60 protein-coding genes, 2 tRNA genes and 1 pseudogene are annotated in these 54,092 nt (G+C 68.0%); 30 read left to right on the top strand and 33 right to left on the bottom strand.

Translation table 11 applies throughout. From position 1 onward, the window contains the following. Positions 1 to 46 precede the first annotated feature (46 nt). The 6 genes from C441_RS13155 to C441_RS13130 all read left to right on the top strand — a co-directional run bounded on the left by C441_RS13155 (position 47) and on the right by C441_RS13130 (position 5,581). Positions 47 to 2,155 carry a minichromosome maintenance protein MCM gene (locus C441_RS13155; RefSeq protein WP_007275511.1) on the top strand — a complete coding sequence of 703 codons (2,109 nt, stop codon included), beginning with the start codon at positions 47 to 49 and terminating at the stop codon, positions 2,153 to 2,155. Positions 2,156 to 2,246: 91 nt separating this feature from the next. Next, on the top strand, positions 2,247 to 2,549 hold the full coding sequence (locus C441_RS13150) for a DUF7854 family protein (protein ID WP_007275510.1): 303 nt from the start codon (positions 2,247 to 2,249) through the stop codon (positions 2,547 to 2,549). 126 nt (positions 2,550 to 2,675) lie between these two features. Beyond that, entirely contained in the window at positions 2,676 to 3,014 is a 339-nt protein-coding gene (locus C441_RS13145) for a DUF7855 family protein (protein WP_007275509.1), read from the top strand. Further along, positions 3,011 to 3,946, top strand: a complete 936-nt coding sequence (locus C441_RS13140; RefSeq protein WP_007275508.1) for a DUF7856 family protein — start codon at positions 3,011 to 3,013, stop codon at positions 3,944 to 3,946. Before C441_RS13145 ends, C441_RS13140 begins: the two co-directional genes overlap by 4 nt. Positions 3,947 to 4,016: 70 nt before the next feature. Continuing rightward, entirely contained in the window at positions 4,017 to 4,922 is a 906-nt protein-coding gene (locus C441_RS13135) for a DUF7857 domain-containing protein (RefSeq protein ID WP_007275507.1), read from the top strand. Then, on the top strand, positions 4,919 to 5,581 hold the full coding sequence (locus C441_RS13130; protein ID WP_007275506.1) for a P-loop NTPase: 663 nt from the start codon (positions 4,919 to 4,921) through the stop codon (positions 5,579 to 5,581). Before C441_RS13135 ends, C441_RS13130 begins: the two co-directional genes overlap by 4 nt. Positions 5,582 to 5,694: 113 nt before the next feature. Here the strand turns inward: C441_RS13130 and C441_RS13125 are convergent, their stop codons facing one another. After that, entirely contained in the window at positions 5,695 to 6,561 is an 867-nt protein-coding gene (locus C441_RS13125; protein ID WP_007275505.1) for a transcription initiation factor IIB, read from the bottom strand. Between the two features lie 162 nt (positions 6,562 to 6,723). Here C441_RS13125 and C441_RS13120 point away from each other — a divergent pair, with 162 nt between their 5' ends. Further along, the gene (locus C441_RS13120) at positions 6,724 to 7,245 is read left to right on the top strand and encodes a DUF7858 family protein (RefSeq protein WP_007275504.1); all 522 of its coding nucleotides are present in this window, start codon (positions 6,724 to 6,726) and stop codon (positions 7,243 to 7,245) included. A 116-nt stretch (positions 7,246 to 7,361) separates the two neighbouring features. Here the strand turns inward: C441_RS13120 and C441_RS13115 are convergent, their stop codons facing one another. The 8 genes from C441_RS13115 to C441_RS13080 form a co-directional block, all read right to left on the bottom strand. Further along, complete coding sequence (locus C441_RS13115) at positions 7,362 to 8,105, bottom strand: cell division inhibitor (RefSeq protein ID WP_007275503.1); 744 nt, start codon at positions 8,103 to 8,105, stop codon at positions 7,362 to 7,364. Between the two features lie 68 nt (positions 8,106 to 8,173). After that, complete coding sequence (locus tag C441_RS13110; protein ID WP_007275502.1) at positions 8,174 to 8,989, bottom strand: DUF7847 domain-containing protein; 816 nt, start codon at positions 8,987 to 8,989, stop codon at positions 8,174 to 8,176. Positions 8,990 to 9,077: 88 nt separating this feature from the next. Beyond that, the gene (locus C441_RS13105) at positions 9,078 to 9,494 is read right to left on the bottom strand and encodes an HIT family protein (protein ID WP_007275501.1); all 417 of its coding nucleotides are present in this window, start codon (positions 9,492 to 9,494) and stop codon (positions 9,078 to 9,080) included. A 122-nt stretch (positions 9,495 to 9,616) separates the two neighbouring features. Then, positions 9,617 to 10,246, bottom strand: a complete 630-nt coding sequence (locus C441_RS13100) for a uracil-DNA glycosylase (protein WP_007275500.1) — start codon at positions 10,244 to 10,246, stop codon at positions 9,617 to 9,619. After that, positions 10,247 to 10,477, bottom strand: coding sequence for a DUF7860 family protein (locus tag C441_RS13095; protein ID WP_049917893.1), 231 nt, complete (start codon positions 10,475 to 10,477; stop codon positions 10,247 to 10,249). It abuts the gene before it with no gap. A gap of 54 nt (positions 10,478 to 10,531) precedes the next feature. After that, positions 10,532 to 11,383 (bottom strand): ribose-phosphate diphosphokinase, encoded by an 852-nt coding sequence (locus C441_RS13090; RefSeq protein ID WP_007275499.1) that lies wholly within the window; start codon positions 11,381 to 11,383, stop codon positions 10,532 to 10,534. 60 nt (positions 11,384 to 11,443) lie between these two features. Then, positions 11,444 to 12,271 carry an HVO_0234 family beta-propeller protein gene (locus C441_RS13085; protein ID WP_007275498.1) on the bottom strand — a complete coding sequence of 276 codons (828 nt, stop codon included), beginning with the start codon at positions 12,269 to 12,271 and terminating at the stop codon, positions 11,444 to 11,446. Between the two features lie 104 nt (positions 12,272 to 12,375). After that, positions 12,376 to 12,720 carry an SWIM zinc finger family protein gene (locus C441_RS13080; protein ID WP_004968975.1) on the bottom strand — a complete coding sequence of 115 codons (345 nt, stop codon included), beginning with the start codon at positions 12,718 to 12,720 and terminating at the stop codon, positions 12,376 to 12,378. 144 nt (positions 12,721 to 12,864) lie between these two features. Here C441_RS13080 and C441_RS13075 point away from each other — a divergent pair, with 144 nt between their 5' ends. From C441_RS13075 to C441_RS13065, 3 genes are all read left to right on the top strand, one after another. Then, positions 12,865 to 13,995, top strand: coding sequence for a tRNA (guanine(26)-N(2))-dimethyltransferase (locus C441_RS13075; protein WP_007275496.1), 1,131 nt, complete (start codon positions 12,865 to 12,867; stop codon positions 13,993 to 13,995). A gap of 85 nt (positions 13,996 to 14,080) precedes the next feature. Further along, positions 14,081 to 15,418, top strand: a complete 1,338-nt coding sequence (locus tag C441_RS13070; protein WP_007275495.1) for a YihY/virulence factor BrkB family protein — start codon at positions 14,081 to 14,083, stop codon at positions 15,416 to 15,418. A 1-nt stretch (position 15,419) separates the two neighbouring features. Continuing rightward, positions 15,420 to 16,385: a phosphatase PAP2 family protein gene (locus C441_RS13065; RefSeq protein WP_007275494.1), complete on the top strand. Its 966-nt coding sequence runs from the start codon at positions 15,420 to 15,422 to the stop codon at positions 16,383 to 16,385. Between the two features lie 134 nt (positions 16,386 to 16,519). Here C441_RS13065 and glnA read toward each other — a convergent pair whose 3' ends face one another. Next, a complete protein-coding gene (gene glnA, locus C441_RS13060; RefSeq protein WP_007275493.1) occupies positions 16,520 to 17,890 on the bottom strand; it encodes a type I glutamate--ammonia ligase in 1,371 nt (456 codons plus the stop codon). 126 nt (positions 17,891 to 18,016) lie between these two features. On the opposite strand from glnA, the gene lrp reads away from it, so the two are divergent. Then, positions 18,017 to 18,475, top strand: a complete 459-nt coding sequence (gene lrp / locus C441_RS13055; RefSeq protein ID WP_004045355.1) for an HTH-type transcriptional regulator Lrp — start codon at positions 18,017 to 18,019, stop codon at positions 18,473 to 18,475. A 5-nt stretch (positions 18,476 to 18,480) separates the two neighbouring features. Here lrp and C441_RS19985 read toward each other — a convergent pair whose 3' ends face one another. After that, positions 18,481 to 18,633: a hypothetical protein gene (locus C441_RS19985; protein ID WP_167321014.1), complete on the bottom strand. Its 153-nt coding sequence runs from the start codon at positions 18,631 to 18,633 to the stop codon at positions 18,481 to 18,483. A 283-nt stretch (positions 18,634 to 18,916) separates the two neighbouring features. Continuing rightward, positions 18,917 to 19,999 (bottom strand): aminopeptidase, encoded by a 1,083-nt coding sequence (locus C441_RS13050; protein ID WP_007275491.1) that lies wholly within the window; start codon positions 19,997 to 19,999, stop codon positions 18,917 to 18,919. Between the two features lie 116 nt (positions 20,000 to 20,115). Here C441_RS13050 and C441_RS13045 point away from each other — a divergent pair, with 116 nt between their 5' ends. Then, positions 20,116 to 21,141: a threonine aldolase family protein gene (locus C441_RS13045; RefSeq protein ID WP_007275490.1), complete on the top strand. Its 1,026-nt coding sequence runs from the start codon at positions 20,116 to 20,118 to the stop codon at positions 21,139 to 21,141. Between the two features lie 60 nt (positions 21,142 to 21,201). Here C441_RS13045 and C441_RS13040 read toward each other — a convergent pair whose 3' ends face one another. After that, positions 21,202 to 22,146 (bottom strand): cation diffusion facilitator family transporter, encoded by a 945-nt coding sequence (locus tag C441_RS13040; protein ID WP_007275489.1) that lies wholly within the window; start codon positions 22,144 to 22,146, stop codon positions 21,202 to 21,204. Between the two features lie 165 nt (positions 22,147 to 22,311). Between C441_RS13040 and C441_RS13035 the strand changes: the two genes are divergently transcribed. Next, entirely contained in the window at positions 22,312 to 22,830 is a 519-nt protein-coding gene (locus tag C441_RS13035; RefSeq protein ID WP_007275488.1) for a metallophosphoesterase, read from the top strand. A 208-nt stretch (positions 22,831 to 23,038) separates the two neighbouring features. On the opposite strand, the gene C441_RS13030 is transcribed toward C441_RS13035, so the two are convergent. After that, on the bottom strand, positions 23,039 to 24,001 hold the full coding sequence (locus tag C441_RS13030) for an ArsR/SmtB family transcription factor (protein WP_007275487.1): 963 nt from the start codon (positions 23,999 to 24,001) through the stop codon (positions 23,039 to 23,041). Positions 24,002 to 24,097: 96 nt separating this feature from the next. Between C441_RS13030 and C441_RS19980 the strand changes: the two genes are divergently transcribed. The 3 genes and pseudogenes from C441_RS19980 (at position 24,098) to C441_RS13020 (ending at position 25,782) form a co-directional block, all read left to right on the top strand. Then, entirely contained in the window at positions 24,098 to 24,265 is a 168-nt protein-coding gene (locus C441_RS19980; protein ID WP_167321013.1) for a DUF7859 family protein, read from the top strand. Positions 24,266 to 24,311: 46 nt separating this feature from the next. Beyond that, positions 24,312 to 25,510 (top strand): annotated as a pseudogene (locus C441_RS13025) (anion permease). Continuing rightward, a complete protein-coding gene (locus C441_RS13020; RefSeq protein WP_007275485.1) occupies positions 25,507 to 25,782 on the top strand; it encodes a hypothetical protein in 276 nt (91 codons plus the stop codon). Before C441_RS13025 ends, C441_RS13020 begins: the two are co-directional and overlap by 4 nt. Before the next feature lie 102 nt (positions 25,783 to 25,884). On the opposite strand, the gene C441_RS13015 is transcribed toward C441_RS13020, so the two are convergent. Next, positions 25,885 to 27,294, bottom strand: a complete 1,410-nt coding sequence (locus C441_RS13015; RefSeq protein WP_007275484.1) for a hemolysin family protein — start codon at positions 27,292 to 27,294, stop codon at positions 25,885 to 25,887. Between the two features lie 160 nt (positions 27,295 to 27,454). Here C441_RS13015 and C441_RS13010 point away from each other — a divergent pair, with 160 nt between their 5' ends. The 3 genes from C441_RS13010 to C441_RS13000 all read left to right on the top strand — a co-directional run bounded on the left by C441_RS13010 (position 27,455) and on the right by C441_RS13000 (position 28,964). Continuing rightward, positions 27,455 to 27,718 carry a glutaredoxin family protein gene (locus C441_RS13010; RefSeq protein ID WP_007275483.1) on the top strand — a complete coding sequence of 88 codons (264 nt, stop codon included), beginning with the start codon at positions 27,455 to 27,457 and terminating at the stop codon, positions 27,716 to 27,718. Next, complete coding sequence (locus tag C441_RS13005; protein WP_007275482.1) at positions 27,718 to 28,224, top strand: redoxin domain-containing protein; 507 nt, start codon at positions 27,718 to 27,720, stop codon at positions 28,222 to 28,224. The genes C441_RS13010 and C441_RS13005 overlap by 1 nt, the downstream gene beginning before the upstream one ends. Positions 28,225 to 28,361: 137 nt before the next feature. After that, a complete protein-coding gene (locus C441_RS13000) occupies positions 28,362 to 28,964 on the top strand; it encodes an L-threonylcarbamoyladenylate synthase (protein ID WP_007275481.1) in 603 nt (200 codons plus the stop codon). A gap of 22 nt (positions 28,965 to 28,986) precedes the next feature. Here the strand turns inward: C441_RS13000 and C441_RS12995 are convergent, their stop codons facing one another. After that, complete coding sequence (locus C441_RS12995) at positions 28,987 to 29,676, bottom strand: CRISPR-associated protein Cas4 (RefSeq protein WP_007275480.1); 690 nt, start codon at positions 29,674 to 29,676, stop codon at positions 28,987 to 28,989. Positions 29,677 to 29,823: 147 nt separating this feature from the next. Here C441_RS12995 and C441_RS12990 point away from each other — a divergent pair, with 147 nt between their 5' ends. Beyond that, complete coding sequence (locus tag C441_RS12990) at positions 29,824 to 31,440, top strand: spermidine synthase (protein ID WP_049920593.1); 1,617 nt, start codon at positions 29,824 to 29,826, stop codon at positions 31,438 to 31,440. Positions 31,441 to 31,443: 3 nt separating this feature from the next. Further along, positions 31,444 to 31,704 (top strand): DUF7861 family protein, encoded by a 261-nt coding sequence (locus C441_RS12985; RefSeq protein WP_004973705.1) that lies wholly within the window; start codon positions 31,444 to 31,446, stop codon positions 31,702 to 31,704. A gap of 59 nt (positions 31,705 to 31,763) precedes the next feature. Here the strand turns inward: C441_RS12985 and C441_RS12980 are convergent, their stop codons facing one another. From C441_RS12980 to C441_RS12955, 5 genes are all read right to left on the bottom strand, one after another. Then, the gene (locus tag C441_RS12980) at positions 31,764 to 31,955 is read right to left on the bottom strand and encodes a hypothetical protein (protein ID WP_049920592.1); all 192 of its coding nucleotides are present in this window, start codon (positions 31,953 to 31,955) and stop codon (positions 31,764 to 31,766) included. Between the two features lie 1,172 nt (positions 31,956 to 33,127). Continuing rightward, a tRNA-Pro gene (locus tag C441_RS12970) sits at positions 33,128 to 33,200 on the bottom strand. 49 nt (positions 33,201 to 33,249) lie between these two features. Further along, positions 33,250 to 35,106: an SLC13 family permease gene (locus C441_RS12965; RefSeq protein WP_007275476.1), complete on the bottom strand. Its 1,857-nt coding sequence runs from the start codon at positions 35,104 to 35,106 to the stop codon at positions 33,250 to 33,252. A 74-nt stretch (positions 35,107 to 35,180) separates the two neighbouring features. Beyond that, positions 35,181 to 37,235 carry a DEAD/DEAH box helicase gene (locus C441_RS12960; RefSeq protein ID WP_007275475.1) on the bottom strand — a complete coding sequence of 685 codons (2,055 nt, stop codon included), beginning with the start codon at positions 37,233 to 37,235 and terminating at the stop codon, positions 35,181 to 35,183. Between the two features lie 132 nt (positions 37,236 to 37,367). Continuing rightward, positions 37,368 to 37,757, bottom strand: coding sequence for a cupin domain-containing protein (locus C441_RS12955; RefSeq protein WP_049920591.1), 390 nt, complete (start codon positions 37,755 to 37,757; stop codon positions 37,368 to 37,370). A gap of 86 nt (positions 37,758 to 37,843) precedes the next feature. On the opposite strand from C441_RS12955, the gene C441_RS12950 reads away from it, so the two are divergent. Then, positions 37,844 to 39,016, top strand: coding sequence for a M50 family metallopeptidase (locus C441_RS12950; RefSeq protein ID WP_007275473.1), 1,173 nt, complete (start codon positions 37,844 to 37,846; stop codon positions 39,014 to 39,016). Positions 39,017 to 39,040: 24 nt separating this feature from the next. Here the strand turns inward: C441_RS12950 and C441_RS12945 are convergent, their stop codons facing one another. Together C441_RS12945 and C441_RS12940 are read right to left on the bottom strand one after the other, a co-directional pair. Further along, a complete protein-coding gene (locus tag C441_RS12945) occupies positions 39,041 to 39,811 on the bottom strand; it encodes a competence/damage-inducible protein A (protein WP_007275472.1) in 771 nt (256 codons plus the stop codon). Between the two features lie 396 nt (positions 39,812 to 40,207). Continuing rightward, positions 40,208 to 40,280: transfer RNA gene (locus tag C441_RS12940), tRNA-His, on the bottom strand. Between the two features lie 149 nt (positions 40,281 to 40,429). Between C441_RS12940 and C441_RS12935 the strand changes: the two genes are divergently transcribed. Then, the gene (locus C441_RS12935; protein ID WP_004065429.1) at positions 40,430 to 40,891 is read left to right on the top strand and encodes a DUF5814 domain-containing protein; all 462 of its coding nucleotides are present in this window, start codon (positions 40,430 to 40,432) and stop codon (positions 40,889 to 40,891) included. Positions 40,892 to 40,935: 44 nt separating this feature from the next. Here the strand turns inward: C441_RS12935 and C441_RS12930 are convergent, their stop codons facing one another. From C441_RS12930 to C441_RS12920, 3 genes are all read right to left on the bottom strand, one after another. Further along, positions 40,936 to 41,349, bottom strand: coding sequence for a ribbon-helix-helix protein, CopG family (locus C441_RS12930; RefSeq protein WP_004969001.1), 414 nt, complete (start codon positions 41,347 to 41,349; stop codon positions 40,936 to 40,938). Between the two features lie 178 nt (positions 41,350 to 41,527). Next, a complete protein-coding gene (locus C441_RS12925) occupies positions 41,528 to 42,118 on the bottom strand; it encodes an RPA family protein (protein ID WP_007275471.1) in 591 nt (196 codons plus the stop codon). Next, positions 42,119 to 43,054, bottom strand: a complete 936-nt coding sequence (locus tag C441_RS12920) for a replication factor A (RefSeq protein WP_004969003.1) — start codon at positions 43,052 to 43,054, stop codon at positions 42,119 to 42,121. It abuts the gene before it with no gap. Between the two features lie 170 nt (positions 43,055 to 43,224). Here C441_RS12920 and C441_RS12915 point away from each other — a divergent pair, with 170 nt between their 5' ends. The 4 genes from C441_RS12915 to C441_RS20310 all read left to right on the top strand — a co-directional run bounded on the left by C441_RS12915 (position 43,225) and on the right by C441_RS20310 (position 44,963). Then, the gene (locus C441_RS12915; RefSeq protein ID WP_007275470.1) at positions 43,225 to 43,506 is read left to right on the top strand and encodes a DUF7091 family protein; all 282 of its coding nucleotides are present in this window, start codon (positions 43,225 to 43,227) and stop codon (positions 43,504 to 43,506) included. A gap of 79 nt (positions 43,507 to 43,585) precedes the next feature. Further along, on the top strand, positions 43,586 to 44,590 hold the full coding sequence (locus tag C441_RS12910) for a mannose-1-phosphate guanylyltransferase (protein ID WP_007275469.1): 1,005 nt from the start codon (positions 43,586 to 43,588) through the stop codon (positions 44,588 to 44,590). 41 nt (positions 44,591 to 44,631) lie between these two features. Continuing rightward, the gene (locus C441_RS20535) at positions 44,632 to 44,754 is read left to right on the top strand and encodes a hypothetical protein (RefSeq protein WP_007275468.1); all 123 of its coding nucleotides are present in this window, start codon (positions 44,632 to 44,634) and stop codon (positions 44,752 to 44,754) included. Then, positions 44,754 to 44,963, top strand: coding sequence for a hypothetical protein (locus C441_RS20310; protein ID WP_007275467.1), 210 nt, complete (start codon positions 44,754 to 44,756; stop codon positions 44,961 to 44,963). Before C441_RS20535 ends, C441_RS20310 begins: the two co-directional genes overlap by 1 nt. A 15-nt stretch (positions 44,964 to 44,978) precedes the next feature. Here C441_RS20310 and C441_RS12900 read toward each other — a convergent pair whose 3' ends face one another. From C441_RS12900 to C441_RS12890, 3 genes are all read right to left on the bottom strand, one after another. After that, complete coding sequence (locus tag C441_RS12900) at positions 44,979 to 45,764, bottom strand: SDR family oxidoreductase (protein ID WP_007275466.1); 786 nt, start codon at positions 45,762 to 45,764, stop codon at positions 44,979 to 44,981. A 132-nt stretch (positions 45,765 to 45,896) separates the two neighbouring features. Further along, complete coding sequence (locus tag C441_RS12895) at positions 45,897 to 46,391, bottom strand: Tfx family DNA-binding protein (protein WP_007275465.1); 495 nt, start codon at positions 46,389 to 46,391, stop codon at positions 45,897 to 45,899. A gap of 76 nt (positions 46,392 to 46,467) precedes the next feature. Further along, complete coding sequence (locus tag C441_RS12890) at positions 46,468 to 46,932, bottom strand: TRAM domain-containing protein (protein WP_007275464.1); 465 nt, start codon at positions 46,930 to 46,932, stop codon at positions 46,468 to 46,470. A 90-nt stretch (positions 46,933 to 47,022) separates the two neighbouring features. Here C441_RS12890 and C441_RS12885 point away from each other — a divergent pair, with 90 nt between their 5' ends. After that, the gene (locus C441_RS12885) at positions 47,023 to 47,709 is read left to right on the top strand and encodes a hypothetical protein (RefSeq protein WP_007275463.1); all 687 of its coding nucleotides are present in this window, start codon (positions 47,023 to 47,025) and stop codon (positions 47,707 to 47,709) included. Between the two features lie 36 nt (positions 47,710 to 47,745). Here C441_RS12885 and C441_RS12880 read toward each other — a convergent pair whose 3' ends face one another. Next, positions 47,746 to 48,741: a radical SAM protein gene (locus tag C441_RS12880; RefSeq protein ID WP_049920590.1), complete on the bottom strand. Its 996-nt coding sequence runs from the start codon at positions 48,739 to 48,741 to the stop codon at positions 47,746 to 47,748. Between the two features lie 108 nt (positions 48,742 to 48,849). Between C441_RS12880 and C441_RS12875 the strand changes: the two genes are divergently transcribed. After that, positions 48,850 to 50,721, top strand: coding sequence for a PAS domain S-box protein (locus C441_RS12875; RefSeq protein ID WP_049920589.1), 1,872 nt, complete (start codon positions 48,850 to 48,852; stop codon positions 50,719 to 50,721). Positions 50,722 to 50,847: 126 nt separating this feature from the next. Then, positions 50,848 to 51,981 (top strand): DUF373 family protein, encoded by a 1,134-nt coding sequence (locus C441_RS12870; protein WP_004969013.1) that lies wholly within the window; start codon positions 50,848 to 50,850, stop codon positions 51,979 to 51,981. A gap of 78 nt (positions 51,982 to 52,059) precedes the next feature. Here C441_RS12870 and C441_RS12865 read toward each other — a convergent pair whose 3' ends face one another. The 3 genes from C441_RS12865 to C441_RS12855 all read right to left on the bottom strand — a co-directional run. Beyond that, positions 52,060 to 52,902, bottom strand: a complete 843-nt coding sequence (locus C441_RS12865) for a polyprenyl synthetase family protein (protein WP_004973663.1) — start codon at positions 52,900 to 52,902, stop codon at positions 52,060 to 52,062. 121 nt (positions 52,903 to 53,023) lie between these two features. Then, on the bottom strand, positions 53,024 to 53,203 hold the full coding sequence (locus C441_RS12860) for a DUF4177 domain-containing protein (protein ID WP_007275460.1): 180 nt from the start codon (positions 53,201 to 53,203) through the stop codon (positions 53,024 to 53,026). 254 nt (positions 53,204 to 53,457) lie between these two features. Then, positions 53,458 to 54,092: electron transfer flavoprotein subunit alpha/FixB family protein (locus tag C441_RS12855; RefSeq protein ID WP_007275459.1), on the bottom strand; the 635-nt coding region annotated here is incomplete at its 5' end.

Below are 54,092 nucleotides of genomic sequence, written 5' to 3'. Positions count from 1 at the left end.
TCAGACGACGAAGGTTCTTAACCACTTGGGGACATACCCCTGTGCGATGGCGCAGGCCCCCCAGAACCGAGACCTGACGGAGCGGTTCATCGAGTTCTACCGGAACTACTACCGAGAGGAGATCGGGACGCTCGCACAGCAGTACCCGAAGGAAAAGCGGTCGCTGTACATCGATTACGACGACCTCTATCGGTTCGACTCGGAGCTCGCGGACGACTACATCACGAAGCCCGGTCAGTTCCAGGAGTACGCGGAGGAGGCCCTGCGCCTGTTCGACCTCCCCGCGGACGTGAAACTCGGGCAGGCGCACGTCCGGATGCGAAACCTCCCCGAGGCGGTCGATATCCGGAACATCCGGGTCAACGACGACCACATCGGGACGCTCATCTCGGTGCAGGGCATCGTCCGCAAGGCGACCGACGTGCGCCCGAAAATCACGGAGGCCGCCTTCGAGTGCCAGCGCTGTGGGACGATGAGCTACATCCCGCAGGGCGACGGCGGCTTTCAGGAACCCCACGAGTGTCAGGGATGCGAGCGTCAGGGGCCGTTCCGCATCGACTTCGACCAGTCGAACTTCGTCGACTCCCAGAAACTGCGCGTTCAGGAGTCCCCCGAGGGCCTGCGCGGGGGCGAGACGCCGCAGTCGATCGACATCAACCTCTCTGACGACGTGACCGGCAAGGTCACCGCCGGCGACCACGTCACCGCCGTCGGCATCCTCCACATCGAACAGCAGACCTCGGGCAACGAGAAGACCCCCGTCTTCGACTACTACATGGAGGGCATCTCGCTCACCATCGAAGACGAGGAGTTCGAGGACATGGAGATATCCGACGAGGACGTGGCCGAAATCGTCGAACTCTCGAACGACCCGGCCATCTACGAGAAGATGGTCGAGTCCGTCGCGCCCGCCATCTACGGCTACGAGCAAGAGAAGATGGCCATGATTCTCCAACTGTTCTCGGGCGTCACGAAACACCTACCCGACGGGTCGCGGATTCGCGGCGACCTGCACATGCTGTTGATAGGGGACCCCGGAACTGGCAAATCGCAGATGTTATCATATATCCGACATATCGCTCCTCGGTCGGTCTACACCTCCGGCAAGGGTTCGTCCTCGGCGGGTCTCACCGCCGCGGCCGTCCGCGACGACTTCGGCGACGGCCAGCAGTGGACGCTCGAAGCCGGCGCGCTCGTCCTCGCGGACAAGGGTATCGCGGCGGTCGACGAACTGGACAAGATGCGGCCCGAGGACCGTTCTGCGATGCACGAGGGGCTCGAACAACAGCAGATTTCGGTCTCCAAGGCCGGCATCAACGCGACGCTCAAGTCGCGCTGTTCGCTCCTCGGCGCGGCGAACCCGAAGTACGGCCGCTTCGACCAGTACGAGCCGATCGGCGAGCAGATAGACCTCGAACCCGCGCTCATCTCCCGGTTCGACCTCATCTTCACGGTCACGGACGACCCCGACCCCGACGAGGACTCGAAGCTCGCGGACCACATCCTCAAGACCAACTACGCGGGCGAGCTGAACACCCAGCGAACGAACGTCGCCAACTCCGAGTTCACCGAACAGCAGGTCGACGCCGTCACCGACGAGGTCGCGCCCACCATCGACGCGGACCTGCTTCGCAAGTACATCGCCTACGCGAAGCGCACCTGCTATCCGACGATGACCGACGAGGCGAAACAGGTCATCCGCGACTTCTACGTTGACTTCCGCGCCCGCGGTGCCGACGAGGACGCGCCCGTCCCCGTGACCGCCCGGAAGCTCGAAGCGCTCGTCCGCCTCGGCGAGGCCTCGGCCCGCGTCCGCCTCTCGGACAAGGTGACCCGCGAGGACGCAGAGCGCGTCACGGGCATCGTCGAGTCCTGCCTGCGCGACATCGGCATGGACCCCGAGACCGGCGAGTTCGACGCCGACATCGTCGAGACGGGTCGCTCGAAGACCCAGCGCGACCGCATCAAGAACCTCCTCGAACTCATCCGCACCATGCAGGAGGAGTACGATGAGGGCGCGCCCCACGAGGAGGTCCTCGAACGCGCCAACAGCGAGCTGAACATGGACGAGAAGACGGTCAACGACCAGCTTGACAAGCTCAAGATGAAAGGCGACATCTACGAGCCCCGCGGCGACGTGTACCGCGCGACCTGAGCCGCCGACCTCGATTCTCACACCGTCCGCGACCGTTCCCGCGCGGAACCGACGAACTTAGTGGAGCGTGCGCTGAGGGGACAGACGACCGATGGACCGAATCTCCGCCATCCGCAACATCGAAGACGCCATCCGCGACCTCGAATCGGGTGACGCGGACCTCGCCAGCACCGAGCGGCGCGTCGTGACCGTCCTCCGGACGTTCGCGACGGAGTTCGAAGACGACGCCGGCGACGGGACGCTCGACGCGTGGACGGCCGTCGGCGACGACCGCGCGGAGGGGCTCGTCGTCCTCGCCGCCGACGCCGCCGACGCGCGAGCGCGGGTCAGAGACCTCCTCGACGAGGCGACCGGCGACGCCGACGACGTGTCGTTCTCCGTCGAGCGCGTCTGAGACGCAACGCGGGGGATTCGAATATGGGGTTCGGCACCACGCACCACCGTCCGCACGACCGCCGGACGAGTGGCCTGCGGTGCCGCTGTCGAACGATTTTTCTCCCGGCTCCGTGACCGGTCGTGCGTGCTGTTGGTCGTGACTTACTCGCAGGCGGCGCGGACGACGCTTCGGAACATCTGTCGGACCCACGAGGGGGTCGTGGTCCGACGACTGGGCCGCGCCGCGCTGTTCGACGAGACGGAGCTGGCCGCCTTCCTCGCGCTTCGGCTTCGGGAGAAACACGACGAGGCCGTTCAAATCGAGGGAACCGAGCCGTTCAACGAGTTCTCGGCGGTCCCCGACGCGGTCCGCGAGGCCGCGGCGGCCTACGAGGACCGCGAGTCGCCGGCGACGCCGTACAGCAAGTTCGCCTCGGGAACCGACCACCCGTCGGCCGCGGAGATGAAGCGCCGCGAGCTATGAGGCTCCGACTGCCCGACGGGACCGTCTACGAAGGGTCGGCAATCGACCTCGCCGGCGAGTCGGTCGACGTCGACGCCGTCGTCGCCGCGGTGCGGGCGGACGACGGGACCGACGCGCCGGGCGCGCTCCGAATCGACTGCCCGTCGCCCGGCCCCGGACACGACAGACTCGGCAGAGTCCCGGTCTCCGCGCCGTCCCCGTCTCCGTCCCGCGGGTGGCTCCTCGCGGCGGCCGGTCGGTCGCACGGCCGCCGCTCTCCGGTCGCCGACGACCTCGCTCGACTCGAAGCGAAACTCGGCGAGCACCGCGACGATGCGGCCGAGGAGGCGGAGGCGGACGAACGCGAACGGCCCGACACCTCGGCGGCCGCGCTCCGAGACGCCCGTCGCCGCGTCGCCGCCGCCGGAGAGGACGAGTCTCGACTCAGAGAGCGCGTCGCGGCTCTCCGCGGGCGGGTGAACGCCCACCGCGACGCCGGCGACGACGAGGCGACCGCCGCGGCGCGCGAGGAGCTCGTCTCGGCGGCGACTGAGCTCTCGGAAGTCGAGACGGAGCGCGTCGCGGCCGAACAGCGGCTTTCGGCGCTCGAACGCGCGGTCAGAGCCGAGCGAGACGGGCGGGAGGCGCGACTCAAACTCGAAGACGCGGTCGAGAACCGCCGCCGCGAGGCCCGGGCGCACTTCGCGGCCGAACTCGGAGCGGAGTTCGCGGCGGCGCTTCGAGACCTCGCGTCGCTCCCGGCGACGGCGACGGCGACCGCGGCGGTCGACTCGCCGCCCGAACCGCCCGCCCTCGAATCGGACCCCGTCGCCCGCGCGCTGGCCGCCGTCCGCCTCGCCGACCTCTCCGCGCCGGTCGTCCTCTCGTGCGGCCGGTTTTCGGACGCCGAGGCCGCCGCGGACTGGCTCGGCGTGCCGGTCGTTCGGTGTTGACAGTCTGAGCGTCGGCCGCCCCGGTCGCTCCGGGCGTTGGTTTATATGCGAAGCCGCGGCCACCCCCGCTATGCACACCGATATCGACGTGACCGCGGCCGACGGCGTCGCCCTCGTCTCGGTCCGAGTCGACAACGACGCGCCGGTCGACCGCCGCGTCAGGCTTCGCAACCGCCTTGACGGCCCGGTGCTCCCGCCGCGCCGTGCCGGCGTCCCCGAACCCGGGTGGGACGACGAGGGTTTCGACGGCGTCGTTCCCGCGGGTTCGACGGTCGCGCTCGGCTACGCCGTTCCCCTGTCGACGTCGGGCGACCGCGACGCCGCGCCCGCCGACGTCGACGGTTCTCCGGAGCGCGCGGTCGACATCGAGGTTCTCGGCCGCGCCGACGAGTCGGAACGGGCCGCCGATTCGACGCCCGAGGACGCGGTTCGGACGCTCGGTTCGGCGCGGCCGCCCGCGGACGCGGTCCCCGTCTCTTCTGACCCGTCACCGACGACAGCTGAGTCGGCGACGCCCGAGCCGGAGACGCCAGAGTCGGCGTCGCCTGAGCTGGAGACACCCGAGCCGACGAACGCGACGACCCCCGAGTCCGACGAGGAGCGACCCGGCCCGATTTCGCAATCGGAACGCGCCGCCGCCCCCGACCGAACCGGACCGTCCGAACAGCCGACTGACGACGAGGTGTCGGCGGCGGTCGGGGTCAGCGAGGCGCGCGGGCACGAGACCGGGCAGTCGGTCCAGTCGGCGTCTCTCGCGACCGTCGAGCGACGCATCGAACTCGCCGAGCGACTGGACGGCGCGTCGGTCGCGGACGCCGCGGCCGCGCTCTCCGAGGCCGACTTCGGCGTCGAGGCGCTCGACTCGCTCGACGCGGACCGAGCGCGACTCCGCCGGTTGGCGGCGCGGGCGACGGCGCTCGCGGACCGCGCGGCCGACGCCGACCCCGACGCGGACGCGCTCCGGAGGCTCGCGTGATTCTCGCGGTCGTCTCCGGGAAGGGCGGCGTCGGGAAGTCGACGCTGTCGTTCGAACTCGCGGCGGAACTCGGCGCGGTCGTCGTCGACGCGGACCTCGGGATGGCGAACCTCCCGTACGCGCCCGGCCCCGACCTCCACGACGTGCTCGCGGGGCGGGCGGACCCCCTCGAAGCCGTCCGCTCGGGCGGGCCGGTCTCGATACTCCCGTGCGGCCGGACGCTCGCCGGCGCGCGCGCCGCCGACGTTCGCCTCCTCGCCGACGCGCTCCGCGCGGTCGAGGCGGCCCACGGCGACGTGGTCGTGGACTGTCCCGCCGGGATGCGCGCCGACACCGGCGTTCCGCTCGCCGTCGCCGACGCTTGCGTCGTGATCGCGTCGCCGAAGGGGTACGCGCTGGCCGACGCGGTTCGGACCCGCGAGCTCGCCCGCGAACTCGGGTGCGGACTCGCCGCCGTCGCGGTCAACCGCGTCGTCGACCCGGTGCCGCTCGACGCCTTCGCCGACGTGCTCGGTGCGCCGGCGACGGAGGTCCCCGCGGACGCGCGGCTCTCCGAGGCGGTCGAGCGGTTCGAGCCGGTCGTCGCGTCGTCGCCGGAGAGCCTTCCCAGTACTCGGATTCGGGAACTCGCGGACGCGGTCCGGGTAAGCGGTCGGTAGAAGCGTCGTCTCGTTTCGGTTCGGTCGCGCGACAGTCGTTCAGTTCTCGGTTCGTCGCTTCGGCTTCGGCTTCGGCTAGCGAACCGTCGCGGCCACGGTCTGCGGTGTCTGTCTCACTCGCGGAGCGCCACGTACGTCTTGCGGAGCGTCACGGGCGTCACGTCGGCCACCTCGGCGGCCTCGGCCTGCGTGCAGTCTTCCCCGCGGTCGCACGCGGCGGTGTAGAGACACGCGGCGGCGACGCCGCAGGGGTTCTTGCCGCCCACGAGTCCCTCGTCGCGGGCGTCGGCGACGTACTCGCGCGCCCGGCGCTCGGTGTCGCTGTCGAGATCGAGTTTGGTCGCGAACCGCGGCAGGTACTCGGTCGGGTCGGCGGGCGCGACGGGGAGGCCGAGGTCGCGGTTGAGCGCGCCGTAGGCCGCTTGGTGCTCCGCCTCGGTGGACTTCGACACGTCGCAGACCTCCTCGACGCTCCGGGAGACGCCGGCGACGCGACAGGCGGCGTAGACGCAGGCCGCGGCGAACCCTTCGAGCGAGCGACCGCGCAGGAGGTCTTCGTTCTGGGCGGACTCGAACAGCGAACACGCCTGGTCGCGGATGTGGTTCGGGAGCGACAGCGCGCTCGTCACGCGGCGAATCTCGGTGAAAGCGTACACCTGATTGCGCTCGCGCTTGGTCGAGATGCGGGCGCGGTTGTGCTGGCGGCGCATGCGGGCGAGTTGCCGGCGCTTGCGGCCCTTGATACGCGTCGAACGGCCGATTTCGGTCGACAGGCCGCGGTCGTGGCGCGACCGGGTGAGCGGCGCGCCGGTGCGGGCGGGGTTCCGGTCGTCGTCGGCGAACGAGCGCCATTCGGGACCGTGGTCGATGCGGTACTCCGAGACGACGAGGCCGCAGTCCGTACAGACCGTCTCGCCGGCTTCGAAACCGAGGTGTCCGTCGCATTCGGGGCAACCCTGGGGGGAGCGTGCTTCACTCATCACAATTGAAAATCGGTCTCGAAGAGGTATTTAAACACGGGACAAAACGGGGTTCGAACCCCGGTTTGGGGTGACAGAGCCTACCGGTTACCGGTACGTTTAGCTATCAATATCGATATTCATTGCGAACGCTTTTGACGGAACGGTGTGGAACTCCGGTCAATGGGGCTGTCGGATATCGCCGCCGCGTTAGAGACGACGACGACTGAACAGCGTTCGAGCCGCGTCCCGACCGTCGACGACACCGACGTTTCCCTCCGCGAGCGCTTCGAGGCGCACGCAGACGCGCTCCCCTGTGCGCCTGCGGCGGCGGAGCGGGTCGTCGAAGCACACGGCTCGGGCACGTCAATCGGAGAGAGCGCGCGCGAGGCGGGCGTCGCCCCGGTCACGGCGGCGAAGCTCTTGCACCGTTGCGGCGAGGCGGGCGTGACGCCCCTCGCGCCCGAGGCGCGACGCATCGTCCGCGATTGGGTCGACGGGCGAGTCTCGCGGGCCGACGCGCTCGCGCTCACCGGCGCGGAGCCGCCGGAGTTCGCGCTCGCGACGTACGTCGAGACGCACGACCCCGTCGCCCCCCTCGTCGAAGCCGTCGAGGGCGCGCTGACCGACCGCACCGACGCCGCGGTCGCCAAGCGCGACTCGCTGGCCGAGACGATGAGCTCGGTCACCGACATGCAGTTCTGACGCGAGGCGCGCCTTTCTCTCTCGGCCGTTCTACTCTCTCCCCCGGTTTTTGCGCCCGCGAGCGGCGGTGCTCACCGAGCCGACTGTCTTTCCGAATACTCGACGCCCCGTGCGGCTCAGCGACGGACGTACTCGCCGACCGAGTTGAGGACTCCGCCGGTGGCGGCCGCGGGTTCGATTTCGACGTCGAGGACGACCTCCGCGACCGCGCCGACGCCCGCCGCGAGTTCGGCGTCGTCGCGGCACGCCGGCGCGTCGGCGATGCCGTCCGCCTCGGTTTCGGGGACGACGACGTCCGCGTCGCGGAGTTCGCCGAACGTGGAGACGACGGCGTCGACGTCGGTGCCGATGTCGGCGGCCCGTGCGCTGAGGCGACCGACGGCGTCGTCACCGCGGTCCGTGGCGGGCGCGACGAGCGCGACTCGGTCGCAGGCCGCGGCGGCGGCGACCGTCTGGTTCGACGCGAGGAGCGGCGCGTCGACGAGGACGTGGTCGAAGCCGTCTGCGGCCTCGGCGATGCGCCCCTCGAACGCCCGCGCGGCGTCGGGCGTCATCGCCCGCGCGAGTCGCTCGAACGGGGCCGCGGCCGGGCAGACGGCCACGCGCCCCTCGGCGTCGGGGGCGAACGCGACCAGCCCCGATTCGAGCGGCACGTCCGCATCGTCGGTGACGAGCGACGTCGCGTCGGGGTCGAGCGTCCCCGAGACGTAGTCCGAGAGTCCCTGCGTGGCGAACGCCGCGTCGAGGACGGCCACGTCGCGACCGTCGTCCGCGAGCGCCGCGGCGAGTTCGAGCGTCAGTCGGGTCGTCCCCGCGCCGCCGGTGGCTCCGACGAGCGCGATAGTGGTGGGAATCGACATACCGCGATTGGTCGGGTGCTCAGATTAATAGCTTCGGTCGCCCGCCGTTAGCGCCGCCGGACGCGCGACTACATCGTCCAGTTCTCGTCGGCCGACTCCGGCCCCGAACCCCATGCGTCATCCGCGCAGGCCCGGTAGAAACAGACCTTGTAGGTCCGCCCGACGAGCGTGGTGACCGTCGAGGCGACGGCCACGACGGCGATATCGACCCCGGACATCGGCGCTTGGAACGCCGTCACCGCGCCGGCGACGGTGGTCGCGCCGTCGAGGGTGACGAACCAGAGCACCGGCAGGTCGACGACCGAGGTGGCGACGGTCGCGACGACCGCGTAGCCGACGACCCGCCGGAGGTTCCCGAAGACGAAGTCGACGCTCCGGCTGAGCGACCCGCCCGCGGTCTTCCCGTCGAAGACGACGGCGGTGTCGAAGAACGTGAAGACGTAGATGACCGCCGCGAGGACTACGAAGGCCGCCCCGGCGGCGGCGAGTTCGACGAGCGTGAGGGTCGCGGAGCCGTTCAGGACCGCGTTGAGCCGGCCGAAGCCGATGTAGCCGACGACGCCGCCGCCGACGACCATCGCGATGATCATGATGACGAGGCCGGAAAGGACGCTCGCACCGAGCAGGCTCACGTAGTAGCGCTGTGCCGCGGTGGACGCGCGCAGGTCGGTGTCGGAACCGGGGCGCGCGCCGTCGATGACGGTGTAGAACGCGCCGATGAGCGCCGGTGAGCCGAACAGGAGCAGAATCGTCCCGACCACACTGACGAGGCCGGAGGCGTTGTTCAACGCGCCCATGGCCCCGAACGCGAGGGCGAACGCGACGAGCACGGGCGTCTCGGTGACGATTCGGAGGGCCGTCCGAAACGATTGGAGGACTGTCACGACTGGCGGTACTTGCGGCGGCCATATATGTGTTCACATCGACACTTACGGCGGGAGAGAACTGACGTCGGCCGGTGTGAGACCCGATTCAGCCCGAGATGGCCGCTTCGATGTCGTCCAGTTCCTCGTCGGAGAGGTCGGGTCGCTCGCCCGCGACGGCGTGGATGGGACTGCCGCCGTCGCCCTCGAACCGCGGGACGATGTGGACGTGGACGTGGTCGACTTCCTGCCCGGCGGCGGGGCCGTTGTTGATGCCGACGTTCGTCGCGTCGGCGTCGACCGCCGCCTCGACGCGCGGGACGAGGTCGTTCACGGCGGCGAAGAGGTCGGCCGCCGCGTCGGCCGGCACCTCGTCGAGGCGGGCGTGGTGCTCTTTCGGGACGACGAGCGTGTGGCCGGGCGCGAGCGGGTTGGCGTCGAGGAACGCAAGCGTGTGCTCGGTCTCGTGGACGATTCGGCCGGGGATGTCGCCGTCGACGATGGCGCAGAAGATGCAGTCGGACATACGTGGTTCGTCGATTGGCGGGAAAAAGAAAGTTCGCACCGGTCCGGAGTCGGTCGAGTCAGTTCCGCTCGGCGGACCGTTTGGGGTCGGCGTCGGTGTGCGCCTCGGTCGACGCGGCGAGCTTAGGGGAGAATCGACTCCAAGTCGGCCAGATACTCGTCTAACTCGTAGCCGAGACGCGACAGCCACACGTCGCGGTAGGAGGGGTGTAAAAGCGGGACCACGGTGTAGCCGAACCGCTCGCTCTCGACGGGTTCGAGGACGGTATCGAGAAAGCCGTCAAGTGAGGCGTCGTCGAGCGCGAGGACGCTTTCGGTCGCGTGGCGGCCGGTCGGGACCACCACGTCGGGGTCTATGGCTTCGAGTTCGGAAACGAGGTGGTCGCGGCAGTTCGCCTTTTCCGCGGCCGTGGGCGCGCGGTTCGACCCCTCGCCGTCCGAGGGGAAGCACTTGACCGCGTTCGTGTAGAAGACGCCGGACTCGTAGCCGACGGCGGCCATGGTCTCGCGGATGCGGTGGCCCGAGTGCCGGGCGGTGTAGGACATCCCGGTCCAGTTGCCGCCCCGCCAGCGCTCGGCGTCGGGGTTGCCCGCGCCGGGCGCTTCGCCGACGACCATCACGGTCGCGTCAGCGGGGCCGACGCCCCACGAGATGCGGTTTCGGCAGTCGGCGAGCGCCGGACAGCGCGCGCAGTCGGGTTCGAGGACGAGCGTCTCGTCGGCGTCGGGAAACCGGGGGTCGGCGTCGGCCATCTACTCCGTCAGGGGGAGCACGATGCCGAAGATAATCGGCGAGAACAGCACCAGCGCGATGCCGAGCCACTCGGCGTCGAAAAACAGCGTGCGCTCCCAGCCGGGGATGGCACCGCCGCTCACGGCGAGGGCGACTTTCGCGCCGACAGCGCCGAACAGGAACAGCGCGAGCCCCAGCCCGAGGCCGGTCTTGGTCATCCGCGGGTAGTCGATGTTTCCGTAACGTCCCATACTATCCCGAGATGCGGGGACCGGCAAAACCGTTTCGAGAGAGTGTGTGGTCTGCTACCGTTCGAGTTCGTCGACGAGAGCGGGCGCGACGGACACCTCGCTCACGTCGCGCTCGATGGTGTCGGTGCCGACGACGCGCTCGATGCCGGCGCGCGCGAGTTTCGTGCGGGCGTTGCGAGCCAAAAGCGGGTGGACGGTCGCACAGAAGACGCGCTTCGCGCCGCCGTCGGCGAGGACCCCGACTGCCTCGCTCATGGTCGACCCGGTGGCGATGATGTCGTCGGTGATGACCACGTCGCGGCCCTCGAAATCGGCGTCGCTCGGCGTGATTTCCACGTCGGTCCCGGAGTGGCGCACCTTCTCGAAGTAGTCGGTCTCGCCCTCGCCGTAGGCGTCGCGGACGGTCTCTGCGATGCCGATGGCCCCCGAGTCGGGCGACAGAAACAGCGGGTCGTCGAGTTCGGGGAGCGGTTCGGCGAGCCGCCCGGCGGCGTCGACGACGTCGACGGGCGCGTCGAAGAAGTCGGCGACGGCGTCCTCGTGGGGGTTGACGAGCACGACGCGGTCGGTCGTCGTGCTCACGGCGCGGGCGACCGCGCGGGCCGAAACCGGGTGGCCGGCCTCGAACGCCTTGTCCTGTCGGGCGTAGCCCATGTACGGGATGACCGTCGTGACCGCCGACGCGCCGGCCTCGCGGACGGCGTCCTGCAGTTGGAGCAGTTCGACGTAGGCGTCGTTGCTGGCGGTGCTGGCGACGATGGTGGCGGCGTCGGCGTCGAAACCGGGGACCGCGGCCAGCGTCTCGCCGTCGGGGAAGCGGTCGTACTCGACGGCCGCGAGCGACTCGCCGAGTTCGGAAGCGAGCGCGGCCGCGAGTGCCTGCGAGGATGCGCCGGGTACGAGCATACCCGTTCGTCTCTCGTGGGGGGTAAAACCGCTTTTCGTTGCGTTCAGCCGCGTCGCGTGTCAGCGCACCGCGACGCCGACCGTGTCTAACCCGAGCACCTGCGTCCGCCAGTCGCCCCCGGTCAGTCGGACGCAGAAGCTCCCCGCGTCGGTGACGGCGTAGGCGGCGCGGGCGTCGTGAGCGAGCGCGACGACCGTCTCGTCCAGCGGAATCGGCGCGGCCTCCCACGTCCCCGACTCGGCGTCTCGCGCGACGACGCCGTCCGGGCCGACCGCGTGGGCGCGGCCGTCCGGCATCGACGCGACCGCCGAAAACGCCCCGTCGAGCGCGTCCATCCAGCCGTTGCCGAGCGCGTACAGCCCCGAGTCGGTCGCGGCGAGCGGGGTCCCCGAGTCGCCGCCGAGGCGGCCCGCGGGGTCGGAAACGCCGTTCACGTCGTCGAGGCCGACGTGCGAGAGGCCGTCGTCGCCGACGCGGTAGACGCCGTCTTCGGCCGCGACGAGGCTCCCGTCGAGGGCGCGGACCGCACCGACCGCGCCGAGGTCGGCCCACCCGGACTCGTCGAAGCGGGCGACGCGCCCTGCATCGTCGGCGGCGACGACGCGATTCCGGTGGAAGCCGACGGCCGTCGCGGGGCCGAAGTCGAGTTCGTGGTAGTCGCCGCCCTGCACGAGCAACACGTCCTCGTCGGTGGCGACGGCGACTTCCCCGGGCGACCCGGCGGCGTCCCGCGCGGTACACCGGCGGTCGATGCGGAAGCCGCCGACGAGGTCGTCGGAGACGTCGACGGTCACGACCCCGACGCCCGCGGCGACGTACACCGTCTGCTTGCCGGACTTGTCCGCGTACACCCGCTTTTCGTCGATAGAGAGGTCGAAATCAGCCATCCGTTGGGCCGAGGTTCGCGGCGGGGTTCGGAAAGGATTGTGGTCGTTCCCGCGGCGCGGCGACGGGCCGAACGGCCGAACGGGCGCGTCGTTGAGAAGTGTGGTTACAGAAATTCCCGCACGTCGGAGTACCACATGTCGTGGTGGTCGAGTTCGCCGAGCGCCTCGGCCACGTCGACCGCGAGGACGTGCCAACAGCGCTCGCCCTCGTCGGGGTCGAGGTTGTACTGGGAGTCCTTGCAGGTACAGCCCCGGTCTTCGACCACGTACTCGTCGTCGTAGCCGACGACCACGTCGAAGTCGCGGTAGCGCTTCACCCGTCGCTCGGAGACGGCCTCGATGGCCGTGACGCCCCGGTCGCCGTGGGCGTCGACGATGGCCTGCACGATGGTCGGCGAGAGTCGCCCGGTCTCCGCGAGCGCCGCTCGCCAGTCGTCGGCCGGGTCCACGCCGCCGACTTCGTCGGTGGCGGTGAAAACGCATTCGATGCCGCGGGGTGGACCGACCGCCGCAATCGCGTCGCAATCGCGTCGCACAATCGCGTCGCACAACCGCATCGCAACCGGTTTCCGCCCGCGCGGGCGACTGCGGGTATGCACGTGAGCGAGGGAGGCGTCGAAATCGAGGTTCCCGACGCCCGCGACGGGGCGTCCGCGGGGACCGGCGACGATGTCTTCTACAACCCCACACAGGAGTTGAACCGGGACATCACCGCGGCCGTCCTCCGCGCCTTCCGCGAGCGCGAACCCCGCGCCGAGAGCTACCTCGACGCGATGGCCGCCTCGGGCATCCGGGGCGTCCGCGCCGCCGCCGAGGGCTACGACGTGACCTGCGCCGACCTCGACACCGACGCCGTCGAACTCGCCCAGTCGAACCTCGACCGCGCCGGCAACGGCGGCGAGGCGGTCCACCGCAACGCCAACGCCCTCATGTACGACTCGGTCTTCGACGTGGTCGACCTCGACCCCTTCGGCACGCCGATGCCCTTCGCCGACCCCGCGTTCGCAAACACCCGCGACCTCGTCTGCGTCACCGCCACGGACACCGCCCCGCTGTGCGGCGCACACCAGAAAAGCGGCATCCGGAAGTACGGCTGTCTCCCGCAGAACACCGACTACCACCCCGAGATGGGGCTTCGGACGCTCCTCGGCGCGATGGTCCGCACCGCCGCCCGCTACGACAAGGCCGCCGTCCCGATTCTCTCGCACGCGACGCGCCACTACGCGCGGGCGTATCTCGAACTCGACGAGCGGGCGACGAAGGCCGACGAACTCCTCGAATCGACCGGGTTCGTCTACCACTGCGAGGACTGCCTCCACCGCGAGGCGGAGTACTCGCTCATCGCCCACCCGCCCGAGTCGTGCGCCAACTGCGGGTCGACCCGGATTCTCGAAGCCGGCCCCATCTGGCTCGGCCCCGTCTCCGAGCCGGCGTTCGCCGAGGCCGTCCGCGACGAGGTGACCGAGGACTTCGGCACCGCGAAGCGCGCCCGCAAACTCCTCGACACGCTCGCGGTCGAACTCGACACGCCGACCCACTTCGACCAGCACCGCCTCTGTAAGCTCTGGGGCCGGTCGGCCTCGAAGATGGAGACGTTCCTCGAAACCCTCCGCGAGGCCGGCTACGACGCCACGGCCGCCCACTACCACGGCACCGCGTTCAAGACCGACGCGACGGTCGCTGAGATACGCGAGGCGACCGCCGCGCTCGACCCCGAGGCCTGACGAGGCAACGGCCAGCGGCCGTAACCGAGTCACGCGGCCGCGTCGGCGGGTAACTTCTTTGCCTCCCGTGTCGTTTCCGTGATACGTGAGCGCCACGATTCGAACCGCCGTCCCCGTCGCACGGGCCGTCGTCGACACGATTCGGGAGAAGGAAATCTCGTTTCTCGCGGCCAGCATCTCGTACTACGCGCTCGTCTCGCTGATTCCGCTTCTCGTGCTCGGCGTCGTCATCGCCACCGCGGTCGGCGGCGCGGAGTTGCAGGCCCAACTCCAGACGCTCGTCGAGCAGTATCTCGTCCCGACCGGACAGGGCCTCGTCGAGGAGGCCCTCGCGGACCGAACCGGACAGGGTAGCGTCGGGGCGGTGAGCCTCGCCTTGACGGTCTGGGGGGCGCTGAAGCTTTTCCGCGGCCTCGACATCGCCTTCTCGCGCATCTACGGCTCGGAGGCGGGCGGCCTCCTCGACCAGCTCCGCGACGGCACCATCGCCCTCGCCAGCATCGGCGTCGGCACCATCGGCGTCGCGGTGCTGACCGCGCTCCTCGGCCTGCTCGACGTGCCGTTCATCCAACTGCTCTCGCCGATTCTGTTGCTTCTCACGCTGTGTGCGGCGTTCTTCCCGCTGTACTACGTCTTTCCCGACGCCGACCTCTCGCCGCGGCAGGTCGTTCCGGGAACCGTCTTCGCGGCCGTCGGCTGGACGCTCCTCGGGGTCGGATTCGGCGTCTACGCGTCGGTGGCCGGCGCGTCGGTCGCGGGCGCGCTCGGGACGCTCCTGTTGCTCGTGACGTGGTTCTACTTTTCGGGGCTCATCCTGCTTTCGGGCGCGGTCGTCAACGCGGTCCTCGCGGGGGTCGGCGACGACGCGTCGCCCGCGGAACCGCGTGACCCGCCGGGGGGACCACCCGGAGTGGACCGGCAGGTACAACATACGGGAGGCCGACATGACGCTCGTACGGATATGAGCGACGACCGAGGAGACACCGATGGGCCGCGGACGGACGACGCCGGCGACGCGGAGACCGGCGCGTCCGTCTCCCCGCGCGGCGCTCCCGACATCGAGGAGCTGGAATCGCAGGTCGAGGAACTCCGGGCCGACCTCGACGCGTTCGAGGACGACGTGACCGACCGGACGGTCGAAAAGCCCAAGCTCGAAGCCGAGTTGAAGCGCTACGTCCGTCGGCGGATGCGCCGCGGCAAGGCCCGCGGCTGGGGCCCGTATCTCGTGCTCGGCTACGGCGTCGTCCTCACGCTCGGCGCGTTCTACTACCTCCAGTCGGACTTCATCGCGGTCGTCGCCATGCTCATCATCTTCCTGTCGACGCTCGGGCTCTACGTCCTGTTCGTCATCTTCGGCATCGGCCTGAACGCGCTCGGTCTCCCCGGCCGCGCCGTCGACGCGGTTCGCGAACGCCGCGGCTGAGATGTTCCGGTTCGCGCTTTCGCTTCAGACCCGCGGGTTCGGCGAAAACGCCCTTGCGCAGGCACCGGACGCGCTGGTCTTCCTGTTCGGTCTCGTCACCCAGCTCGGCGACCAGTGGTTCTACTTCGTCGCGTTCACCTCGCTGTACTGGCTCTGCCGCCCCCGAGTCACGGCGCGACCGCGGCGGACCGCGGCCTCCTTCGTCGGCCTCGCGCTCGGGTCGCTGGCGCTCGTCACGGCGCTGAAAGTCGGTTTCGCCCTGCCGCGACCGCCGACAGCGGCCGTCGCCGACGCGCCCGCGTGGCCGTCGCCGCTTTCGGACCTGTTCGTCTCGTTCACGACAGACGACGGCTTCGGCTTCCCGAGCGGGCACGCCCTCGGGACCACGGTCGTCTACGGGGCGGCGGTCTCGCTTCTCGACCTGTGGGACCGCCGCCGCCGACTCGTCGCCGCGGCAGTCGTCGTCGGCACCGTCTCGCTCTCGCGTCTCTTCCTCGGCGTCCACTACGGCGTCGACGTCGCGGTCGGCGTCCTCCTCGGACTCGGCTTCCTGAAAGCGGTCTTTCTCGTCGCCGGCGCGGACGACCCCGACGCGGCCGGCCACCTCGACCCGGCGCGGCTGTTCGCTATTTCGGCCGGCCTCAGCGTCCTCGCGCTCGCGGTGGTGTTCGCCACGGGTCCCTCCGGGCACACCGAAAACGCCGCGGCGGCGCTCGGCGGGTCGCTCGGCGGCCTCGCCGGTTGGACGCGGCTCGCCGACCACGAGTCACTGCCGACGTTGTCGCCGCCGGTCGCGCTCGTCGCGTTCCTCGGCGCGGGCGGCCTCTGGGTCGGCGTCGACGTGGTCGACGCCTCGATTCCGGTGACGGTGCTCGCCACCGCGGCGGTGGTCGCCTTTATCCTCGTCGCGCCGCGGGCGTACGACCGTCTCGGACTCGGCGACGGGGCGTCCCTGCGGGCCGACTGAGGCCGCGTTTTCGGGCTGTTATTCGCGTTCGGCTCGTGTCACTTCCGGTTTTTCTCGCCGACTGCGACACCGGGCGCCGTCGCTCTCCGGCGAGCGGGCGCGAAAGAAAAATCGGTGTGAGGCGTGCGCGACGCTTAGAACGTCTCGAGGTACCGGTCGAGCTCCCACTGGGAGACGTCGACGAGGTAGTCCTTGAACTCGGAGCGCTTGGCTTCGACGAACTTCTCGTAGACGTGGTCGCCCAGGGCGTCCTGGATGACTTCGTCCTCTTCGAGGGCGTCGACGGCGCCGCCGAGGTCCTTCGGGAGCGTCTCGATGCCGTACTCTTCGCGCTTTTCCTCGTCGAACTCGTAGATGTTCTCGCGGACCGGGTCGGGGCAGTCGAGGTCCTTTTCGACGCCGTCGAGACCGGCGTGGATGAGCGCGGCGAACGCGAGGTACGGGTTACAGGACGGGTCGGGGAAGCGGGCCTCGATACGCGAGGCGGCCGGCGTGCGGGCGGCCGGCTTGCGGATGAGCGCCGAGCGGTTGCGGTCGGACCACGCGATGTAGACCGGCGCTTCGTAGCCGGGGACGAGGCGCTTGTAGGAGTTGACCGTCGGGTCGGCGACCGCCGTGATCGCGGGCGCGTGTTCGAGGATGCCCGCGACGAAGCTCTTGGCCGTGTCGCTCAGGTCGAACTCGTCGTCGCCGTCGTGGAACGCGTTCTCGCCGTCCTGGAACAGCGAGATGTGCGTGTGCATACCGGAGCCGTTGATGCGCGGGATGGGCTTGGGCATGAACGTCGCGTGGAGGTCGTGTTCGGACGCGATGGCGCGGACGACGGACCGGAACGTCGCGACGTTGTCGGCCGTCGAGAGGGCGTCGTCGTACGTGAAGTTAATCTCGTGTTGACCCTCGGCGACCTCGTGGTGCGAGGCTTCGATGTCGAAGCCCATACTTTCGAGGCCGTAGATGATGTCGCGGCGCACGTCGGACGCGAGGTCCTTCGGCGCGAGGTCGAAGTAGCCGCCGGCGTCGTTCGTGACGGTCGTCGCGCGGCCGTTTTCGTCTTCTTCGAACAGGAAGAACTCCGGTTCGGGGGCGACGTTCACGTCATAGCCGAGGTCTTCGGCGCGGGCGATGGCGCGCTTGAGGACGCCACGCGGGTCGCCGCTGAAGGGCTCGCCGGTGGACGTGTTGAACACGTCACAGATGAGACGGCCTGCGGCGCTGTTTTCCTTCTTCCGCCACGGGAGGACGGCGAACGTCGACGGGTCGGGCTCGAGGCGCATGTCGGACTCCTGAATGCGCACGAAGCCGTCGATGGAGGAACCGTCGAAGTAGATGCCCTCGGTGAACGCCTTCTCGGCCTGCGAGGCCGGGATGGAGACGTTTTTGACCGTTCCGAGAATGTCGGTGAACTGCAGTCGGAGGAAGTCGACATTCTTCTCTTCGATCTCGTCGATGACCGACTGTGCCTCGTCGCTCAGGCCGCCGTCGGTGAGTGCGTTGTCTTCCGTCATTTTCCTGAACACGCGATTCGAACACCCGCACTATAAAGACCTTTCCGCTTAATGCAATTCCCCGCGGTGTGCCACAGAATTGGATATTCGTAAAATTCTAATGCCCTCGGACGGTCTCTGGATGTAATGACGTACGAAAACCTCGACGCGAAGCTCATCAACGCGCTCCTCGGTGACGGTCGAGCGAGCCTGCGAAGCCTCGCCGAAGAACTCGACGTGTCGGTGACGACCGTCTCGAATCACCTGCGAGACCTCGAAGACGAAGGCGTCATCGAGGGCTACACGCCGCGGGTGAACTACGACGCGCTCGGCTACGACGTGACCGCCGTCATCCAACTGAAAGTCGAGGGCTCCGCGCTCCCCGAAATCACAGAGCGCCTCCGCGCGGAAAAGCAGATGATTTCGGTGTACGAGGTCACCGGCGACTACGACATCATCGCCATCGGCAAGTTCCGCGACACCGACGGCATGAACACGCAGATCAAGAAACTGCTCACCGACGCGGACATCCGCGAGTCCAACACGTCGGTCGTGCTCAACGCTGTCACCGAAAACGAGCAGTTCGACCTCGACCTCGAAGAGTAACGCCGTCAGACGATTCGCGTTTTTACGTCGCGCATCTCGGAGTCGCAGTAGGGACACCGATATCTCGTCTCGAAGCCGTCGGGCGTCGTCGTGGTCGCCGTTTCTATCTCGTGGACCGCCACGTCGCGTCCACACTCCCGGCACTGGACCGCTGGCATCGGTTCGTGTTCGTCGACTATTCGAAATAAACCTACTGGGATCTGTGTGCTGTTGTCACACGCCTGTCTATAGACGGAAGGGCATCGCTTCGACTGGAGAGCCCGCGGATTTCGGTCGAGACAGACCGAATCCGTCCCCGCGTCTCGGTGCCGATTTCGGCGACCGCTCGGAGGCTTCCGTTTCGACTGGAAAAACCGACGACGCGAGTCGATTCTCCGGGCGATAAACTGGAGGCGAAATGTTGCGAGTTGTTCGTAGTCGGGCGGCGCGCCGCCGGCCGGGTCAGAACCCGTCTTCGAAGACGAACGTGCCGTTTCGCTGGACGACCTCGCCGTCGACCTCGATGACCGAGTCTTCGGACATATCGACGATCATGTCCACGTGCTCGGCGCTCTCGTTGAGCTCGTTGTCCGCGCCGACCGTCTCGGGGTACGCCGAGCCGACGGCCATGTGGACGGTGTCGCCCATCTTCTCGTCGAACAGCATGTTGTAGGTGAACTGGTCGATACTGCGGTTCATGCCGATGCCGAGTTCGCCGAGGTAACGCGCGCCCTCGTCGGTGTCGAACACGCCGTCTAAGACCTCCTCGTTGCCCTCGGCGGAGTAGTCGACGACCTCGCCGTCCTCGAAGCGGACGCGGACGCCGGAGACTTCGCGGCCCTGCCGGTACAGCGGCAGGTCGAAGTAGACCTCGCCGTTCACGGACTCTTTCACGGGCGCGGTGAACACCTCGCCGCCGGGGAGGTTGTGCTCGGCCGTGTCGTTGATGGCGGTGTTGCCGGCGATGCTCATCGTCACGTCGGTCTCGTCGCCCGATTTGATGCGCACTTCGTCGCCGTCGTTGAGGATGTCGACCAACTGCTGTTGGAGTTCGCCCTGCGCGTCCCAGTCGAGGGTGACGGCGTCGTAGACGAAGTTCTCGTAGGTCTCGGTGCTCATGCCGGCGAGCTGGGCGCTCCCCTTCGCGGGGTACTGGGTGAGACACCAGCGCTTCGAGAGCATCTCGCCCTGTACGGGCTTGTAGGCGCGCTTGTACGCGGCGTTCGTCTCGGGCGGCACGTCGCTCTGTTCGGTCGCGTTCGTCTCGCCGCGGACGCGGATGATGACGTCGGTCTCCTCGTAGAGCGCCAGCACGTGCTCGGGCGTCTCGTAGTCGTCGTCGCCGGCGCGGAGGAACGCGCGGGTGAATCGCGGGTTCGCGTCCATCGCGACGACGTTCGCGCCGCGGTCGCCGAGCAGTTCGTGGACGGCCGTGACGAGGTCCTCGGCCACCGAGGGCGCGGAGACGACGACGTTGTCGCCGGCCTCGACGCTCGTGGAGTGGTCGACGATGGTTTGTGCGTGCTCGCGGATGCGCGGGTCCATACCGCGTCGTGTGTGTCCCCGGGGCAAACACCTTTCGAAGCGCAAATATTGCGACCACGACCGAGAACGCCCCGCGGACCATCGTTTATTTCTCCGTCGGCGCGGTCTCTCCGCGCATGATAGACCTCCGAAGCGACACCGTCACGCTCCCGTCCGACGAGATGCGCGAGGCCGCCCGCGACGCCGCCGTCGGCGACGACGTGTACGGCGGCGACCCGACCGTGAACGAACTCGAAGCGCGCGCCGCCGAACTCGTCGGCAAGGAGGCCGCGCTGTTCGTGCCGTCGGGGACGATGGGCAACCAAATCGCCGCCCGCGTCCACGCCGACCCCGGCCAAGAGGCGCTCGTGGACGCGAAGGCGCACGTCTACAAGTGGGAGGTCGGCGGCTTCGCCCAGCTGTCGGGCCTGCAGGTCCGCGCCTACGACGCCGGCGAGCGCGCCGCGCCGACGCCCGCGCAGGTCCGCGACCACGCCCGTGAGGAGTCGCTTCACGTCGCCGGCACGGGCGTGCTGTGCCTCGAAAACACGCACAACGCCCGCGGCGGCGTCGCGGTTCCCAAAGCCGACATCGACGCCGCGGCCGATGCCGCCCGCGACCTCGGGATTCCGGTCCACCTCGACGGCGCGCGCCTGTTCAACGCCTGCGTCGCCCTCGACGAGGACCCGGCGGCGATGGTCGAGCGCGTCGACACGGTGATGTTCTGTCTCTCGAAGGGGCTCGGCGCGCCCGTCGGCTCGATGCTCGCCGGTTCCGAGGCGTTCATCGAGGAGGCCGTCCGCGTCAGAAAGCAGTTCGGCGGCGGCATGCGGCAGGCCGGTCTCATCGCCGCGCCGGGGCTCGTCGCGCTCGACAACGTCGACCGCCTCGCCGACGACCACGCGAACGCCCGCGTTCTCGCCGAGGGTCTCGACGCCGTCTCCGGCCTCTCGGTGCCGACGCCCGACACGAACATCGTCGTCGTCGACTCCGAGGGCGCGGGGCTGACGGCCGAGGAGTTCGTCGGTCTGTGCGACGACGTGGGCGTCCTCGGCGGGACGTTCGGCGAGTACCACACCCGCTTTACGACGAACCTGAACGTCTCGCGCGAGGACGTGGAAGAAGCGGTCGAACTCGTCGCCGACGCGGTCGAATCGCGGTAGGTCGAGAGGGGCCGCCGTGAGTCGCGGTCGGCCGCTGGCGTCCCACTCGGTTCGTTCGGATTACAACTCGGGTTCGATGTAGACGAAGTGGACCCGGTCGTCGGCCGCCCTGAGTTCGGACTCGATTTCGGTGATGTGGTCGTCCAGCTCTTCGGTGTCGAGTTCGGGGTCGAAGCTCACGTCGAGGGCGACGAGCAGTTTCTCCGGGCCGACGTAGCTCGCGCGGAAGTGGTCGACGTGGACGACCCGCGGGTCGTTTTTGACGATGTCGCGGAGGGCCTGTTCCTCGTCCACGGGGACGCTCTCGCCGATGAGGAGGCGCTTGTTCTCCCACGCGAGCGCGATGGCGAAGCCCATGAGCAGTATCCCGATGAGGAGCGCCGCGCCGGCGTCGAACATCTCGTTGCCCGTGAACTCGGTGAGGCCGATGCCGACGAGCGCGAGCACCGCGCCGGTGAGCGCGACGGTGTCCTCGGTGAACGCCGTGAGCGTCGTCACGTCGCTCGTCTGCCGGAAGGCCTCGACGAGGCCGGTCCACTCGTACTCCTCTATCTGCCGGCGGAGTTCGGCGTGCGCCTTCAGGAAGGCGTAGCTCTCGAAGGCGATCGCCCCGAGGAGGATGGCGACGTTGACCAACACGGGCTCGATTTCGAAGCCGGCGAGGACGAGCGCCTCGCCGCCCCCGCCGTGGGCGGGGTGCATCAGGGCGTCGTAGCCGTGTTTGGCCGACTCCCAGCCGGCGATGCCGAACAGCATCACGGAGACGAGAAACGAGTAGAAGAACTGCGATTTCCCGTGACCGAAGGGATGGGACTGCGTCTCGCCGCGCTTGCTGTCGCGGATGCCGATGAGGAGAAACACCTGGTTGCCGGTGTCGGAGATGGAGTGGTACGTTTCGGAGAGCATGGAGGGACTCCCGGTCGCGAGGAAGCCGAGGAACTTGAGAATCGCAATCGCTCCGTTCGCGAAGAGCGCGGCGACGACGACGGACGTACTGCCTGCCATGTCGTGGGCCACTCCCCCCGCCCGGATAGAGCTACCGACGCAGAACCGGGACACCGCTCGCCGACCGCGGCGGTCCCCGACCGGTCCTGACCGCCTCCGACCGCCTCCGACCGACCCGACGCAACAGTCGGTAGGTTTCAATCCCTCCGGCCCCTAGCCCGGCGCATGCTCGTCGTCGTCTCCGACACCCACAGCACGGACGGTCATCGACTGACTAACCGAACCCTCGACGCGGTCCGCGAGGCCGACCTCGTCGTCCACGCGGGCGACTTCATGCGCGAGTCCGTCCTCGACGCGTTCATCGACGAAGCCGACAGCTTCCTCGCGGTGTACGGCAACAACGACGGATCAGAGATACGCGACCGGGTTCCCGCGGCGCGGAACGTCACCTACGGCGGCGTCGAGTTCGCGGTGACCCACACCCGCCGCGGCGGGAACACCGCGCTGTCGATGTTCGGCCGCGAGCGCGGCGCCGACGCGGTCATCTTCGGCCACAGCCACCGGCCGGGCTTCCACGGCACCGGGGCGATTCCGCTCCTCAATCCGGGGAGCCACGCCCAACCGCGGGGCAACCGCAAGGCCCACGCGGAACTAGAGGAACTGCCGGACGGCGGACTCCGCGGGCGACTCGTCACGGTCGACGGCGACACCTTCGAGACGTTCCGCATCGTCCCCGACGAATAGCGGGGCGAGGTCCGGTGGAGGGCCGGAAGAATCAGCGGGAACAGACCCGAGCGGGTCTGTTGAGGGTAGTCCGAGGCCACGCGGACGACGGGGTGAGGGGCAGGGGCACGGATGGCAGTCCCGTCGCCGTTGGGGGGCCACGCGCGACCTCGTACTCACTCCTACGGGTGACGGTATCAAATACGCACCGTAAGCTCAAACAGCCGTTTTAGTCACGCAGTACGCCCACCGCGACCCACGCGAGAAGCACGGTCAGCCCGCCGAGGAAGAACAGCGCCCCCGGCGAGAGCGACCCGATTGCTCCCGCGAGCCCGTTCGACCCGCTCGTGAGCTGTGCCGCGGTCTCCGTGGCCGTCTGTGCGACCGGCGTGTCCGGAACCGGCGTCGGCGTCGCGGCCGCGGTCTCCGTCGCGGTCCGCGCGGCCTCCGTCACCGTCGGCGTCGACTCGACCGCCGTCCGGGTCGCCTCCGCGGTCTGCGCCGTCGGATCCGACGTCGTGGTCACCTCGGCGATGCCGAACCCGCCGCCGTCGGTCGTCGTCGCCGTCTCCGTGGCCGTCCGCGTCGCTGTCGACGTTGGCTCGGCCGCCGCGGTCGTGGTGGCCGCATCGGCCTGATGGGTCGCGTTGAGTCCGCTTCCCGCCCCGCCGCTCTGGCCGGCTTCGGAACCGCCAGCGCCGCCCGCGCCGCCGCCCGAGGCGCCGAAACCGAACGGGAGCACCGACCCGGTTCGGGCGAGTCGGTTCACGACGGCCGCGCCGATGCCGAGGACGCCGACGCCGCCGATGAGGCGCGTGAGCGCGCCCTTCAGCCCCTTCGTCTCGTCCTCGCGCCCGGCGACGACGACGAGCGCTCGGTCCGCGGGCGCGTACACGTTCATCTCGCGGCCCTTCTCGGAGTACCTCGTGTCCGCGACCTCGATGAGGTCGGCTTCCGAGAGGTTGCCGAGGTGGTACTGGACGTTCTGGAGGGACGTGTCGACTTCGGCGGCGAGGTCGGAGGGCGTCGCCGGGGACTCGTGGAGCGACGCGAGGACCGACCGGGCGGTCGACGAGGAGAGCGCGCCGAGCAGGTCGTCCGCCTCGTCGCTGTCGAGGCCGATGACCTTGGGGTCTCGGTCGGCCCGGTCGTCGTCCGGGTCGCCCGGGCTGGAGGGGATGAGGTCGGCCATCGAATCGGCGTTACTCGCCGCTTCCCATGAGTGTTCGTATTCTTTCACGACGCCTCGCCGAAATTGCTATACCTCGTGCCCGCCGAACCCACCCACATGACCGACCCTTTGGTCGTAGACGGCCTCGTCGACTTTCTCGCGGGGAATCCCGTGTTCGTCGGCCTGCTCGTCGCGTTGTTGCTCTTCGTTTTCTTCGGGTATCTCCTCGTCCGTCGGACGCTCCTCGGACTGAGCGAGGGCTACGACGAGGCCCGCCGCCGCTGATGGACGGGACAACAGCCGACGCCGACGATTGCCGGGGGGTCGCCCCGTGGTAGCCGCCGCGACGCTCGCCACGTTCGTCGTCGCCGCGCTCGCCAGCCTGTTCATGGCGTGGGCCATCGGCGCAGGGTCGTCGGGGTCGACGCCCTTCGCGCCCGCCGTCGGAGCCAACGCCATCTCGGTGATGCGCGCGGGCTTCATCGTCGGCCTGCTGGGCTTCGCCGGGGCGTTCCTGCAGGGCGCGAACGTCACCAACGCGGTCGGGACGGAACTCATCGGCGGCGTCACGCTGACCGCGGGGGCCGCGGTCGTCGCGCTCCTCACCGCGGCGGTGCTCGTCGCGATCGGCGTCTTCGCCGGCTACCCCATCGCCACCGCCTTCACCGTCACCGGCGCGGTCGTCGGCGCCGGCCTCGCCATTGGCGGCGACCCCGCGTGGGCGAAGTACCAACAAATCGTCTCGCTGTGGGTGCTCACGCCCTTCGTCGGCGGCGGCGCGTCGTACGCGACCGCCCGACTCCTCCGCGCCGACGGCGTCTCCGAGCGGTGGACCGTCCCCGCGCTCGCCGGAATCGTCGGCCTGCTCGTCGCCAACATGGAGTTCGCGGGCTCGGCGGCGCGTCGGGGTCGGCCTCGGTCGCCCGTGCCGCCGCGGTCGAACTGACCGGGGTAGCCGGCCTCGGCGAGACCGTCTGGTTCGTCGCCGCCTCGCTCCTCGTCGCGCTCGCCGCCGCCGCCGTGGTCGGCCGGTGGGTGACGACTGACAAGACCCGGGGCCAGCGGCGCTTCCTGCTCGTCCTCGGCGGCCTCGTGGCGTTCTCGGCCGGCGGCAGTCAGGTCGGCCTCGCCATCGGGCCGCTCGTCCCGCTTCTCGACGCGGTCACGGTCCCGCTTCCGGCGCTCCTCGTCGGCGGCGGACTGGGCCTCCTCGCGGGGTCGTGGACCGGCGCGCCGCGCATGATTAAGGCGCTCGCGCAGGACTACTCCTCGCTCGGGCCGCGGCGCTCCATCGCGGCGATGATTCCCTCGTTCGCCATCGCCCAGACCGCCGTCGCCCTCGGCGTCCCAGTCTCCTTTAACGAGATTATCGTCAGCGCCATCATCGGCTCGGGTTACGCCGCCGGCGGGTCGGGCGTCTCCGGGCGGAAGATGCTGTACACCGTCCTCGCGTGGGTCGGCTCGCTCGCCCTCGCGCTCGGACTGGGCTACGGCGTCTTTACGCTCGTGTCGAGCGTACTCGGTGTGTGAACGTCCGTGCGCTCCGCGTCGCGCTCGCTACCCTCGTTTCCGCGCTCTGGGCCGTCTTCGGCGTCTACCACGTCGGGATGGCGGTCGTGACCGGCATCTCGCTCCGCGGGTTCGCCTTCGGTGCCGTCGGCCTCGGCGCGTTCGCGCTGGCGATTCGCTTCCGCGGACGGGCGCGACGGCTCGGCGACGGCACCGCCGACGCGACCGGACTGGTGGTTCTCGCGCTGGCGTCGCTGGTGCTCGTGGTTCTTTCCTTTACGCTCCTCGGCTGAACCGGGGCGGACCAACGGTCTGAAAACGAGTTCGGTCGGGCGTCGAGACGAGTCGAGTCGAGTTCGGCGGTCGGAACGAATCGGGTTCGTCGGGTCGCCCTATCAGGTGTCGGGTTCGACTTCCGCTTCCTCGTCGCCGCCGTTTCCGTCTTCGTCGCCGTCGCCGTCGGCGGCTTCGATGCCCGCGTTGGTCTGGATGCGCGCTTTCATGATGCGCGTGTTGTCGACCTGCTCGATGCGGATGATGATGTCGTTGTAGCTGATCTCTTCGCCCTCCTCGACGAGGCGGCCGGCGCGGTTGAAGATGAAGCCGGCGAGCGTCTCGAACTCCTCGCCCTCGGGGAGTTCGATGTCGAGCATCTCGTTGACCTCGTCGATGTTGACCTCGCCGCGGACGAGGTAGGTGTTCTCGTCGACCGACTCGAACGGCTCTTCTTCGTCGCCTTCGAGGATGTCGCCGACGATTTCCTCGACCATGTCTTCGAGGGTGATGAGGCCCTCCGTGGTCCCGAACTCGTCGATGACGACGACCATCTGCATCCGCGTGTCCTGCATCTCGGCCATCAGCTCGTCGACGTTCTTCGACTCGGGGACGTGGAGCGTCGGCGAGACGATGTCGGCGATGCCGACGCCGCGTTCGCCGTAGTACTTCTCGCGGACGAGGTTCCGGATGTTGACGATGCCGATGATGTTGTCGAGGTTACCGTCGTAGACGGGGACGCGCTCGTGGTCGGCCTGCACGCACGTCTCGATGGCCTCGTCGATGGTCGCGTCCTTCGGGACGGCGGTCATGTCGAGGCGCGGGGTCATGACCTCCTTCGCGATGGTCGAGTTGAACCGGAAGATGCGGTCGAGCATCTCGCGTTCTTCCTCCTCGATGACGCCCTCGCGCTCGCCGGTCTCGATGAGGTTCTGAATCTCGTCGCGGGTGACGTAGGTCGTCTCGATGGCGGTCTGTCCGCCGGTGACCTTGTTGATGACGCGGGTCAGGTAGTCGAAGAAGACGACGAGCGGGAGCAACAGCAGTTCGGCGTATTTCAGGGGCCGCGCGATGCGGAGGGACCACGATTCGGTGTTTTCGACCGCGTAGGACTTCGGCGCGCTCTCGCCGAACAGCAGGACGACCGCCGTTATCCCGAACGTCGCGATCGCGACCGCCTCGCCCTGTTGGAAGCCGACGAAGACGAGTAGCCCGGTCGATATCGAGGACATCGCGATGTTCGCGATGTTGTTTCCGACCAGAATGGTCACGAGAAGCCGGTGCGGGTCGTCCTTGAGCGCCTTCACCCGTTCGGCACCCGGCACACCGTCTTCGACCATCGAGTCGACGCGGTGTTTTGCGAGCGAGAACATCGCGATCTCTGACGAGGAGAAGAACGCCGAGAGACCGATCAGGACGATGATTCCGATTACGCCGAGGACCGTTATCGTCGTGTCGTCCAGCGGAATGTTCGAGACCTGTGCGGCCGCGAGCGTCGTGGCTGGTGGTAACTGTAGCGGCGGCAAACCCATGTAACTACGTTGTCTTGCGCGGGACCGGAATTAAGAGTTGCCCTCGAACCCCCTCGCTCAACGCCTCGGTCGCCTTCGCCGAGTCGCCCGCCGAACCGATATTGCGGCGCGGATGCCCGCGAGCGAAGGGCTTAGGCGACGCTCTTCCCAACAGCCGCCCATGGCAGACGAGCAACCGGCGATTACGCTGTACCGACTGCAGGCGTGCCCGTACTGCGAGCGGGTCGTCCGCACGCTCGACGAGCAGGGGCTGGCCTACCAGTCGCGGTTCGTCGAGCCGATGCACTCCGACCGGAACGTCGTCAAGCGCGTCTCGGGCAAGCGCTCGGTCCCCGCCATCGTCGACGACAACACCGGCGTCACGATGTCCGAGTCGGCGAACATCGTCGAGTACCTCGAACACACCTACGGGGAGGGAGCCTGATGCCGGAGTTCGACGTCGTCTCCCTGCCCGACCACGACGCGCCGTCCGTGGGCGACACCGCCCCAGACTTCACCCGGCCGCTGGTCAACGCGGAGTTCTGGGAGGACGCCTCCCTGTCGGACCTCACCGACGACGGGCCCGTCCTCCTCGTGTTCCACACGATGGCGGGCGCGTTCCCCGCGACGTACGTCTGGAACGAGCTCCGCGACCGCGGCGTCCCGGCGGACGTGCAGACGGTCGGCGTCTCCATCTCGTCGCCCTACGAGCACAAGTCGTTCCTTGAGGAGCGCGGCGTGGACGCCCGCCTGTTTTCGGACCCCGCGGCCGGCGTCGCGGCCGACTACGACCTCGAACACGACCTCGACGGGATGGCCGGCGTCACCGAACACCGCCCCGCCGTGTTCCTCCTCGACGAGGACCGAACGGTCCGGTACCGCTGGGTCTCCGACGAGTGGCCGGACTTCCCGGACTACGAGGGCATCGCGGACGCCCTCGACGACCTGTAGCCGGACTCGTCTGCCGAAACGACGCGCGGGTCGGTCTCTCGACCCCGCCGCGCCGACCGCGCGCTCGTCCACGCGCGGAATCGCCGTTTCGTCACGCTTTCGTCACGCTTTTTCGCCCGTTGCGCGTCAGTTCGAACATGAGCGACGACGACGTGCAGCGCGCCGCCGACGCCGTCCGCCGCGGCGAGGCGGTCGTCTACCCGACCGAGACGGTCTACGGCATGGGCGCGGACGCGACGAACGCCGACGCGGTCGAACGCGTCTTCGACATCAAGGGCCGCGACCGAGACAAACCGCTTTCCGCCGGCTTCCCCGACGTGGACGCCGCGCTGGAGCACGTCGTCGCCGACGCCCGCGAGGAGGCCTTTATGCGTCGGTTCCTCCCCGGCCCGGTGACGGTCGTCGTGGAGCGACGCGACAGCCTGCCGGACGCGCTCGTCGCCGGGAAAGACCGCGTCGGCGTCCGCGTCCCCGACCACGAACTCGCGCGCTCTCTCTTTCGGGCGGCCGGGACGCCCGTCACCGCGACCAGCGCCAACCGCTCCGGAACCGGGAGCATCACCCACCCCTCACAGCTCTCCGACGAGATTCGGGAGGCGGTCGCCGTCGTCCTCGACGGCGGGACGACCCCCGGAACCGAGAGCACCGTCGTCGACCCCGGCCGCGGCGTCGTCCACCGCCGCGGCTCGATGGCCGACGACATCGAGGCGTGGCTCGACGAGCACGCCGCCGACGCGTAGCGTCCCTCTCGGCGACGACCTGTCACCGACCGAGCAACGACGACAGCGACCACGTTTTCACCCCGCAACGCTCCCGGTAGGCACACGACTCACACTTCGCGGAGTCGCGCAGTCGCGACGGGACGAAGTCGAGGTCGCGGGCGACGCGGAGCGCCCGCCGGTACGCCGCCTTGTTCTGTGTCGTGAGCCTGACCGTTCGGACGACGCCGACCGCCGGGTACTCGACCAGCGCACGCGGAACCGACGCCTCGCGCTCCCACGCGAGCGCCTTCGCCAGCGCGACGGCCCTGACGCGCTGGGGTTCCCAGACGCCGCGTTCGGGGGGTTCGCCCGGCGAGACGAGCGAGGGAACCGGCTCCGGCGGTCGCTCGCTCTCGTCGTCGGTCGGGCGAACGAGTTTGTGCGCGACGCCGCGGCAGTCTTTCCCCGCGAGGAGTTCGTCGCGGGCGACGGGGTCGGTGAGCGCATCCCAGTCGTCGCGCTCGCGGAGTCGAGCGAGGCGCTCGCGGTACGTCGCGGGCGACACCGAAATCGGCCGCGCCGCGAGCGCGTCGTCGCTGGCGTCGAGCAGGTCGGGGTATTCGAAGGCGAGCGCGCGAACGCCGGCGACTGCGGCCGGCGGCGCTCGGTCGTCGTCGCGGCGGGCGTAGTAGAGCTGTCGCGGGCAGTACGCGGCGCGGGCGAGGTCGGACGCGGCGACGAGAGAGGACACGGACCGGCGTGGTCTCCTCATCGGCTAAGAGCGTTTGGACGTTTGGACGCGAGCGTTCGGCCGGCTCGTCGGCGGGCGTCGCCTCGCCCCGCAACGGGTTCGCCGCCGTGCATGAATTAATACGGTCGCGTCCCTTGGCGTACTGACATGGCATCGACGCCCTCATCCTCTTCGTGGCTCCGGATGACGCGGCCCGAACTCGCCGTGTTCGTCTCCGGGGTCACGAGCATGGGGTTGGAGATTCTCGCCGGGCGGATGGTCGCTCCCGAGTTCGGTAGCAGTATCTACACGTGGGGGAGCATTATCGGGGTCTTTCTGGCGGCGCTGAGCCTCGGCTATCACCGGGGCGGACAGCGGGCCGAACGGGCGTCGAACGGCGCGCTCGCCCGCGTCTTCATCGGCACGGCCGCCTACATCGCGGGCGTCATTCTCCTCGGCGACCTGTTCATCCAGTCGACCGCCGGACTCCCCGTCCCGAGCCGGTTCGCGTCGCTCCCCGCCATCACGCTTCTGTTCGGGCCGCCGACCTACTTCCTCGGCTTCATCAGCCCCTACGCGGCGGAACTCTCCGGGCGGTCCGACGTGGGCGCGGCCTCGGGCCACGTCTACGCCGTCGGCACCGTCGGCAGTATCATCGGCGCGTTCGCTACCACCTATTTCCTCATCCCGTCTCTGAGCGTCACCAACATCGGGCTCGTCTTCGGGCTCGTCTCGGTCGTGACGGCGCTCGCGCTCGCCCGGCCGAACATCGGCCGCGACGAAGCGGTCTGGAGCGTCGGCATCGCGGCCATCCTCGTCCTCGCGTCGCTGACCGGCGGCGTCGGCCTCGACTCTCGCGGCACGACCGTCTACCACACCCAGACCGCCTATCAGGAGCTTCGCGTCGCCGACGCGGGCGGGACGCGGACGCTCTATCTCGACGGCCAGCCCCACAGCGCGATGGACCTCGACGACCCGACGCGGCACGTCTTCGACTACACCTCGTACTTCCACGTCCCCTTCCTCCTCTCGGACGACATCGACCGCGTGCTGTTCGTCGGCGGCGGCGGGTTCACCGGCCCGCGCGTGTTCTTGGAGCAGTACCCGAACGTGACCGTCGACGTGGTCGAACTCGACCCCGAGGTCGTCTCCGTCGCCGAGGAGTACTTCGGCGTCGAGGAGTCGCCGCGGCTCAACGTCCACACGATGGACGGCCGGCAGTACCTCCGGGAGACGAACCGGACGTACGACCTCATCGTCCTCGACGCCTACCGGAAGGACAAGGTCCCGTTTCAGCTGACGACACAGGAGTTCATGCAACTCACCTCGGACCGCCTCGACGAGGACGGCGTCCTGTTCGCCAACGTCATCTCCGCGCCGAGCGGCCCGGCCTCGCAGTTCTACCGCGCGGAGTACAAGACGATGCGGTCGGTCTACCCGCAGGTGTACAGCTTCCCCACCGCGGGGAGCGTCGTCGTCCAGAACATCGAGGTGGTGGCGACGAAAGACGAGACGCTCGTGACGGCCGAGGAGCTACAGGCGCGCAACGAGCGGCGCGACATCGGCATCGACCTCGCGGCCGAACTCACGTCCTACCGGAACGACGAACCGACCGACGACGTGCCGCTTCTCACCGACGACCGCGCCCCGGTCGACAGCCTCTTGGACCCGATGGTCGGCCAGCGCTACGTCGTCAAGCGGACGAACGAGACCGAACAACGCGAGGCCGACAGGAACGCAACCACTCGGAGCGCGGTCACCGGTGCGGCCGTGAGGGCGGCGTAGGCGATGGTTCACGACAGAATCCACGCGAGGGAACCGACCCACGACCGCGACCGCTGGACCGAGGGCGTCGTCGAGTCGGTCGCCGAACGCGACGGTCACTGGGTGGTCCGCGCGCGCCCGGCCGAGAACGGACGCGAGGGAGACGATTCAGTCGAACTGGTCGTCACTCTCGCGGTCCGCGACCTGTTTCTCAGCCGGCTCGACATCGACGCCGGCGAGTCGCCCGTCGGCTGTCGGTTCTGGTACCGAAAGAAGCGGCGGTGACTCCGCGAGCGCGACCGCAAACTCGACCCGAAAACGGGTCGGCCGGGGGTCGATGCCGGTTAGTTCGTCGTTTCGAGGGCTTTTTGATACATACGCGGGCCGGCGACGGCGGCCGTTCCGAGCACCGTGAGCGAGGCACCGACGCCGAGGCGCTGTCCCGGGGCGACCGCGGACGCGACCACGCCGGTCACGACCGCGAGACCGGCGAGGAACATGACCCCGCCGAGGACATCGAGGGGTTGAATATTCACCTTGATTGAGGGGATTCCCGCTCGTCGCAAAAGTCTTGTTGCTGTTATTTGGGGGTTCCGCGGTGACGGATGGCGATTACTGTTTGAAAAATTCTATCTCGAATCCATCTAGAATGTGGATGATGAGAGATCGACCTTTCTCTCCGGTTACTTCCCATTGCGTACTGCGTTGGGGGCGTTCCTGGTCTTTCGTACTGCGTTGGGGGCGTTCCTCCTCTTCCATCTGTTCCGCTTCGACCTGTACGTCGTACGTTCCCGGGCGAACAACGTCTGTCTGAGTTGTGCGATAGCCGTGCGCTGGTAGTTGTTGGGTTCTGTTACGGTATACTTGCTTGGGATTCGAAAATAGTCCGCCATCGCGTCGTATCGTAATCTCGACCCAAATTTTCTGTTCTGTGAGGTTCCCAACCTCAATATTCCCGCTCTCATCGGGGGGTAGCGAACAGCCAGCAAGCGGAACGGTTCCGACAGCTGTGGCGATGAATTGGCGTCTGGAGGGCATTATTGTTCAATTAATTGTCACGAACATACGTCTTCTGTATCTCACGTCCTCTCAGCACAGGATCACTAAATGATATTTGACAAACAAAATATAAATAATGACGAGGGGGCGAATACCGTTTTATTTCATATTCAATTATCTTTTACAATTTCAATTGTCCGCTCAATATCTATGTCTGGCGTGTCACTGTATATGAGCTCTGGACCTGCACATTGGTGAATCACTTCAAAACTATAGCTTTGGCTCAAATTGACATCCATCTCTCTGACATCTTTCTCTATATCCTCTGCTTCGAAGTCCCACTGAACACCTACTGTGTCTTCTTGACTGGTAGGAATTTCTTCTCCATATATGTGGGGGTGTGGCCCTAATGGCAGTTGAGTATACAAAATTCTATTATTCTCAACAGTGTGTTTTTACGAATGGGTTAGAAGGGCAATTCTCTCCCGAAGACTGATTGTAGTTTGTGTTTCTGAAGGTGACATCTGTTACTGACAAATATGATCTGCTGGACTTCTCAACTCGCTGGTGCGCCGAGAAATCGCGGGTGACGTGGCACCCGCAATGCTCGCATTCCCGAGGCTTCGCCTCGGTGAATAGGAGCATCATGCCAACCACCGCTGTTGGCTGTTGAAATCGGTAAAATTAGCCAAATTCCCTTTAATGGGTATGGGACCGCCCGGATTTGAACCGGGGTCACGGGCACCCAAGGCCCGAAGTATACCAGGCTAACCCACGGTCCCGCACATACGACTCTCCCCGTCGCGGAGTAAAGGGTTTCGTTCCGCCCCGTCAGGTCAGGGGGAAGAAGTGTGCGACGCCGATGGTCGTCACGACCCCGAGAAGCAACTGGAGCGGGCCGCCGACGCGGATGTAGTCCGTGAACTTGTAGCCGCCGGGACCGTAGACGAACAGGTTCGTCTGGTAGCCGACGGGCGTCATGAAGGCCGTCGACGCCGCGAACATGACCGCGAGGACGAACGAGAACGGGTCGGCGCCGAGCGTCGTCGCGGCCTCGATGGCGACCGGAATCATGAGCACGACGCTCGCGTTGTTCGAGATGACGTTCGTCAGGAGCGCCGTCACGAAGTAGAACACCCCGAGGACCGCGATGAGGGGGAGGAACTCGCCGCTCATCACGACCAGTTCGGCGAGGAGTTCCGCGGCCCCGGAGTTCTCCATCGCGATGCCGAGCGGGATGACGCCCGCGAGCAGGAAGATGACGTCCCACTGGACGGCGTCGTACAGCTCCGTCGGGCGGAGGCACTTCGTGGCGACCATGGCGAGCGCGCCGAGGAGCGCGGCGACGACGATGGGCAGGAAGTTGAGTGCGGCGAGCGCGACGACGCCGGCGACGATGCCGACGGCGACCGGAATCTTCGACTCGCGGTAGTCGTGGCGCTCGATTTCCTGGGCGACGATGAAGTTGCGGTTGTTGTCGAGGCGCTCGATGCTCTCGACGGTCGCCTGCACGAGAAGCGTGTCGCCGACGCGGAGCGGGAGTTTGTCCATCCGCCGGCGGATGAGTTCGCCGCCGCGGCGGAGCGCGAGCACGGTCGCGTCGTACCGCTGTCTGAAACTCGCCGAGGCGAGCGACTCGCCGACCAGCGCCGACCCCGGCGCGACGACGACTTCGACGAGGTTCTGGCCGCGGTCGGCGAGTTCGAGTTCGTCTTCGGTGACGGTCGCCGGCACGAGGTCGAGGCCCTCCACGTCGAGCAGTTCGACGAGCGTGTTGCGGTCGGTCCGGAGGGTGAACACGTCGCCCGGCTGAATCTCCTTCGGGCCGAGCGGTTCGAGGAAGACGCTCTCGCCGCGGATGAGCTGAAGGAGGTCGACGTCGAAATCCGTCTCGACGAGCGCCCGCTGGACCTGTTGGCCCACGAGCGGGGAGTCCTCGCGGACGACGACCTCGGTCAGGTACTCCGCCATCTCGAACTCCTCGGTCAGGTCCCGCCGCGGCTCGATGCGCGCCGGGGTGAGCCGCCGGCCGATCGTCATGAGGTAGACGATGCCGACGGCCATGACCACCGCACCGAGCGCGGTGAACTCGAACATCGTGAAGGGCGCTTCGCCGGTGATGCGCGAGTAGACGTCGCTGGCGAGGATGTTGGTCGACGTGCCGATGAGCGTCAGCATGCCGCCGAACATCGACGCGTACGACAGCGGTAAGAGGAGCTTCGAGGGGGAGGTCTGGCCGCGGTCGGCGAGGTCCGTCACCATCGGGAGCAAGATGGCGACCGCGGCGGTGTTGTTGATGAAGCCGGAGATGGGACCGACGACGCCGACGGTCGCGCCGAGTTGCCGGAGTTCGCTGTCGCCGGTGAACGTCGATATCTTCGCGCCGAGAAGCTGGATGATGCCGGTCCGCTGGACGCCCTCGCTGAGGATGAACATCGCGAGGACGGTCAGCGTCGCCGTGTTGGCGAACCCCGAGAGGGCGTCGCCGGGGTAGGACTCGAAGAGGACGATTGGCGCGCCGAGCATCCCCGCCGAGGCGAGCGCCTCGGAGGCGGGCTGAATCAGCATCAGCGACACCATCACGCCGATGGCCGTCACGTCGACCGGGACGGGCTCGGTCGCGAAGAACGCCAGCGCGACGAGGATGACGGCGAAGACGACGAGGATGTCCGGCGTTATCGCTACCACGCGGTCATCGATGTATCGGCGGCCAAAAAGCGTGCGGGATTCGGAATATCAGCCTCGGCCGAGCGCGCCGGTCGCTACCGGCCCTCCTCGTCGAGTTCGAGGTCGGCGACGATTTCGTACGGCGACGACCCCTTCCGGATACCGTCGAGGATGGCGAACGCCTCCCTCGGCGAGAGGAACTGCCGGGTCACGGCGAGGCCGAGCGGCGTCGGGTCCAGCCCGTCGATGAAGCCCCACTCCAAGAGCTTGCCGACCGCGTGGGTCGTCGGCACCTCGCCGAGCATCCGGCTGTTGAGCGCCTTCGCCTTCTTGCCGGCGACGACGATGTTCGCCAGCGTCTCCTCGACCGCCGAGGACTGGTCGTAAACAGTGCGGACCTCCTCCATCTCGCCTTTGAGGAGCTTGAACGCGACCTCGTCTTCGGTCATCTCCATCGTGTTGTGATAGCTCGCGTCGGGTTCGACGAGCAGGTAGACGACGCCCTTGTCGTGGTAGTCGGGGCGGCCGGCGCGGCCGAGCATCTGGCTGAACTCCTGTACGGAGAGCCACTCGATGCCCATCGCCAGCGTGTCGAAGATGACCTGCGACGCCGGGAAGTCGACGCCGGCGGCGAGCGCGGCGGTCGTCACGACGGCCGCGAGGTCCTGATTGGCGAACTGTCGCTCGACGCGTTTTCTTTGGCCGTAGTCGAGGCCGGCGTGGTACGCCGCGGCGTTGTAGTCCATCTTCCGGGCGATTTCGTGACACCGCCGCCGGGAGTTGGTGAAGATGATGGTCTGGCCGCGGTAGCCCTTCGAGGACTTCGAGTCGAACGCCTGCCGCACGAGGCGGTTCTCGATGCGGGGCTTTTCCTGCCCGTCCGCGAAGGTGACGTGGCGCTCGATGGGGACCGGGCGGTCTTCGTACTCGACGAGGTTCGCCCGGAGGTTCTGTGCGAGCCACTTCGGGTTGCCGACGGTCGCAGAGAGGTAAATCCACTGCGCGCCGCCGTAGCTCTCGCGGCGCTTCGCGCGGGCCTCGCAGTAGTGTTTCAGGCGGGCTATCATCCCGTCGAGGCGGTGGCCACGTTCCTCTTCTTTCAGCGTGTGGACCTCGTCGATGACGACCGTGCCGATGTCGCCGAGGTCCTTGCCCGTTCGGAGCGCGTGGTCGATGCCCTCGTAGGTGCCGACGATGACGTCGGCGTTCGGGTCGAAGCGGTTGCCGTCGTCGTTGATTCGGCTCGCGCCGACGCGGATGGTCACCTTGCCGAGGTGGCCGTATCGCTCCTTGAAGTCCTCGTGTTTCTGGTTGGCGAGCGCGACGAGCGGGACGAGAAACAGCATCTTCCCGTCGTCGTTCAGCATCCGGTTGATGCCGGCGAGTTCGCCGACGAGCGTCTTCCCGGTCGCCGTCGCGCTCACGACGAGCTGGTCGTCGCCGTCGAGCAGGCCGTTGTCGATGGCGAGGCTCTGGACGGGGAGCAGGGTGTCGAAGCGGTCTGTCAGCATCGACTTCAGGTTCGGGTGGAGGTCGAGCGTGCTCGTCTCGACCAGTTCCACGTCCTCCGTCGTCGCGCTGATGGTGTCGAACTTCGTCAGGTCGGGGTCCAACTCGCCCTGCAGTAGGTTCGTGATGCGGGTCAGGTCGCCCGTCTCGTACAGCAGTTCCTCCAAGCGCTCTTGGGCCGCCTGCGTGAGGCCGCCGGCGAAGGAGAGTTCTCCCTCCAGCTCTTTGACGGCGCAGTCGCGGCAGATGTGCTCGTGTTCGGCCTTGATGGCCGTGTCGTCGGTGATGGGCGAGTACCGACCGTTGACGGCACAGCGGCGGCAGGTCCGCACCGTCAGCGCCTCGAGCTGGTAGCCGTCGAGCATCTCCTTTAGCTCGTCGCGGCCGTCTTTCGGCGTCTGTTGCGAGATGCGGATGCGGGCGGCCGACCGGGCGAGTTCGACGAACTGGCTCGGGTCGCGCGGCGAGTCCTCTCCCTTCCGCGTCACCAGAAAGCGCAGGGGTCGGGGCCCCGCGTTCGTCTCTTTGAGTTCGAGCTTGCCGCGGAGCACCCGCTTTCCGTCCCGGCGGGCGACGACGAGGTAGTCGTCTCCCGTCTGGTGGAGAAACAGCGTGTCGACGCGGGTGACCTGTTTAGACACGGTGCCTGCTACGGCGACGTGGTATTTCAGCGATTCGCCTGCGACCGCTCAGATTCGATAGCGACCCGCACGCGGCTTCGTACCGTGTCTCCTCGCTCCCGGCCCCCGAGGGCCACCGACGGCCGGCCGCGCTCAGGCGTCGGCGTCGCCGGCGAGTTCGATGGCGTCGTCGCCGTTGGGGACCGCACAGAGGAACGCTCCCTCCTCGTCGGACTCGTTTCGGTACCAGTGGACGACGCCGGCGGGAATCAAAAGCGAGTCGCCGGCTTCGACCTCGTACTCCTCGTCGCCGATGCCGACGACGTATCGCCCCGACAGGACGTACTGCTCGTGTTCGACCTCGTTTGTGTGTTTCGGCACCGACGCGCCCGAATCGAGGACGAACCGCCGGATGGCGAAGTTCGGCGCGCCGTCGGCCTCGGAGACGAGGACGCCCTTCGACATCCCGTCGGCCGCGCCGACCGCCTCGTACTCGATGTCCGCGCTCCGTTTGACCACCGGCTCCGGTCGGGAATCGCTCATATCTCCCCGTGGATTGCCCGCCCGCGTAAGCATTTCCCCGTCTCCCCGCCCTGACTGCTTAAGGCCCCTCCGGGGTTACTACGGGTATGCGAGGAATCCGCATCGGTAGCGTCTTCGGCATCCCGATAAAGTTGGACCTCACGTTCCTCATCGTTCTCCCGCTTTTCGCGTGGCTCATCGGCTCGGACGTGACGAATCTCGCGCTCATCGTCAACGACCTCTTCGGCGCGAGCATCGACGGCGCGGCCATCTCCGCGGGGTCGATGCAGTGGGTGCTCGGGAGCGCGGCCGCCATCGGCCTGTTCGCCGGCGTTCTGCTCCACGAGTTCGGCCACTCGCTCGTCGCCATGCGCTACGGCTACGAAATCGAGTCCATCACGCTCTGGCTCTTCGGCGGCGTCGCCCGGTTCAAGGAGATACCCGAGGACTGGAAACAGGAGTTCACCATCGCCGTCGCCGGCCCGCTCGTCTCGGTCGCCATCGGCGTCGTCTCCTACGCCGGCTTCCTGTTGCTCCCCGCGTCGCAGGCCCCCGCGCAGTTCGTCCTCGGCTACCTCGCGCTGGTGAACGTCTCGCTCGCCGTGTTCAACATGCTCCCCGGCTTCCCGATGGACGGCGGGCGCGTCCTCCGGGCGCTCCTCGCGCGGAACCGCCCGCACGCGAAAGCGACGCAGATGGCCGCCGAGGTCGGCAAGGTGTTCGCGTTCCTGCTCGGCCTGTTCGGCCTGTTTTTCAACCTGTTTCTCGTCGCGCTCGCCTTCTTCATCTACATGGGCGCGTCCGGCGAGGCCCAACAGACCGTCCTCAAGGCGACGTTCCAAGACGTGGTCGTCCGCGACATCATGACCGGCCGCGAGAACCTCGACGTGGTCGACGAGAAGACCTCCGTCGCGGAACTCCTCGAACGCATGTTCGTCGAGCGCCACACGGGCTACCCGGTCCTCAGAAACGGCGACCTCGTCGGCATGGTCACTCTCGACGACGCCCGCGGCGTCAAGGAGGTCGAGCGCGACGCCTTCCGCGTCGACGACATCATGAGCGACGAACTGACGACCATCACCCCCGACGCCGACGCGATGGACGCTATCGCCCTCATGCAGGAGCGCGGCGTGGGCCGCCTCCCGGTCGTCGACGAGGCGGGCGAACTCGTCGGCCTCGTCTCCCGGTCGGACCTCGTCACCGCCTTCAACATCATCCGCAGTCGCGGGTCGCTCGACGCCATGCCCCGCGCCGACGCCAGTCTCGCACAACTCCGCTGACCGGCCAGCCGCCCGCTGGTTCGGTTACTCGCCGTCCGTCTCCGCTTCGCGCGCCGCCATCACGGCCGCCTCGCTCTCGTAGAGGTCGACCGTCGCGTTCGACCGGAACCACGCCATCGCCTCGTCGAGCGCCGCCGGGTCGCCGCCGGTGAGTTTGATTCGCGTCGGCCCGCCGCTGTTGGGATAGCTCCCGACGCCCACGCCGAAGCGCTCGGTGACGACACCGAGTTCGCGGGCGACGGCCCCCTCCGGCGCGTCGGCGTACACCACCCGCGACCGAACGTCGCCGGCGAACCGCTCGGCGATGGACTCGAACATCGGCTTCATCTCCGTGGGGATGCCCGGCAAGACGTAGACGTTCCCCGCCCGACAGCCGGGCGCGAGGCCCTCTTCGTTCGGAAGCACCTCGGCGTCGGCGGGCATCGAGGCGTACCACTCGGGTTCGAGGTCGAAGTCGATGTCCGGTCGGCGTTCGAGAATCGCCGCGATGGTCGCTTCGACCTGCGTTTCGGCCTCCTCGTTGACGACGAACGCCCGGTCGAGCCCGGCGGCGACGGCCTCCATCGTGATGTCGTCCGGCGTCCCGCCGAGGCCGCCGGTGACGAGGACCGCGTCGAAGGCGGCCGCCCAGTCGGCGACCGTCTCGGCGATGACCTCGTGGTCGTCGGGGACCGTCTGAATCCGCGCGACCGTCGCCCCGCCCTCGGTGAGCCGCCGAGCTAACCACGTCGCGTTCGTGTTCTCGATGTCCCCCGCGAGCAGTTCGTTGCCGACGGTGAGGATGGCGACCTGCATGGCTGGGCCGTATGACGCCCGGAAGAAAGACCTGCCCGTTTCCGGCGTTCCCTTCGGGTTGTCGGCGACGACGGTCGTCTCGACGCTTCCGGACGGGCCGCTTCGCTCCCGGCGGTTCGAGCACCGGCTCGCGGAAAAGCGGGGTGAACCGACGACGACTCTGCGGAGCGACCGGTCAGCCCGTCGGTACCGTGGGGCCGACGGGGTCTTCGTTGTCCTCCGGGTCGCCGCGGTTAAGTATCGCGTCGCGGATGCGGTCGAACACCGAGTTGTCCGCGCGGAGTTGGGTTCTCATCCCACGATGAATGTTAGTGTGTGGCACACTTGGGTCTGGTGGGCGATGCGCGGTGCTCCTCTTTCGATTGCGGCGCTCACCGGTCGAAATGTAGAGAAGAGGTCCAGGTGCGAGAATTGAACCCGCGTCTCAGCCTCCACAAGGCTGAAGGATAGTCCACTACCCCAACCCGGACACGTTGCAACCCTTCCTAATCCGCTACGACTAAAATACGTTACGCTACGGTCCCGGAATGACAGTACGTAACAGAGGTCGCCCCCACCGACCACCCGCGCCGGCGAGCGGGACGCTTTTGCCGCGGTGGCTCGAAGTCGCGGGTAGCAGTGGCTATCACGGACAAGATCTATCTCAAAAACCACCGCCAAATCGTCTCGCAACTGGATACGAACATCCCCAAGCGCGTCTTCAGCGGTGCGACCCTCGAAATCCTCTACTCCGGCGAGGGCCTCGCCAAGGTGGACGACGCCACCCGCGACCGTCTACTCGACTTCGCGCAGGACTTCCTCGACTGCGAGAACTCCGACGACATCTACACCGGCTACCCCGAGCGCCAGTTCATCGAGTACCTGCTCGAACTCCGCGCGCAGGGTCTCGGCCCCGACGCCATCGTCGACGTGATGAGCGACGACTACATGGTGTACGCCTATCCCGGCGACGTGCTCTCGTTTCTCGACGACTCGGTCCGGACGCTCGAATCCGTCGAGGCGCTCGCGGACGTGGAAGGCGACCGGGAGATGCAGGACGAGGCGCGGCGGGCGAAGCAGGACCTCGTCGGTCCTCGCTGAATGAATCGGTAAGAGAGAACGCCGCAGACGGACGGGAGGGACGCTTAGCCGAGGCGGAACGACGGCTCGTCGCCGGTATCGAGGTCCTCCAGTTGGATGACCTCCTCGACGTCGTCGTGGTCGGTTTCGACCTGCTCGCGCAGGTAGTTCACGTAGCCCTTGTGCTCTTCGAGCTGTTCGCGGAGGTGTTCGGCCTCCAGTTCGAGGCGCTCGTGCTCGCGGATGAAGCTCTTGGGGACCTCCACGGTCGGCGGGAACGACTCGTCTTCGCCCTCGCGCAGTTTTTCGAGTTCGTGTTTGGGGACGACCTGCACCTGACCGTCGTGGGCAACTAACGTGTCCACGTAGTCGCGGAAGACGGCGGACAGGGAGATGTCCCGCTCCTCGGCGATCTCCCGAAGGGTCTCGAACGCGTCTTCGTTGACGCGAAACGAGATGGTCTTGTTCTTGTTGCCCATGATATTTCTCGGTCCGTGGTGAGGCCACTTAATGGTTCGTCAGACGAGGGGTCTCGGGCGTCGCGATTCGTCGCAAAAAGGGGCGTGTGACGGTGGAAATCGGCCGTCAGTCGGCGTCGGCGCGTTCGGCGGCCGGTGTGCGTCCCGCTGACGCGCGGGTCGCGGCCGGCGTGTTCGCTTACGCGCTCAGTTCGTCGGCCTGTTCGAGGCTTTCGAGCGCGGCGATGGCGGCGCGCTTGTACTCCTCGGGGTCGAGGTCGTAGTGCTCGCGGGCCATCCGGGCGTACTCGTCGCCCTCGTCGTCGAACGCCGCGATGCGGTCGAGCGTCTTGGCCGCGGTTTCCGTCACCCAGCGGTCGCGCGTGGCCGCGTCGACCTCGGTGATGGACTCGGGGCGGACGGAGACGTTGATACTGCCGTCGTCGGTCTCGTAGGTCCGCGGCTTGCCGACGACCGCGACGTAGGCGGGCGCGTCGAGGTCACGGAGCGCGCTGGCGGCCTCGGGCTGGTACTGGCCGGCGTAGACGAAGAACGTCCCCGTCGGGTCGACGATGCGACCGCGCCAGTACTCGTTGTCCTCGCCGACGTCTTCCTTCTCGGTCAGCGTGCCGACGAGGAAGACGCGGTTGGCGCTTTCGCCCGTCGGAAGGAGCAGGTAGACGGGCGCGCGCTCGTCGTCTGACTCTTTGAACGTGTAACCGGCGTCGTTGAACTCCTGTGCGAAGACGCGCCGGGCGACCTCTCGGGTGGGGATTTCGTTGGAACTCATTTACATCGACCTCGCTTTGATGAGCAGTTCTTCTGCGTCCGCAGGCTCGCTCAGCCGCTCGACTTCGTTGGCGAGCACGTACCGACCCAGCGTCGGGCCGGTGACGCGGTAGTAGAACCCCACGAGGTCACCGCGCATCTCCTCTTCGACGATGGTGGTGTCGAGGGCGTCCATGGCCATCTGCTTCGCCTCGTCCAGTTCGATACCGGTCAGCTCTTCTGTCATCTCCCGGTTGAAGATGACCTCGTGGACCTCCTCGCCGTCGTCGACGACGGCCTTGATGCGGAGGTCGAACTCGCCTTCGACACTGCCGTGTTCGGAACAGCGCCCGTTCTGGAGGACGCGCGTACAGCCCTCCTCGGGACAGCGCTTGATGAGGCCGCTCCCGGACTGGATGTCCACGAGCGCGCCCTCGACGCTGGTCGAGTCGTCGCCGACTTCGATCTCCTCGTCGAGTTCGGTGATGCTCGTCGTCCGGTTGAGCTTCACGGAGAAGTTGCCCTGGTACTCGTCGGTGACGACGTTGCCGAGCGCGTACGACTTCCCCTCTTCGAGTTCGGGGAGCTCGGACGTGGTGAAGGCGATGAACTTCATCCGCCCGGAGTCGTCGCCGAGCAGGCCGACCTGCGCGACGGACTCGCTCCGGGGTTCCCAGAGTTCGACGACCTTCGCGCGCACGTCGACCCACTTTTCGTCTTCGTCGATGTCGTTGAGCAGGGTCTGTTCGTTCCCGCCGGCGCCGCCGGCGAGTTCGTCGCGCTCGATACCGGCTTCGTCCAGGTAACTGTTGACGACGCTCCGCCGCGCTTCGTCGACGGGGACGCGGTACTCGCTGACGAGACTCTCTAATCGTTCTTCGACTTCGTCCGCGGACACGTCTAGGTGGTCCGAGAACTGGTCGGCTATCTCAGCCGCGTGGGTTCGCAAATCAGTCATGGTCTACCTCGCCTCCACCTTGGTTTCCATTGGGAGGCATACCGAGCTTGGATGCGTACTCATATAAAAAGTTGCAAACCCCGCAGTGAAAGTGAACGTCGCGCGAGAGCGCGCGTCAGAACCGTCGCACCGAGCGAGGAATTGATTGCCTCGGGGACGCATTCGACACCATGGACGACCGCCTCGAAAGCATCATTCGCAGTGCCGCTCGAAACGCCGGCAAGCGCTACGAGGAGGTCAAACGCGCCTATCGGGACGGCCGCGACTCGTCTTCGGCGCACTCGCTCCCGCGGGACGGCGAGGGACGCGCGAAAATCGTCTGTCGCCGCCACGCCGAGCGTCGCGCCGTCGCCGTCGACGGGAAGGGCCGCCCCGCCTGCTTCGACCCCGACCACCCCGACTGTCGGGGCTGTGTCGAAGACATCCGCGAGGGGATAGTCGAGACGTGGTAGGCGAGATGGTCGGCGACGTGGTCGGAGCGGTGGGGTGACGACGTGGTACGGTTTTGAGGCTGTGGCGCCACCGGTCCGTATGGACCGACCACTCGTCGCGCTCGTCCTCGCCGGCGGCACCGGCACCCGCCTGTACCCCGCGAGCCGGAGCGACCGGCCCAAGCAGTTCCTCCCGCTCGGCGGCGACCGCTCCCTCCTCGCCGAGACCGTCGCCCGCGCCGACTTCGCCGACCACGTCGTCGTCTCGACGCGCCCCGCGTTCGCCGGCGACATCGCCGACCACGCGCCCGACGCCGAGGTCGTGGTCGAACCCGCGGCCAAGGACACCGGCCCGGCGCTCGTCTACGCGACCCACCGCATCGCCGAGCTGTACGACGACCCGGTCGTCGTCGTCCTCCCGAGCGACCACCACGTCGGCGACGGCTTCACCGAGGCGATGACCCGCGGCGCGCGCGTCGCCGCCGACACCGACTCGCTCGTCGCCTTCGGCGTCGAACCCACCCGCCCGGACGACGGCTACGGCTACATCGAACCCGGCGCGGACCGCGGCGACTACCGCGACCTCGCCGCGTTCCACGAGAAGCCCGACGCCGAGACGGCCGCCCGCTACGTCGACGAGGGCTACCTCTGGAACGCCGGCATGTTCGCGTGGACGCCCGAGGCGCTGTTTTCCGCCGCGCGTGACTCGCCGCTTTCCCACCTCCTCGACGCCCTCGACGACGGCGACACGGACGCCGGCTTCGCGGCGGTCGAGGCCGTCAGCATCGACTACGCGGTGATGGAGCGCGCCGCCGACGCGGCGGTCGTCCCGGTCCACTTCGAGTGGGACGACCTCGGCTCGTGGGACGCCCTCGAACGAATCATCGACGCCGACGAAGACGGCAACGTCGCGCTCGGCGACGACCCGGTGTTCGTCGACGCCGCGGACAACGTGGTCGCCACCGACGGCGCGAACGTCTCGCTCGTCGGCGTCTCCGACCTCGCGGTCGTCGCGTGGGACGACCGCGTGCTCGTCGTGCCGAAAGAAAAGGCACAGCGGGTCCGCGAGGTCGTCTCGTGGCTGAAGCGGAAAGAGATGTTCTGACCGAACGGTTCTTCTCCGCGTAGTTCAGCCGGATTGACAGTATGAGTGACCGTTACCTCCCGAACCGACGTCAGCGCGTCGAGCAGTTACTGACGCAGTACGAGTGCCTCCAGAGCGAAAAACAGGACCTCATCGACCAACAGGGAAGCGGATTCAGGGCCTGATGGCCGCCATCGCCGCCGTCATCGGCTACGCGCTCTACGCCGGCCACCTCGTGTATCTCGGGATGGTCCCGATTCTCATCGGTCTCGTGTTCGTCGAGGTGATTCTCACTCACAACCAGATGCTCTTCGTGGCGAAGCACCTCGCGCTCAGGTCGCGGGTTCACGGGGACGTGGCGGCGTCGGTGTCGCCCTCAAAAATTGCGCCGTGACCGGCGGGGTGCGGCTCAGGCGCTCCGCAGTCGGCCGCCATCCACCGGGACGCAGGCCCCGGTGACGAAGCTCGCGCGGTCGCTGGCGAGGAACGCGACCACGTCGCCGAGTTCCCGCGGGTCGCCGACGCGGCCCAGCGGAATCCCGTCGGACCACGAGCTCAGTCCCTCCTCGTAGGTGTCGTGGTCGCCGCGCTCGACGGCCGCCTCGACCAGTTCCTCGATGCGGCTCGTCTCGTGTGCGCCCGGCAGTACCGCGTTCACTCGCACGCTCGGCGCGAGTTCCCGCGACAGCGACTTCACGAGGCCGATGACGCCGCGGCGGACCGCGTTCGAGAGGATGAGGTCGTCGATGACCTCCCTGACCGACGTGGAGGTGATGCAGGTAATCGTGCCCGCGTCGCTCGCTTCGAGATGCGGTCGCGCCGCCCGCACGGTCCAGACGGCGCTCATGACGAGCATGTCGAACGCGCCGTACCACTCCTGTTCGGTCAGGTCGGCGAACCCGCCCGGCGGCACGCCGCCGGCCGAGGTGACGACGTGGTCGACGCCGCCGAACTCCTCGACGGCCGCCTCGACGAGCGCCTCGACGTCTCCCTTGCTCGTGATGTCGGTCTCGACGCCGAGCACGTCGCCGTCGAGGTCGCCCAGTTCCGATTCGGTCGCCGCGAGGCGCTCGGGGTCGCGCCCGCAGACGACGACGTTCGCTCCTTCGTCGGCCAGCGCCGCGGCGCTCGCACGCCCGAGGCCGGCCGAACTCGCCGTGACGACGACCGTGTCGCCGTCGAGTCCGAGGTCCATGCGAGGGGCGACGGCCGCCGCGAGCAAAAGCGTGGGCCTCGCGGCACGTCGTGTGGCGAACCGAGGTCATCGGGTTCGCTTCGGGGCGCGAGGGGCGGGACGGACGCCATGGGACGCGAATGCGGACGCGGCTCAGACGCCGTCGGCGTGGCGGCGGACGCGGACGCGCCCGTCGCTCGTGACGCCGACGAAGAGCTGTTCTCGAATCTCGCGTCCCTCGACCGCGTCACCGGCGGCGTCGGAGACGATTTTCATCAGGTCCGGCGCGGTCTGGTTCACCTTCACGCCCGAGGCGTCACAGGCGTCGTACACCTGCTTGGGAACGTCGTAGAGGTCGCTTCCGGCGGGGACCTCGACGCGGACCGGGGCGGTGAGCGCGTCGACGAACGTCACCGTCTCGCGGGCCTTCTCGACGTTGGTGCGGGCGCTCGCCTCGATGCTGGAGACGTTCGCGCGCGAGGTGCCGAGGAAGTCGGCGATGGTCGACTGTCGGACCCCCCGCTCGCGCAGTGCGAGCACCTCGGCTTGCCGCCGGGTGAGCACGCTCGTCTCCGGGTCGAACCCCGCCCTGTCGAGGAGTTGGTCTACGTCGGGGACCGTCTCGTCGTCGCGTCCGGCGTCGCTCATACCTCGGGGTTGGGCTCGGGGGTGAAAAAAGATACAGCAGGCTGACTGTCCACGGGACGCCGCCGACGCGTCGGCGTTACTCGCCCCAGAAGTTGTCTCGGCTCCCGAGCGCCTCGGGGCGCTTCGGGCCGTCGCGACCGCTCCCCGTCGATTCGGCGTTTGCTTCGGGCGCTTCGCCCGCCTCGCTCTCCTCGGCGTCGGGGTCCAGCGGCAGGCGCTCGACGATCTTCTTCGCCCGGGCGTGGCTCCCCTTCACCTGGTCGATGCGAACGACGGCGCGCGCGTCAGGGAGGAGCCCGTCGACGAAGACGATGAAACCGTCTTCGGTCCGACCGACGCCGGCACCGCTCTCGTGGATGTCCTCGACGGTGACGATGACCTCCTCGCCCGGCTTGACCGGCTGTTGTTTGAGCTCGGAGATGGGCCGCTCGTAGTGGTCGCACCACTCCGCGCCCCCCCGGTCGCTGTAGTACTGACACCCCATGCCCGCGATTCGTTCTGAGAAGCTCGGGCAGTCGTCCGCGAGTGGACAGTCGGACATGCGGGGAGGTACACTAGGGGCACTCTAAACGCTTGCGGGTAGCCCGCCGGCCGCCGAAACGCTTTCCGTCGCGCGCTCGAACCCCGCGGTATGGCAGAACGCGTCCCCGAGTTCGCACTCCTCATCGGCGTCTTCCTCGGCCTCTCTGCGACCGTCTCGGCGGCGGTCCTCTCGGGGGCGCTGTTTCGCCCGCTTCTCTTCGGTGCCGTCGTCTGTTACCCCTTCGCCGCCTTCGGCGTCCTCCGGTCGGACGACCCCTCGGAGGCGTTGCCACCCCGAGTCGTCCTCGGCCTCGGCGCGGTCATCGGACTCCTGACCGCGGCGACCGCCGTCCTCGAACGCGCGACGGTCGAGCCGCTCGACGGGCTTTTCGCCGCCGTCGTGGTGTCGCTTCCCCCCGTCGCCTACGCGGTCCGCTTCGGCGCGGGCGTGAACCCGCTTTCACCGGTCGCGTCGCTCGCCTGCTGTGCGGTCTGCGGCGCGGCGTTCCTCGCGCTCGCGCCCCGCCTCGGGACGACGAGCGCGCTCCTCGGATTCGTCCTCGGACTCTCGGGGGCGCTCTACGCCGACGCCCGCGGCTTTCGACCGACCCATCGCCAACAGCGCGCCGGCATCGCCGCGGGCGTGTTCGTCGGCGTCGCGGTCGCGGGCATCGGCGTCGCGATGCGGCTTCCCCTCGGGCCGACGACGGCCGCGTCCGTCGTCGCGGCGCTCACGCCGAGTCTGTTCGTCGCGCTCACGAGAACCCGGACACCGAACCGCCGCTATCGGTCGTGACGGTCGCGTGAACACCCGAACCGAAAAAGACTGAACTCAGGCCAACGGCGTCCGCTCGACGACCGTCCCGTCGTAGGTCGGGTACTGCTCGACGATTTCGCCGTCGTCGACGTCGCCGTCTTCGATCATCTCTTCGAGGAGCCACCACGCGACCTCGACGTGGTTCGACTTGATGCTGTAGAACTCGTCGGGGACGCCGAGTTCGATGAAGCGCTCGGCGGGGGTGTAGGTCTTGCCGTAGACGAGCGTGCCGTCGTCGGTCACCTCGTCGAACGGGCGGCGGAGGTTGCGAGCCATGCGCTTCAGGCGGTTTCTGTGCTGGGCGGCGTCCTTGAACACGGAGGTACAGAAGTAGACGCGCTCGTGGTCGCCCATCTCGTCGAGGATGGCCTCCTTCGAGCCGTCGACCGCCGACATGTGGCCGTCCTGGAGTTCGTAGCCCTTCTCCTGCATCCGGCGGTAGTTGCCGTCGGACATCTCGAACTCGTTGATGTTGCAGAACTCCGCGGCCCCCTCGTCGAGGAACTCGAGGAACTCCTGTTCCGCGCGGATGCCCGGAATCTCGAACGCCGGGGTGAGGCCCTCCTCGCGGGCGATGTAGAGGATGTCCTCCCACTCGGTGCCGTGCATGTCGCCCCAGAGTTCGAGCGGCGGGTGGAAGCGAATCTCGTCGAGGCCGGCCTCGGCGAGGCGGCGCATGTTCTCGCGGCCGCCCGTGATTCCCGTATAGAGGTGGATGTGGTGGTCCTCGCCGAACTCGTCTTTGAGAAGCGAGATGTACCGACAGGTCTTGTCGAGCGCCTCCTGCGGCTCGCCGCCGGTGATGGACGACCCGAGCGCGTCCATGCGTTTCGCCTCCTCGATGACGTCGGCGTCGGACTCGACTTTCCGCTCGTTCGCGTACACGTCCGTGACGTTCTTGCGATTCTCGCCGAGCGGGCAGTAGAAACAATCGCGCTGGTCGCAGTACCCGTAGACGAACAGCACCATCTTTCCGCCCATGGCGCACTGTTCGCATCCCTTCGAGATCATTCGATTACGGATGTCTACTTGGCGCATCGTCAAAAGGCGTCCGACTTCGGTCGGTTGCCTGTCCATTCCGCCGGTACGGTTATTGTTGTATATGACTGACAATACGCCATGTCTCTCGGTTCCGTCGTTCGTGCTGAGCCTCCGGTGCGGGTTCTCCTCGTCGACGACGACCCCGAGACCGCCGCGGACACGGTATCGGCGCTCGACGAATGCGACAGCCTCGACGTCACGGCGGTCTCCGATCCGACCGCGGCGCTCGACGCGCACGCCGAGTCGCCGTTCGACTGTATCGTCACCGAGTTCGAGTTCGACGGTACCTCCGGTCTCGACACGCTTCTCCGCGTCCGCGAGTCGCCGAACCCGCCGCCGGTGATTCTGTACACGCGACTCGACTCCGAGGACGTGGTCGCCGAGGCGTTCGCCGCCGGGGTCTCCGACGTGGTCGACAAGCGGCCGGCCGACGCGCAGACCGCGGTGCTCGCCCACCGCGTCTCGAACGCGGTCGTCGCGGCCCGCCAGTCGACCGAACTCGGCGAACTGCACGCGTGGCTCCGGCTCATCGCCGACCAGTCGCTCGTCGGCCTGTACGTGATACGCGACGGCCGGGTCGAGTTCGTCAACGAGTACCTCTCGAACCTGCTCGGCTACGACACGGACGAGGTGGTCGGTCGACCCATCACCGACTTCGTCGTCGAGGAAGACCGCGCCATCGTCGACGAGAGCCTGCGAAACAGGTCCCACGGGAGCGTCGAATCGATGTCGTACACCGTCCGCGTCCGCAACTACGACGGCGAGCTGACCGCGCTGGAAATCACGGGCCAGCGGACGGCGGTCGACGGCGAGCCGGTCGTCGTCGGGACCGCGATGGACGTCACGGCCCGACTGGAGTCCGAACGACTCCTCAGGCGCTCCGAGCGCCTCACCAGACAGATAATCTCGTCGCTCCCGGACATGGTGTTCATCTCGGAACCGACCGAGTTCGACGTCGTCTACATCAACGACCAGTTCGAAGACGCGTGGGGACGAGACGTGTCGCTCCTCTACGACGACCCGCATTCGTTCCTCGACCTCATCCACGTCGACGACCGCGACCAACTGATGCGGGCTATCGACGAGATGTACGCCGACATCCGAGACGGTTCCGTCGACGACCAGTACGAGTTCGAGTTCCGGTTCGTTCCCGAGGGGAGCGAAACCATCCGCTGGGCCACCGCCCGCGCGGTCCCGCTTCTCGGCGAGAACGGCGACGTGACGAACATCATCGGCGTGATTTCCGACCTCACGGAGCGCATCAGCCACGAGCGCGAACTCGCCCAGCAGAACGCCCGGCTCGACGCCTTCGCCCGCGTCCTCTCCCACGACATCCGCGGGCCGCTGGCGGTCGCACAGGGCCGACTCGAACTCGCCCGCGAACTCGACGATGACTCCCACCTCGACCACGTCGAGCGCGCCCACCGGCGCATCACCGACGTGGTCGAAGACGTCCTCTCTCTCGCCCGCGACGAGCACTCCGTCCTCGATGCGTCGACGGTCTCGCTGGCGGACTCCGCGGCCACCGCGTGGGACATGTGTTCGTCGAACGCAGGCGACGTGCGCTGTGAAATCGGCGAGCTCCCCGTCGTCGAAGCCGACGAGAGCCGGACGACGCGCCTCTTCGAGAACCTGTTTCGGAACGCGCTCCAGCACGCTCGGAGCGGCCGCGGCGACGACGCCGAGCTCGTGATTCGCGTCGGCGCGCTCCCGTCGCGCCGCGGCTTCTTCGTCGAGGACAACGGTCCGGGCATCCCGTCGTCGATTCGCGACCGCGTCTTCGACTCCGGCTTTTCGACGAAAGGCGGCGACGGAACCGGCCTCGGACTCGACATCGTCCGCCAGATAGTCGACTCTCACGGCTGGATAATCCGCGTCGCCGACGGCGCGGCCGGCGCGCGCTTCGAGGTGCTTTTCGACCCCGTCGGGGAAGCCGGCGCGACCGTGTGACCGGCGGCGCACAGATGGGCCGCGACCGCGCCGCGGGGATGCCCGCTTCTCCGCGAGACCGACGGACCGCGCCACCGCGGCCGCGCCCCCGAAAGCAGATATATCCCCGTGGCATAGGAGTCAACGATGCTCTTGGTCCTCTGTGTCGACCTCGACGACGACCTCGGTCGCAAGACGGGACTGTCGACGCCCGTCGTCGGCCGACAGCGCGTCGAGGACGCCGCGGTGGCGCTGGCCACCGCGGACCCGGAGGACTCCGACGTGAACGTCCTCTTTCAGGGCATTCAGGTCCACGACGAACTGCTCGAATCGGAGGACGAGGAAGTCGAGGTCGCGGCGGTCACCGGGTTGGAAGGGAGCGACGTGAAGGCGAACCGCGCCATCGGCGACGAGATAGACACCGTCCTCGCGAGCCTCTCGACCGGCGAGCCCGTCCACGCCATCGTCATCACCGACGGCGCACAGGACGAGTCCGTCCTCCCGGTCATCCGCTCGCGCGTCCCCATCGACGGGGTCCGCCGGGTCGTCGTCAGGCAGGCCCAGAACCTCGAATCGATGTACTACACGATGAAGCAGGTGCTCGCCGACCCCGAGACCCGCGGGACCATCCTCGTCCCGCTCGGCATCCTGCTTCTCATCTACCCCTTCGTCACCATCGCCAGCTTCTTCGACGTGCCCGGCGCGGTCGTCCTCGGCCTCATATCGGCGCTCCTCGGGCTGTACACGCTGTTCCGCGGGCTCGGCCTCGAATCGGCCGTCGACGAGGCGGCCAACCGCGCGCGGAACGTCCTCTACGCCGGCCGCGTCACCATCATCACCTACGTCGCCGCCGCCGCGCTCCTCGTCGTCGGCGGCGTCCGCGGGGCGGAACTCCTCGAAACCGTCTCGGACAGCGTCGCGGGCGACCCCGCGCCGGGGCTCGTCCTCGCCACGCTCGTCCACGGCGCGGTCGAGTGGTTCGCCGCCGCCGGCATCACGAGCAGTCTCGGGCAGGTGACAGACGAGTACCTCCACGACCGCTTCAAGTGGCGCTACCTCAACGCGCCGTTCTACGTGTTCGCCATCGCCATCGTGCTGTACGCGCTGTCCGGCTTCTTCCTCCCCGAGGGCGTCGCCGGGGTCCGGAAGTTCTACCTCCCCGGCCTCGCCGTCGCGCTCACGGTCGGCACGCTCCTCGGCGTGCTGAGCACGCTGACGTTCGCGGTGGCCGAGTCCCGGTATCCGACCGGCTCCGACGGCGAAAGCGAGCAACCGGCGTAATCAGTCGCGGGCGGTCGCGCCGCTCGGGGTTGTCTGTGGCTTTTTGCTATCGTCTGTTCGGAACTCGACCCAGAGTCGTCAGCTCTCGCGGACGATGACGAACTCCGCGAGGTCGCGGAGATACTCCAGCGGCTCCGAGTCCTCGACGCCCGAGGAGTCGAGGGCCGAAAGCGCCTCGTCGGCCTGCTGGCGGGCCCGGCGGTTCGCCTCCTCGGGCGTCAGGTCTGTCACCTGCACGAGCGACGGCCGGCCCATCTCGGCGTCCTGCCCCGTCGGCTTGCCGAGTTCTTCCGCGTCCGCGGTGGCGTCGAGCACGTCGTCGCGAATCTGGAAGGCGACGCCGACGCGGGCCGCGTAGTCGCCGAACGCCTCGACGACGTGGGCGTCGCCGCCCGCGGCGACCGCGCCGAGCTCGGCGGCGGCGCGGAACAGCGCGCCCGTCTTGCGGTGGGCGAGTTGCATGTACTCGGCCTCGTTGGAGGGGACCGCGACCAGTTCGGTCGCCTCGCCCTCGCCGAGTTCGACCATCGACTCGGCGACGATGCGGGTGGCGCGGTCGGACGACGACAGGAGGGCGAACGCCTCGCCGAGCAGGCCGTCGGAGGCGATGATGGCCGGCCCGTAGCCGTACTCGGCCCACGCGCTCGGCGTGCCGCGGCGGATGTCGGACCGGTCGATGATGTCGTCGACGACGAGCGAGGCGTTGTGGACGAGTTCGACGCCGACCGCGAAGTCGACGGCGTCCTCGGGGGTGCCACCGACGGCCTCGCAGGCGAGGATGGTCACGGCGGGGCGGACGCGCTTGCCCCCCGCGAGAGCGACGTGGTCGAGTTGGTCGGCGAGTTCCGACGGCTCGACCGCCGAGACGACCTCCTCGAGGCGGTCGTTTACCATCGTGACCCGGCGCTCCAGGTATTCCATTGTCGGTTCGTAGGGTTGGGTAGGGAAGTACGTACCGGATTTGGAGAAACCGAGAGCGGGAGCGGTCGTTCGCGGCCGTTTCTGACCGAAAATAGAGGACGTGATTCCCGCTGTGCGGTGTCTAGTCAGTGACCTCGCGCGCGAGGATGAGCAGTTGCGTCCCGCCGAACTGCTGTTCGACTCGTTCGACCAGTTCGAACCCCTCTCGGCCCAACCTGTTGAGCGCCTCTTCGGGGTCTTCTTTCTTCAGACCGGGGACCTTCGACGCGAGGTCGACTGTCCGGTATTCGTATCGTGGCATGCGTGTTCCCCTCAGTAGAGAGTCGCACGCGACTCGGAAATGCACCCGGACGCTTCTCACCCGGTGGGAGCCGCCCGCCCGGCCGCCCCTCCGGTCGCGGTCGCTCACGAGTTCGCGTCCGCAAAAAGCTGGACCAAAAACGGGTGGTGGTTACTCGAACTGCTCGATGAGCTCCGGCACCACGTGCGACCACCTTTTTCCGGACGCTCACGAGTTCGCGTCCGCAAAAAGCTGGACCAAAAACCGCTGGGCGCTTACTCGAACTGCTCGATGAGCTCCGGCACCACGTCGAAGAGGTCGCCGACGATGCCGTAGTCGGCGATGTCGAAGATGGGCGCGTCGGGGTCGGTGTTGATGGCGACGATGTTCTCGGCACCTTTCATCCCGGCGACGTGCTGAACGGCCCCGGAGATGCCGATTGCGATGTAGAACTTCGGCGTGACGACCTTCCCGGACTGGCCGACCTGCCGGTCCTTCGGGAGCCAGCCGTTGTCGACGATGGGCCGCGACGACGACAGCGTCGCGCCGAGCGCGTCGGCGAGTTCCTGCACGAGTTCGATGTTCTCCTCTTCTTCGATACCGCGGCCGACGGAGACGAGCACGTCGGCGTCGGCGATGTCCACGTCGCCGCTTCCGACCTCCTCGAAGCCGGCCACGCGCGAGCGCACGCGAGACTCGTCGAGGTCGAACGAGAACGACTCGACGGCGGGCTCGCCCGGCTCCTCGGCGGCGTCCCACTCGCCGGGGCGGACGGTGACCGCGGCGCGGTCGGCGTCGACCTCGACGGTCGATTCGACCTTCGAGGCGTACATCTCGCGGGTGACGACGAGGCCGCCGTCGTTCTGGAGGCCGATGGCGTCGGTCACGAGCGGGAGGCCGAGGCGCTCCG

The organism is Haloferax sulfurifontis ATCC BAA-897 (assembly GCF_000337835.1).
GTDB lineage: Archaea > Halobacteriota > Halobacteria > Halobacteriales > Haloferacaceae > Haloferax > Haloferax denitrificans.
This window is presented reverse-complemented; position numbering and strand designations above follow the sequence as displayed.

Coding starts and splice junctions, on each gene's coding strand:
- C441_RS12950 (WP_007275473.1), top strand. CDS start 37,844: ATGCGAGGAATCCGCATCGGTAGCGTCTTCGGCATCCCGATAAAGTTG.
- C441_RS13105 (WP_007275501.1), bottom strand. CDS start 9,494: ATGTCCGACTGCATCTTCTGCGCCATCGTCGACGGCGACATCCCCGGC.
- C441_RS12920 (WP_004969003.1), bottom strand. CDS start 43,054: ATGACTGATTTGCGAACCCACGCGGCTGAGATAGCCGACCAGTTCTCG.
- C441_RS12925 (WP_007275471.1), bottom strand. CDS start 42,118: ATGAGTTCCAACGAAATCCCCACCCGAGAGGTCGCCCGGCGCGTCTTC.
- C441_RS13100 (WP_007275500.1), bottom strand. CDS start 10,246: ATGGCCGACGCCGACCCCCGGTTTCCCGACGCCGACGAGACGCTCGTC.
- C441_RS13040 (WP_007275489.1), bottom strand. CDS start 22,146: ATGGCAGGCAGTACGTCCGTCGTCGTCGCCGCGCTCTTCGCGAACGGA.
- C441_RS13010 (WP_007275483.1), top strand. CDS start 27,455: ATGGCAGACGAGCAACCGGCGATTACGCTGTACCGACTGCAGGCGTGC.
- C441_RS13035 (WP_007275488.1), top strand. CDS start 22,312: ATGCTCGTCGTCGTCTCCGACACCCACAGCACGGACGGTCATCGACTG.
- C441_RS12915 (WP_007275470.1), top strand. CDS start 43,225: ATGGACGACCGCCTCGAAAGCATCATTCGCAGTGCCGCTCGAAACGCC.
- C441_RS12875 (WP_049920589.1), top strand. CDS start 48,850: ATGTCTCTCGGTTCCGTCGTTCGTGCTGAGCCTCCGGTGCGGGTTCTC.
- lrp (WP_004045355.1), top strand. CDS start 18,017: ATGACGTACGAAAACCTCGACGCGAAGCTCATCAACGCGCTCCTCGGT.
- C441_RS13045 (WP_007275490.1), top strand. CDS start 20,116: ATGATAGACCTCCGAAGCGACACCGTCACGCTCCCGTCCGACGAGATG.
- C441_RS20310 (WP_007275467.1), top strand. CDS start 44,754: ATGGCCGCCATCGCCGCCGTCATCGGCTACGCGCTCTACGCCGGCCAC.
- C441_RS13135 (WP_007275507.1), top strand. CDS start 4,017: ATGCACACCGATATCGACGTGACCGCGGCCGACGGCGTCGCCCTCGTC.
- C441_RS13125 (WP_007275505.1), bottom strand. CDS start 6,561: ATGAGTGAAGCACGCTCCCCCCAGGGTTGCCCCGAATGCGACGGACAC.
- C441_RS12945 (WP_007275472.1), bottom strand. CDS start 39,811: ATGCAGGTCGCCATCCTCACCGTCGGCAACGAACTGCTCGCGGGGGAC.
- C441_RS13120 (WP_007275504.1), top strand. CDS start 6,724: ATGGGGCTGTCGGATATCGCCGCCGCGTTAGAGACGACGACGACTGAA.
- C441_RS13085 (WP_007275498.1), bottom strand. CDS start 12,271: ATGGCTGATTTCGACCTCTCTATCGACGAAAAGCGGGTGTACGCGGAC.
- C441_RS12880 (WP_049920590.1), bottom strand. CDS start 48,741: ATGATCTCGAAGGGATGCGAACAGTGCGCCATGGGCGGAAAGATGGTG.
- C441_RS12990 (WP_049920593.1), top strand. CDS start 29,824: ATGGCATCGACGCCCTCATCCTCTTCGTGGCTCCGGATGACGCGGCCC.
- C441_RS12865 (WP_004973663.1), bottom strand. CDS start 52,902: ATGGAATACCTGGAGCGCCGGGTCACGATGGTAAACGACCGCCTCGAG.
- C441_RS12910 (WP_007275469.1), top strand. CDS start 43,586: ATGGACCGACCACTCGTCGCGCTCGTCCTCGCCGGCGGCACCGGCACC.
- C441_RS13095 (WP_049917893.1), bottom strand. CDS start 10,477: ATGGGACGTTACGGAAACATCGACTACCCGCGGATGACCAAGACCGGC.
- C441_RS12985 (WP_004973705.1), top strand. CDS start 31,444: ATGGTTCACGACAGAATCCACGCGAGGGAACCGACCCACGACCGCGAC.
- C441_RS13075 (WP_007275496.1), top strand. CDS start 12,865: ATGCACGTGAGCGAGGGAGGCGTCGAAATCGAGGTTCCCGACGCCCGC.
- C441_RS19980 (WP_167321013.1), top strand. CDS start 24,098: ATGACCGACCCTTTGGTCGTAGACGGCCTCGTCGACTTTCTCGCGGGG.
- C441_RS13005 (WP_007275482.1), top strand. CDS start 27,718: ATGCCGGAGTTCGACGTCGTCTCCCTGCCCGACCACGACGCGCCGTCC.
- C441_RS12885 (WP_007275463.1), top strand. CDS start 47,023: ATGGCAGAACGCGTCCCCGAGTTCGCACTCCTCATCGGCGTCTTCCTC.
- C441_RS13015 (WP_007275484.1), bottom strand. CDS start 27,294: ATGGGTTTGCCGCCGCTACAGTTACCACCAGCCACGACGCTCGCGGCC.
- C441_RS13065 (WP_007275494.1), top strand. CDS start 15,420: ATGTTCCGGTTCGCGCTTTCGCTTCAGACCCGCGGGTTCGGCGAAAAC.
- C441_RS12900 (WP_007275466.1), bottom strand. CDS start 45,764: ATGGACCTCGGACTCGACGGCGACACGGTCGTCGTCACGGCGAGTTCG.
- C441_RS12895 (WP_007275465.1), bottom strand. CDS start 46,391: ATGAGCGACGCCGGACGCGACGACGAGACGGTCCCCGACGTAGACCAA.
- C441_RS19985 (WP_167321014.1), bottom strand. CDS start 18,633: ATGCCAGCGGTCCAGTGCCGGGAGTGTGGACGCGACGTGGCGGTCCAC.
- glnA (WP_007275493.1), bottom strand. CDS start 17,890: ATGACGGAAGACAACGCACTCACCGACGGCGGCCTGAGCGACGAGGCA.
- C441_RS13140 (WP_007275508.1), top strand. CDS start 3,011: ATGAGGCTCCGACTGCCCGACGGGACCGTCTACGAAGGGTCGGCAATC.
- C441_RS13050 (WP_007275491.1), bottom strand. CDS start 19,999: ATGGACCCGCGCATCCGCGAGCACGCACAAACCATCGTCGACCACTCC.
- C441_RS20535 (WP_007275468.1), top strand. CDS start 44,632: ATGAGTGACCGTTACCTCCCGAACCGACGTCAGCGCGTCGAGCAGTTA.
- C441_RS13150 (WP_007275510.1), top strand. CDS start 2,247: ATGGACCGAATCTCCGCCATCCGCAACATCGAAGACGCCATCCGCGAC.
- C441_RS13155 (WP_007275511.1), top strand. CDS start 47: ATGGCGCAGGCCCCCCAGAACCGAGACCTGACGGAGCGGTTCATCGAG.
- C441_RS13030 (WP_007275487.1), bottom strand. CDS start 24,001: ATGGCCGACCTCATCCCCTCCAGCCCGGGCGACCCGGACGACGACCGG.
- C441_RS12870 (WP_004969013.1), top strand. CDS start 50,848: ATGCTCTTGGTCCTCTGTGTCGACCTCGACGACGACCTCGGTCGCAAG.
- C441_RS13090 (WP_007275499.1), bottom strand. CDS start 11,383: ATGCTCGTACCCGGCGCATCCTCGCAGGCACTCGCGGCCGCGCTCGCT.
- C441_RS12955 (WP_049920591.1), bottom strand. CDS start 37,757: ATGAGCGATTCCCGACCGGAGCCGGTGGTCAAACGGAGCGCGGACATC.
- C441_RS13000 (WP_007275481.1), top strand. CDS start 28,362: ATGAGCGACGACGACGTGCAGCGCGCCGCCGACGCCGTCCGCCGCGGC.
- C441_RS12930 (WP_004969001.1), bottom strand. CDS start 41,349: ATGGGCAACAAGAACAAGACCATCTCGTTTCGCGTCAACGAAGACGCG.
- C441_RS13115 (WP_007275503.1), bottom strand. CDS start 8,105: ATGTCGATTCCCACCACTATCGCGCTCGTCGGAGCCACCGGCGGCGCG.
- C441_RS12890 (WP_007275464.1), bottom strand. CDS start 46,932: ATGTCCGACTGTCCACTCGCGGACGACTGCCCGAGCTTCTCAGAACGA.
- C441_RS12860 (WP_007275460.1), bottom strand. CDS start 53,203: ATGCCACGATACGAATACCGGACAGTCGACCTCGCGTCGAAGGTCCCC.